Source organism: Niastella sp. sgz303648 (genome assembly GCF_059587045.1).
The window spans coordinates 865071-922741 of record NZ_JCAPSW010000001.1 but is presented as its reverse complement, the minus strand read 5'-3'; the positions used below and the strand labels follow the sequence as shown (position 1 = coordinate 922741).

General features: G+C 44.5%; 37 protein-coding genes (2 of these 37 cut by a window edge). 23 read left to right on the top strand and 14 right to left on the bottom strand.

Features of this window, described 5'->3' with window-relative positions:
* The 7 genes from AC59IL_RS03210 to AC59IL_RS03180 form a co-directional block, all read left to right on the top strand.
* Nucleotides 1-219, top strand: the 3' portion of a protein-coding gene (locus tag AC59IL_RS03210) for a RagB/SusD family nutrient uptake outer membrane protein (RefSeq protein ID WP_496550634.1). It extends 1716 nt beyond the left edge of the window; the window shows 219 of its 1935 coding nt (coding positions 1717-1935); its start codon lies off the left edge, out of view; it ends in the stop codon at nt 217-219.
* A 56-nt stretch (nt 220-275) separates the two neighbouring features.
* Nucleotides 276-1475, top strand: a complete 1200-nt coding sequence (locus AC59IL_RS03205; protein ID WP_496550633.1) for a DUF5000 domain-containing lipoprotein — start codon at nt 276-278, stop codon at nt 1473-1475.
* 103 nt (nt 1476-1578) lie between these two features.
* Nucleotides 1579-2778, top strand: coding sequence for a DUF4998 domain-containing protein (locus AC59IL_RS03200; protein ID WP_496550632.1), 1200 nt, complete (start codon nt 1579-1581; stop codon nt 2776-2778).
* 60 nt (nt 2779-2838) lie between these two features.
* Nucleotides 2839-4989: an alpha-N-acetylglucosaminidase gene (locus AC59IL_RS03195; RefSeq protein ID WP_496550631.1), complete on the top strand. Its 2151-nt coding sequence runs from the start codon at nt 2839-2841 to the stop codon at nt 4987-4989.
* An 11-nt stretch (nt 4990-5000) separates the two neighbouring features.
* Nucleotides 5001-6797, top strand: a complete 1797-nt coding sequence (locus AC59IL_RS03190; RefSeq protein ID WP_496550630.1) for an alpha-L-fucosidase — start codon at nt 5001-5003, stop codon at nt 6795-6797.
* Nucleotides 6798-6912: 115 nt separating this feature from the next.
* Nucleotides 6913-8271, top strand: coding sequence for an alpha-L-fucosidase (locus AC59IL_RS03185; protein WP_496550629.1), 1359 nt, complete (start codon nt 6913-6915; stop codon nt 8269-8271).
* 68 nt (nt 8272-8339) lie between these two features.
* A complete protein-coding gene (locus tag AC59IL_RS03180) occupies nt 8340-9722 on the top strand; it encodes an alpha-L-fucosidase (RefSeq protein ID WP_496550628.1) in 1383 nt (460 codons plus the stop codon).
* A 44-nt stretch (nt 9723-9766) separates the two neighbouring features.
* Here AC59IL_RS03180 and AC59IL_RS03175 read toward each other — a convergent pair whose 3' ends face one another.
* Together AC59IL_RS03175 and AC59IL_RS03170 are read right to left on the bottom strand one after the other, a co-directional pair.
* Nucleotides 9767-11371 carry an alpha-amylase family glycosyl hydrolase gene (locus AC59IL_RS03175; RefSeq protein ID WP_496550627.1) on the bottom strand — a complete coding sequence of 535 codons (1605 nt, stop codon included), beginning with the start codon at nt 11369-11371 and terminating at the stop codon, nt 9767-9769.
* Nucleotides 11372-11516: 145 nt separating this feature from the next.
* Entirely contained in the window at nt 11517-12410 is an 894-nt protein-coding gene (locus AC59IL_RS03170) for a diacylglycerol/lipid kinase family protein (protein WP_496550626.1), read from the bottom strand.
* Nucleotides 12411-12566: 156 nt separating this feature from the next.
* On the opposite strand from AC59IL_RS03170, the gene surE reads away from it, so the two are divergent.
* Complete coding sequence (gene surE / locus AC59IL_RS03165) at nt 12567-13310, top strand: 5'/3'-nucleotidase SurE (RefSeq protein ID WP_496550625.1); 744 nt, start codon at nt 12567-12569, stop codon at nt 13308-13310.
* Between the two features lie 255 nt (nt 13311-13565).
* Here the strand turns inward: surE and AC59IL_RS03160 are convergent, their stop codons facing one another.
* Nucleotides 13566-13931 carry a VOC family protein gene (locus AC59IL_RS03160; RefSeq protein WP_496550624.1) on the bottom strand — a complete coding sequence of 122 codons (366 nt, stop codon included), beginning with the start codon at nt 13929-13931 and terminating at the stop codon, nt 13566-13568.
* 49 nt (nt 13932-13980) lie between these two features.
* The gene (locus tag AC59IL_RS03155; protein ID WP_496550623.1) at nt 13981-14571 is read right to left on the bottom strand and encodes a TetR/AcrR family transcriptional regulator; all 591 of its coding nucleotides are present in this window, start codon (nt 14569-14571) and stop codon (nt 13981-13983) included.
* Nucleotides 14572-14932: 361 nt separating this feature from the next.
* On the opposite strand from AC59IL_RS03155, the gene AC59IL_RS03150 reads away from it, so the two are divergent.
* Entirely contained in the window at nt 14933-16177 is a 1245-nt protein-coding gene (locus AC59IL_RS03150; RefSeq protein WP_496550622.1) for an InlB B-repeat-containing protein, read from the top strand.
* Nucleotides 16178-16303: 126 nt separating this feature from the next.
* On the opposite strand, the gene AC59IL_RS03145 is transcribed toward AC59IL_RS03150, so the two are convergent.
* The 3 genes from AC59IL_RS03145 to AC59IL_RS03135 all read right to left on the bottom strand — a co-directional run bounded on the left by AC59IL_RS03145 (nt 16304) and on the right by AC59IL_RS03135 (nt 22090).
* Nucleotides 16304-17617, bottom strand: coding sequence for a histidine-type phosphatase (locus AC59IL_RS03145; protein WP_496550621.1), 1314 nt, complete (start codon nt 17615-17617; stop codon nt 16304-16306).
* Nucleotides 17618-17839: 222 nt separating this feature from the next.
* The gene (locus tag AC59IL_RS03140) at nt 17840-19204 is read right to left on the bottom strand and encodes a hypothetical protein (protein WP_496550620.1); all 1365 of its coding nucleotides are present in this window, start codon (nt 19202-19204) and stop codon (nt 17840-17842) included.
* A gap of 69 nt (nt 19205-19273) precedes the next feature.
* Nucleotides 19274-22090, bottom strand: coding sequence for a TonB-dependent receptor (locus tag AC59IL_RS03135; RefSeq protein ID WP_496550619.1), 2817 nt, complete (start codon nt 22088-22090; stop codon nt 19274-19276).
* A gap of 504 nt (nt 22091-22594) precedes the next feature.
* Here AC59IL_RS03135 and AC59IL_RS03130 point away from each other — a divergent pair.
* A complete protein-coding gene (locus AC59IL_RS03130; protein WP_496550618.1) occupies nt 22595-24190 on the top strand; it encodes a tetratricopeptide repeat protein in 1596 nt (531 codons plus the stop codon).
* 97 nt (nt 24191-24287) lie between these two features.
* On the opposite strand, the gene AC59IL_RS03125 is transcribed toward AC59IL_RS03130, so the two are convergent.
* The 5 genes from AC59IL_RS03125 to AC59IL_RS03105 all read right to left on the bottom strand — a co-directional run bounded on the left by AC59IL_RS03125 (nt 24288) and on the right by AC59IL_RS03105 (nt 33215).
* Nucleotides 24288-24941, bottom strand: coding sequence for an HD domain-containing protein (locus AC59IL_RS03125; protein ID WP_496550617.1), 654 nt, complete (start codon nt 24939-24941; stop codon nt 24288-24290).
* A gap of 53 nt (nt 24942-24994) precedes the next feature.
* Nucleotides 24995-25585: an RNA polymerase sigma factor gene (locus tag AC59IL_RS03120; RefSeq protein ID WP_496550616.1), complete on the bottom strand. Its 591-nt coding sequence runs from the start codon at nt 25583-25585 to the stop codon at nt 24995-24997.
* A 798-nt stretch (nt 25586-26383) separates the two neighbouring features.
* Nucleotides 26384-27991, bottom strand: a complete 1608-nt coding sequence (locus AC59IL_RS03115) for a SusD/RagB family nutrient-binding outer membrane lipoprotein (protein WP_496550615.1) — start codon at nt 27989-27991, stop codon at nt 26384-26386.
* An 18-nt stretch (nt 27992-28009) separates the two neighbouring features.
* Nucleotides 28010-31342 (bottom strand): SusC/RagA family TonB-linked outer membrane protein, encoded by a 3333-nt coding sequence (locus AC59IL_RS03110; protein WP_496550614.1) that lies wholly within the window; start codon nt 31340-31342, stop codon nt 28010-28012.
* Nucleotides 31343-32039: 697 nt separating this feature from the next.
* Nucleotides 32040-33215, bottom strand: a complete 1176-nt coding sequence (locus AC59IL_RS03105) for a FecR family protein (RefSeq protein WP_496550613.1) — start codon at nt 33213-33215, stop codon at nt 32040-32042.
* Between the two features lie 337 nt (nt 33216-33552).
* Here AC59IL_RS03105 and AC59IL_RS03100 point away from each other — a divergent pair, with 337 nt between their 5' ends.
* On the top strand, nt 33553-33951 hold the full coding sequence (locus AC59IL_RS03100; RefSeq protein WP_496550612.1) for an ester cyclase: 399 nt from the start codon (nt 33553-33555) through the stop codon (nt 33949-33951).
* 128 nt (nt 33952-34079) lie between these two features.
* On the opposite strand, the gene AC59IL_RS03095 is transcribed toward AC59IL_RS03100, so the two are convergent.
* Both AC59IL_RS03095 and AC59IL_RS03090 read right to left on the bottom strand, forming a co-directional pair.
* Nucleotides 34080-35162, bottom strand: a complete 1083-nt coding sequence (locus tag AC59IL_RS03095; RefSeq protein ID WP_496550611.1) for a WD40/YVTN/BNR-like repeat-containing protein — start codon at nt 35160-35162, stop codon at nt 34080-34082.
* Nucleotides 35163-35316: 154 nt separating this feature from the next.
* Entirely contained in the window at nt 35317-35589 is a 273-nt protein-coding gene (locus AC59IL_RS03090; protein ID WP_496550610.1) for a MoaD/ThiS family protein, read from the bottom strand.
* Between the two features lie 1636 nt (nt 35590-37225).
* On the opposite strand from AC59IL_RS03090, the gene AC59IL_RS03085 reads away from it, so the two are divergent.
* The 12 genes from AC59IL_RS03085 to AC59IL_RS03030 form a co-directional block, all read left to right on the top strand.
* Nucleotides 37226-38935 carry a tetratricopeptide repeat protein gene (locus tag AC59IL_RS03085; RefSeq protein ID WP_496550609.1) on the top strand — a complete coding sequence of 570 codons (1710 nt, stop codon included), beginning with the start codon at nt 37226-37228 and terminating at the stop codon, nt 38933-38935.
* A gap of 414 nt (nt 38936-39349) precedes the next feature.
* Entirely contained in the window at nt 39350-41584 is a 2235-nt protein-coding gene (locus AC59IL_RS03080; protein ID WP_496550608.1) for a peptide-N-glycosidase F-related protein, read from the top strand.
* A gap of 80 nt (nt 41585-41664) precedes the next feature.
* Nucleotides 41665-42228, top strand: coding sequence for an RNA polymerase sigma factor (locus tag AC59IL_RS03075; protein WP_496550607.1), 564 nt, complete (start codon nt 41665-41667; stop codon nt 42226-42228).
* A gap of 80 nt (nt 42229-42308) precedes the next feature.
* Nucleotides 42309-43322 (top strand): FecR family protein, encoded by a 1014-nt coding sequence (locus AC59IL_RS03070; protein ID WP_496550606.1) that lies wholly within the window; start codon nt 42309-42311, stop codon nt 43320-43322.
* 210 nt (nt 43323-43532) lie between these two features.
* A complete protein-coding gene (locus AC59IL_RS03065; protein WP_496550605.1) occupies nt 43533-47189 on the top strand; it encodes a SusC/RagA family TonB-linked outer membrane protein in 3657 nt (1218 codons plus the stop codon).
* Between the two features lie 90 nt (nt 47190-47279).
* Nucleotides 47280-48743, top strand: coding sequence for a RagB/SusD family nutrient uptake outer membrane protein (locus tag AC59IL_RS03060; protein WP_496550604.1), 1464 nt, complete (start codon nt 47280-47282; stop codon nt 48741-48743).
* 10 nt (nt 48744-48753) lie between these two features.
* On the top strand, nt 48754-49809 hold the full coding sequence (locus AC59IL_RS03055) for a zinc-binding metallopeptidase (protein ID WP_496550603.1): 1056 nt from the start codon (nt 48754-48756) through the stop codon (nt 49807-49809).
* Nucleotides 49810-49983: 174 nt separating this feature from the next.
* Complete coding sequence (locus tag AC59IL_RS03050) at nt 49984-51306, top strand: DUF4302 domain-containing protein (protein WP_496550602.1); 1323 nt, start codon at nt 49984-49986, stop codon at nt 51304-51306.
* Between the two features lie 401 nt (nt 51307-51707).
* Complete coding sequence (locus AC59IL_RS03045; RefSeq protein WP_496550601.1) at nt 51708-52712, top strand: PorP/SprF family type IX secretion system membrane protein; 1005 nt, start codon at nt 51708-51710, stop codon at nt 52710-52712.
* Nucleotides 52713-52822: 110 nt separating this feature from the next.
* A complete protein-coding gene (locus AC59IL_RS03040) occupies nt 52823-54823 on the top strand; it encodes an OmpA family protein (RefSeq protein WP_496550600.1) in 2001 nt (666 codons plus the stop codon).
* A gap of 157 nt (nt 54824-54980) precedes the next feature.
* Nucleotides 54981-55997, top strand: a complete 1017-nt coding sequence (locus AC59IL_RS03035; protein WP_496550599.1) for a PorP/SprF family type IX secretion system membrane protein — start codon at nt 54981-54983, stop codon at nt 55995-55997.
* Between the two features lie 71 nt (nt 55998-56068).
* On the top strand, nt 56069-57671 hold the 5' portion of the coding sequence (locus AC59IL_RS03030) for a M43 family zinc metalloprotease (protein ID WP_496550598.1). The gene runs 542 nt beyond the window's last position; the window shows 1603 of its 2145 coding nt (coding positions 1-1603); the start codon lies at nt 56069-56071; the stop codon falls past the right edge of the window.

Here is a 57671-nt window from a genome sequence, read left to right as displayed (position 1 = left end):
GAAGGCAGCCGTTTCTGGGACCTGCGTCGCTGGAAGAAATCATATGAAGAATTAAATAAACCGGTAATGGGATGGGATGTTGACCAGGAAGACGCTGCTTATTACTACCGTCCACGCCTGCGTTTTCAGCAAACTTTTAAAACCCGCGAATACTTTTGGCCGCTTGATTACTGGGATTTGCTGGGCAATAAACGGCTGGTGCAAAATTATGGATGGTAGATCCTGAGCGTAGTCGAAGGGCGGACAATTTAACATCATAACAAATCATACAATACATGAAATCATATAAACGAATGCTGATCATTATAACCATGCTGATGTATGTGCTGCATGGTTGTAAACCTGAAATACATGAACCTCTTTCGGGTTCGGGAGATGGCTCAACGCCCGATCCGTTAAAGAGCGTAACGGTTACCAGTTTACCGGGAGCTGCACAACTCACTTATACGTTGCCTGCAAGTACCGGTTTACTGTATATAAAAGCGGTATATGAAAACCAGCCGGACGTTAAACGCGAAATACGGGCTTCGTATTACAACAATTCAATGGTGATAGATGGTTTTGCCGATACGCTTCCTCATCAGGTACAGCTATATGTGGTAACCCGTGATGAAAAACAATCTGAACCGGTAACAGTAACAGTATTCCCTCTTACACCTCCTTACATAGCAGTATATCGCAGTCTTGCAGTTCGTGCCGACTTCGGCGGCGTAAATGTTTCTTTTAGCAATAAAACCAGCGCAGAAATTTCTATTGTTGCGCTCACAACCGATTCATTAGGTGTGTTTGATCAAACGACGGATGCTTATTATACCAAAGCCGATAGCGGCGCTTATTCGCTTCGCGGATACAAGGCAGAGAAAAGAAAGTTCGGTTTTTTTGTAAAGGACAGGTGGGGAAATATATCCGACACCTTATTGGGCGAATACACGCCGCTGTATGAAGAACTGCTTGATAAAAGCAAATTTAAAGAAGTGGATTTGCCCGGTGATGTGGGATATGGATGGGGCCTTTCGATGCCCTATTTGTGGGATGGTGTATTCAGCGGATACGATATGTGGCATTCGGCCGATAAGCTGGATGGCATGCCGATGTGGATTACGTTTGATATGGGTACAACAGCCCAGTTAAGCCGGATCGGTTTATGGCAGCGAAACCAGGATGGTATGTGGATATATGCGCAAAACAATTTACGTGAATTTGAAGTATATGGATCAGTGAATCCCAATCCGGATGGCAGTTGGGATAATACCTGGAGTTTACTGGTGCGCCATACCGTTATCAAACCTTCCGGTTTACCGGTTGGTCAAACCAACTCAACCGACCTGGCTGCAGCTGAAGCAGGGGAGCTAATGGATATACCGCTTACAGCGCCCAAAGTGAGGTATATAAGGGTGAAAGTATTGCGTACCTGGACCGACGGAGGCTATGCAGCCAATATTGCAGAAATGTCGTTCTGGGGAGATAGCAGGTAGCAGTCCTGAGCGTAGTCGAAGGATGCTAAAAGCATCGAGCGTAGTCGAGATGCTTAGTCTGGTTTACTGAACTTAGAGGTCACTTCACAAATAAAGCTAAAGTATGAAACTATTTATAATAATAATCTGCATACTATTTACCACAGGGATGATGGTTTCCTGTAAAAAGGCCGACGACTTTAAGAAATATGTTGAAGGCGGCGAAATAATTTATACGGCTAAGGCCGATTCGGCCAGAGTATACGCAGGAAATAAAAGGGTACAGTTATCGTGGTTGCTGATAACGGATCCTACTATTACGAAATCGAAAGTGTTCTGGAAAAATCACACAGACTCTATTGAATTGGCTGTTACCCGTAGCGCTGCTATCGACACCATGCGGGTTATTATAAACAACCTGCAGGAAGGGAATTATGATTTTGAAATTTACAACTATGATAAAAATGGCAATTCTTCTGTTAAGGTTGAAGTGTCGGGATCTGTATATGGAGATCTGTATACCTCCTCTTTATTGGCAAGACCCGTTGTAAATGCTGAACTGATCAATAGTATTGCAGAAATAGGCTGGGGCGATACGGATTCAACAACCGGTGTTATTGGTATGCAGCTAAAATATACCGACATCAACAGTAATTCGCATGACACTATTATAAAGGCTATTTATAAAGATCAGGTTACCCAATTACCTGATCTGATGCCGGGGTCACCGGTACAATACCGTACAATGTACAAACCCGTTGCGCAGGCAATAGATACTTTTTACACCAGCTATGAAAACATTCCGGTTAAGGCTGATGTAACTTCAATATACATTAAGAATGCCGGAGCTCCTTTTTTGCTTGACGACACACAGTATTACGACTGGCGCTGGGGACAGTTGTTAAACTGGCAATACAATGATGAAGCACGCAATCGCTATACCTACGATGCCATCAATGGCGCCGGCAATGCCTGTATGACTATGTGGATATGGGATAATGGTCCACTTACCAATGGCAAGATCTATCAAACGGTAACATTGCCGGCTGGTGAGTATCAACTGGAAGCGACTGTATCTAATATTGATAATTCGCTTGAAGCTACTTATCTCGCAGTTGCCTCCGGCAGTGAATTGCCGAATGTGGAAGATATTTCAACGGCCATCGGTTATGGCCGGTTCACCGATAATTCCAATAAAACGGTATCAGCTTCATTTGCCTTATCGTCATCCGGGACCATTACACTCGGTGTGGTAGCCAGCATGTCGTCGCCTGCAGAGCAAACCATACGCATAAGCAAAGTAAGATTGGTGAAATATAAATAGATTCTGATAATAGTCCGGCGCTTCAGCACCGGTTGGAAATGATAAAGGAAAAAACAAATAATGAGAATTAGACGGATAGCAGTAATAATACTGATCACCTGTGCAATACAGGCACACGCACAAAATACAGCAGCACTCAACGCATTAATTCAACGGCGGGTACCTTTTTTAAATAACAAAGTTATTTTCACCGGCATACCCAATGTGCATAAGGATACAGCATCCTATTACACAAAAGCGCAGAAATTATACATACAATCATCCAATACAACAGCCGCAGCATTTGCATTGAATGATTACCTGCGCACGTATTGCGGAATTAGTTTTTCCCATACGGGCGACCAGGTAACAGCACCGGCTTCATTGCCCGAAGTACAAAAAGTGGTACCTGTTGCAACCGCATACCGTTACCGCTATGCCCTGAATTATTGCACTTATAATTACACTATGAGTTTCTGGGGGTGGAAGGAATGGGAGCATGAGTTGGACTGGATGGCATTGAACGGCGTGAACCTGATGCTGGCGCCGGTGGGCACTGAAGTGGTTTGGCAACAGGTTTTAAAAGAAATGGGATTTAGTGAAGAAGATATTCGGGATTATTTACCGGGTCCGGCTTTCAACGCCTGGTGGCTGATGGGAAATATTCAGGGGTGGGGTGGGCCGGTAACAAATGACATGATACAGCACTGGCGTAACCTGCAACAAAACCTGTTGCAACGAATGCATGAACTGGGCATACAACCGGTGTTGCAGGGCTTTTGCGGACTGGTACCATCAACCATAAAAAAATATTTTCCGGCAGCGCGTATAGTTGACCAGGGCTCGTGGGGCGTAGGCTTTGTGCGACCTGTTTTTTTATTGCCGCAGGATAGTTTATTTAAAACAATCGCCGATAAATATTATAATCATTTGCGAAGACTATATGGTAATGCGCTGTTTTTAGGCGGTGATCTGTTTCATGAAGGAGGTGCTACCGGTAATATCAATCTGTCTGAAACAGCTGCATTGATTCAGGCCAATATGCAACACTATTACCCGGGCTGCACCTGGGTATTGCAGGCCTGGCAGGATAATCCGAAAAAAGATTTTTTGAAAGGGCTCGATGTTAGCCATACTTTAATACTTGATTTGCGGGGCGATGCCGACAACAACTGGGAGCGCACCAATGGCTTTTCAGGGTATCCCTGGATATGGTGTTCTATGGTAAACGGGGGCGGCACATTGGGCATGGAAGGACGACTGCTTCGCATATTGAAAGAACCGGCACGCGCCAAAGCAACCACGGCCGGGCAAACTATGATGGGCACTGGTATTGTGCCCGAAGGCATCGCCAATAACGATATTATGTACACCTCTTTGCTGCTGGCGGCCTGGCAAAAAGAAACAAATGATGTGGATGTATTTTTGAAAAGATATATAGTTGCCCGTTATGGTAAATACGATGCCGATATTTACAATGCCTGGCAATTGTTGTTGCAATCGGCTTATATATCGCATACCAACGAATTGACCGGCGCCTTTGAGTCAATTTTTTGTGCACGCCCCGATACAAATTTTATTATCAGCGCCTCTACCTGGGGCAGTAAAAAATTGCCTTACGATACAACCGTCTTTTACAGTGCAGCCACCTGTTTTGCCAAAGCAGCAGCGCGATTTTCTTCGTCTGAAACATACCGATATGATCTTACTGATATATGGCGGCAGGTAATAGCATTAAAAGCAAGGCAACCCTATGCTGCTTTTATGAAAGCATTTTATGAACATAATACAGTTGCTTTCAAAACCAATAAAGAACAATTTATTGCCCTGCTGAAACTGCAAAACCGGTGGACGGCAACCAACAGCGGTTTTTGTTTACGTACCTGGCTGCAACAGGCTGAACATATGTTGCCCGGTGAAAAAGACAAAGCGCTTGCATTATGGAACGCCAAAGTACAGATAACCTATTGGGGACATTCAAGCAATCCTGCAACACTGGGACATGATTATGCCAATAAAGAATGGAGCGGACTGTTAAACGATTATTACCTGCCAAGGTGGCTGGCGTTTTTCGATTATGCCGAAAAGCGTTTGCAGGGTGAATCACCAGCCTGGCCCGATTTCTTTGGTATGGAAAAAGCCTGGACAGAAAAGAATGATAGCTATGCAGATAAAAAAGGGGAAGATGGGATAGCCATTTTACCGGAAGTGATGAAACAATTATTAAAATAAATCATTTATTCATGACTTTTAGAAACATCGCACAGCTTACCCTTGTGTTGTTGTCGAATAGTTATTTTGTTTGCGCACAAAGCGAGGCTGGCCTTGACTTCAATGCCCGTGAACCGGAAAATATCCGGGATGCCCGTATGGAATGGTTCAGGGATGCACATTTTGGTATGTTTGTGCACTGGGGATTGTACAGTGCAGCAGAAGGATTATGGAATGGGAAAGAATATCCCGGTTGCGCCGAATGGATTCAGAATGCCGCCAATGTACCGGCAGATGTATATGCGAAAACGTTGATCCCTTTATTTACACCCAAAAAAGATTTTGCCCGTGAATGGGCGAAAACAGCCAAAGCTGCCGGATGTCGCTATGTTATTTTCACCAGCCGGCATCATGAAGGATTTGCTTTGCACGACAGCAAAACAACCACTTTTGATGGAAAAGATGTAACCGGTCGCGACCTGTTTCGCGAAATTGTAAATGCCCTGCATGAACAGGGATTACGGGTGGGCGTATATTTTTCATTGCTCGACTGGCATTATCCCGATGCCTACGTACAGCATGGACTGCCCGCACCCGGTAATGTTACCAACGACAACAGGGATAATACAAAGTATGTTGATTACATGTATCGCCAGGCCGAAGAAATGTTCAGTAATTACGGTCCTATCGATATTGTATGGTGGGACTATAGCTCAGAAGAAATTCAGGGCGAAAAATGGGGTGCTTCAAAACTGGTAGCTATGGTGAAGAGTCATCATCCCAATATCATCATGAACAACCGCCTGTATGCTTTTAAAACCAATAACGAATATACCCGCGCCAATGGCGACCTGGTTACTCCTGAACAACATATTCCCGAAACCGGTTTTAAAGGAATGGATTGGGAATCGTGCATGACCATGAACGGCACCTGGGGCTACAGCCGCAATAATCACAACTGGAGCACAGCCAAACAACTCATCCGCAATATGGCTGATATCGTATCCAAAGGAGGCAATTACCTGCTGAATGTAGGGCCTATGGCCGATGGAACCATTCCCGCGCAAAGTGTAACGCTGATGCATACGGTAGGTGAGTGGATGAATATAAATGGAGAAGCTATTTATGGATCAAGGGCTAATAGTATAGGAAGGGTTTCATGGGGTCGCATCACTACAAAGGCTGGGGTGTATTACCTGCATGTTTTCAACTGGCCTGTTGCCAACCGGTTGTTGGTTCCTTTACAACCTGATGGTACTACGCCCAAAGCATATTTTTTAGCAGATAATAAAAAAACACCGTTACCGCTGGAAGTAAATGAAAGAGGCATTTATATAGATATCAGCAATAAAACATATAAAGACGATAACTCAACGGTGATCGTATTGGAAGCAGCAGGAAGATCCCTGGTGGATATGGGGATTTTTCCGGAAACAAATGGCTCCTATAATCTTATTGCAGGCGATGCTGCATTAAAAGGCGAACGCCTTACATTATCCTTAACAGAAGAACCTTATATTAATACCTGGATGGGACACAATTCGGCAGAGTGGGTAGTGAATGTTAAAAAGCCGGGAAAATATACCGTGACACTTAACTATGCGTGTACTGATCAATCGGCCGGTTCATTGGTAAAGCTGACTGTTGATAAAGCGGTTGTAACAGGTGCAGTTAAAACCACGGGCAGTTGGGATACCTTTAAAGGATGGAATATCGGCACCATTACCCTGTCTGCCGGCGTGCATAAGCTCATCATCGATGCCGAATCAAAACCTGATCTGGGCGTGATGAATCTGAAAAATATAATATTGATGCCGGTGAAGAAGTAAGGTTACATGGTTTGATTGCTGTCATAGGATTTTGAACAACCGTTTGCATGTGGTAATGTAATTTGTACTACATAAATTCGAATTTGAAGGCACTCTATAATATAAAACAACATCAATGAATAAAGCAAAGAAGATTTCCGTTTTTATTCTTTCTCTTGTAATGCTTCAATCTGTACAGGCACAAAAGAAAATAGGCAATGAAACGCGTGAACAAAAAGCAAAGCGCATGGCATGGTGGACGAACGACCGTTTCGGTATGTTTATTCACTGGGGATTATATGCCCAGCCTGCCCGCCATGAATGGGTGAAACGCTGGGAGCGTATGAGCAACGAGCAATATCAGCCGTATTTCGATATGTTTAATCCCGATATGTTCGATCCGAAAACATGGGCTAAACAGGCGAAGGCAGCCGGTATGAAATATGCCGTTTTAACTACCAAACACCACGAAGGCTTTTGTTTGTTCGATTCAAAATATACCGATTATAAAGCCACCAATACAAAAGCCAAACGCGACCTGGTAAAAGAGTATGTAGATGCTTTCAGGGCCGAAGGCATTAAGATCGGTTTTTATTATTCATTGATCGACTGGCACCATCCTGACTTTACGGTAGATGGCGTGCATCCCCTGCAGCCGAAGAGTGAAGCCGATTCAGACTATGCGAAAATCAATAAAGGCCGTGACTGGAATAAGTATAAAGCATACCTGCATAACCAGATCAGAGAGTTGCTTACCAATTACGGAAAGATAGATATCCTTTGGCTCGATTTTTCATATCCCAATCCCAACGGACATGGTAAAGGCAAAAACGACTGGGGATCTGTAGAGCTTTTGAAAATGATACGGCAGTTGCAGCCCGGTATTATCGTCGACAACCGGCTCGACCTCGAAGAATATGAAGATGGCGCTGATTTTGCAACGCCCGAACAGGTGAAGCCATCCGAACTGCAAAGTGAATATGGTGGTTTGCCATTTGAAACCTGTCAAACTTTTTCCGGATCGTGGGGATATTTCCGTGATGAAAACAGCTGGAAGTCGAACCATGAGCTGCTTACGCTGCTGATCACTGCCGTAAGCAAAAGCGGAAATCTCATCTTAAATGTTGGCCCCACGGCCAGAGGGTATTTCGATTATCGCGCCGTGCGTGCTTTGGATAGTATGGGCATGTGGATGAAGTATAACAACCAGTCGATCTATGGCTGCAAACAGGCCCCGGCAGAATTTAAAGCACCTGAAAATACATTGCTGACCTATAATGCCATTACAAAAAAATTGTATCTGCACATTATGCAATACAATCAGGCAGGTATTACATTACCTGGTTACAAAGGCAAAATAAAATACGCCCAGTTTTTGCACGACAATTCAGAAATTAAATATCAGCCGGCCGGTGATAATTCATCCGACCTGTTGATTAAATTGCCACAGAAACCGAATATCGAGATACCGGTTATTGAATTGACGTTATTGTAACTAATAAGCGTGCCACGGTTGTCCTGAGCGAAGTCGAAGGGGCCGTGGCAAGCTTTCAATCATAAAGCATGAAGCAATTATTAACTGCCTTTCTTTTTTTTACCTGTAGCATCCTTTGCGCGCAATACCAGCCACCCAAAGATTCGCTGGTAATTAAAAAACTGGCCGAATGGCAGGATCAGAAATTCGGACTATTTATGCATTGGGGACCTTACAGTCAGTGGGGAGTAGCCGAAAGCTGGACGATTTGTCCGGATGACTGGGTAGTGCGCACAGGTCCTTATTCAAATAATTATTTCGAATATAAAAAAGCATATGAAAATCTGCCTGCAACATTCAACCCGGTAGCTTTCAATCCTGAAAAATGGGTAAAAGCTGCAAAAGCGGCCGGCATGCGTTATGTGGTATTCACTACCAAACACCACGATGGCTTTTGCATGTTCGATACCAAAGAAACGGATTATAAAATCACCGGTAAACAAACTGCTTTTGCCGGCAACCCCAACAGCAACGTATCAAAAGTCATCTTTAATGCATTTCGCACGGCAGGATTTATGACCGGCGCGTATTTTTCAAAACCCGACTGGCATAGCGAATACTTCTGGTGGCCTTATTTTCCGCCAAAAGATCACAATGTAAACTACAGTACCACCAAATACTCCGAGCGCTGGAAAATGTTCCAGGACTTTACGTACAATCAGATCGAAGAACTGATGACCGGATATGGCGCCATAGATATTTTATGGCTCGATGGTGGATGGGTGCGTCCATCGCAAAAAGAAAATGATCCTTTTAACATGGATATAAATATGCCACGCATAGCTGCCATGGCAAGGAGTCATCAGCCGGGATTGATTGTGGTAGATCGCACCGTAACCGGAGAATTTGAAAACTATACCACGCCCGAACAGGAAGTACCTGAAAAGCCGTTGCCGTACCCCTGGGAAACCTGTATGACCATGGGCACCAGCTGGAGCTTTAGTAAAAATGATCAATACAAAAGCGCGCATCATTTACTTGAGTTGCTTGTAAAGATTGTATCACGCGGTGGTAACTTTTTGTTGAATGTGGGACCCGATGGAACTGGCGACTGGGACCCGGTAGTTTACCAGCGGTTACAGGAAATAGGAGCATGGATGACTTTCAACGGTGAAGGAATTTATGCATCGCGGCCCATAGCGCCTTATTCTTCTAACAATATATATTATACGCAGTCGAAAAACGGAAAGAAAATATATGCTTTTTGGCTATCTGAAAAAGATACGGTTGAATTACCGGCTGCTATTCAGATACCGTTGACAGTACCGGATAAATTAAAGAACGTTACATTGGCTGGCACACAAAAAGCAAAAATTAAATGGACATATGCTAATGGCGTAGTTACTATTCAGGTACCCGCTTCCTTGCAACATGCGTTCAGGCACAGCGTCCTGTTCCGGTTCGATTTGTAAAGCCGTGCCACGGTTTGAATTATAGCCGTGCCACGGTTTGTGATTTACAATTCTTCCAAACGCACCACAATACCTTCATCGCCGCCTAAACAGATGGTTCCATTTATTTTAGTTCCTTCAAGATCGGCATGCGTGGCTATTTCAATAGTTCCATTTACGGAAAGATTTTCGGGATCGAAATAACAGGTGCTGTGACTCAAATTCAACACCACCAGCAAATGCTGATCGTCGTATTCCCTGATAAATGAAAATAGTTTAACATCGGCAAAAACCGGTCTGTAATTCCCCATCGTAAGGGCCGGTTCTTTTTGCCGGTAATCGATCAGGTGTTTGTACAAATGCAGCATGGCATCTTCCTCATTTTTTTGTACCTGCACGTTTACCTTCTTATAATTCCTGGCTACACGCAGCCATGGTTTTGTATTGGTAAAACCGGCGTTTTTACTGCTATCCCATTGCATGGGTGTTCGGGCCGGATCGCGGCTGAGGTTTTTACCCGGCATATTCAATCCCTGCGGGTCCTGCACTTCATTTGGCGGAATGGGTACATCCTGCATGCCTGTTTCATCGCCGTAATAAATGGTGGGCGTGCCGCGCAGGGTTAACAGCATCATTGCGGCTACACGTGCCTGTTCAATTCCAACCCTGCTGGCGATGCGGGGATTGTCGTGGTTGCCCAGCACCCAGTTAGGCCATCCGCTGGCGGGCAGAGCGCCTTCGTATTCATCTACTGCTCTTGAAATTTGTGCGGCATCCCAGGGTAAAGTGATCAGTTGAAAATTAAACGGAAGATGGGCGCCGTCGTTATCGGTACCATAATATACAATCAGTCTTTCGATGGGTAAATATATTTCGCCTATGATCACCCGTTCATCATAGCCGTCGGTAAGTTTGCGCATTTTTTGAACAATATCATGTACTTCGGGCTGATCGGTTGAGAATACAGGCAACAATTTATTATAATCTGCCATGTGCTTTTCGTAATGTGGATTGAGCGGGTTATCGCGCAGTTGTTCATCTTTGATCATATGCCACATTACATCAACCCGAAAGCCATCAACCCCTTTATCTAACCAGAACCGCAATACATCGAGCATGGCCTTTTGTACTTCGGGATTTCGCCAGTTCAGATCGGGCTGCTCTTTCAAAAAAGCATGATAATAATATTGGCCTGTTCGTTCATCCCATTCCCAGGCCGAACCACCAAAAACAGATAACCAGTTATTGGGTGTGTTTCCATTTTCACCGGCATCCTGCCATAAATACCAGTTGCGTTTGGGATTATCTTTTGAGGAACGGGATTCTAAAAACCACGGATGCTGGTGCGAGCTGTGATTGGGCACAAAGTCAAGAATGAGTTTCATATCGCGATCATGTACCGCTTTCAGTAATTCATCAAAATCATCCATGTTGCCAAATAAAGAATGAATGCCGGTGTAGTCGGCCACATCATATCCAAAATCGGCCATGGGAGAGGGATAGATCGGTGATATCCATACTGCTTTAATGCCCAGCCATTGCAGGTAATCGAGCCGTTCTATAATTCCTTTCAGGTCGCCGATGCCATCGTCATTGCTATCCTGAAACGAACGCGGATAGATCTGGTAAAAAACACCGGTCTGCCACCAGTGATATTTAATTGTTTCCATGATAAAATATGTTTACAAGGAACAAGGTAAAAGGCGCAAGTAAGGCACAAGGTACAAGGCTCAGGGACTTCAACGTTGAACAGGCTGTGTTAATTATAGCGACCGAATTTTAAGACTTGTGCCTTGTATCCTGAGCCTTGTGCCCTTAAATTAAAAAAACCAATGCATCTTTTATGATCTTCACATGCACGGGCGCCTGTTCGGGCAGGGTAAGCACTTCATCGTCTACATGTACATGGGTGCCTTTCCATTTTATTTGCACGTCTTCTGCTTTAATTGTTATAAAAGAAAAAACCATTTCGGCATCATTGAGCTTGCTATTGATATAAGCGGCAAATTTTTCCTGGTCTTCACCGGGTATCAATACCACTTCAAAGGTGCCGTCGCCGGGATGGCCATTGGGCGATAAAAACAAATTAGGCCCGATGAACCGGGTATTCATGATCTCGGCCATCAGAAACACGCCGGAGTGATCTTCGCCGTCGATGATCAGTTCGCATGGATGAGGCTTATAGGTTTGCGAAATATCGTGCATGAGTTGTAAGGCTTCTTTCATCTTCTGATCTTTGTCGTCAATGTCGTTTTTGCCCTGTTTCTCCATTTGTTTCATCAGGTAAGGGAACAAACCGTATCCAAAACTTTCAATAAAGAAATCCGGTTCTTTGGTGCCCATTATTTCACCCACATCAATAAAGGTAGTTTGGCCCAAACTCCACGAGCGAATAATATCAACCGGTTCTCCCCGTATGTTTAACGATTCTGCAATATTGTTAGCTGTGCCAAGCGGTAATATCGCAACAGGACGGCGTTTGGTAGCATTCTCTTTTTTCAGCAGTTCCGAAACAACCTTTTTTACGGTGCCGTCTCCACCCGCAATAACAATAAAATCGGCCTGCGGGTTTATATTTTGCCATTCTTCTCCTTCTGTAGAACAATATCTACACACGTAGCCGGCGGCTTCCAGCAACTTTATCAAAGCCTGTTGGGAATGCCCTTCGTCGCCGGCACCGGGATTATGTATTAACTGAATTGTTTTCATGCTTTACCTGAATGCTACTTATAAAACTATACCATGCCCTTTGTTTGAAGTTTGTGGTTTGAAGTTTGTGGTTCTTTTGTAGCTGTCAACCCGCCTGGTGGCATGGCAGGCTGCCTGCTATACTTATGTTGGCATGAAAATATAAAGCATAACAGTATGAGAATTCTTATTACCAATGATGATGGCATTTATAGTCCGGGTATTGCCGCCCTGGCTAAAATTGCCAGCCGGTTTGGTCATGTTACCGTTATTGCGCCCGATGTTGAGCAAAGTTCCATGGGGCATGCGGTAACTCACTCACGACCTTTGTCGTTAAAAAAATCGCCCATTAATTTCGAGGGTATTGAAGCATTCAGGGTGAATGGCACACCGGCCGATTGTGTGGCCCTGGGCACGCACTTATATGCAACCACCGATATTGTTTTATCGGGCATAAATATGGGGCCGAACCTCGGAAATTCAATGTGGCATTCCGGCACACTGGCCGGCGCCAAGCAGGCTGTTTTATTAGGTATCAGAGGCATTGCTTTGAGCACACCGGTAGGTAAAACCGAACCTGATTTTGAATTGTTAGCTCCCTATGTTGAAAAAACGCTGAGCATATTATTTGAGAATAAAGAATTGGGTTTATACAACGTGAACTTTCCGCAACAACCTAAAGGCATTCAATGGACGCGACAATCGGTGCGTTTGTATGATGGTAAAATTGTTCCGGGCGTTGATCCTATGGGCCGAAAGCATTACTGGTTCACTGTTTCGCCGCTTGAACCGGCCGAGCAGGGAACTGATCGCTGGGCAGTGGAAAACGATTATGTTTCCATTACCCCGCTGCGTCTCGATTTAACTGATGAACAGCAATTGCGAAAGGTGCAACAGCGGCAGCCCGAGTTAAGCCCATAGAAGCAGGTTGCAGGTTGCAAGTTACAGGTTACAGGTTACAGGTTGCAGGGCTAAGGGGCAAAGTTTAATAAGCTTTGATCGAATTTCAAGGCCTTGTAACCTGTACCTTGAAACCTGTAACTTTTCAGGTTACAGGTTACAGGTTACAGGTTACAGGGCTAAGAGGGCAAATCGTAATAAACAATGATCGAATTTCAAGACCTTGTAACCTGTACCTTGAAACCTGTAACTTATACTTTGTGGTAGGTTGTAACTTTACATAGTACTTACTTCCATTAATAGATTCCCCGGGGCATGAAAATAAAATCCAAATACACCCCGCAAATTGCGTGGTTCCTGATCAAGGGTTATTCCATCGTTTTTTAAGTTATGCCATATGGTATGCACCTGCTCCTCGCTGTTTACCAGAAATCCCATATGAAATGCATCGGGATACTGGTCGTTGCCATTGCGGTTAAAGGAGGCCGACATAAGCGTTAACACAAAGCCGTTTTCGCCATGTAAAACCACCAGCATATCGTTGCCTTTTACATCAGTACAGGTGAAATTAAAATGTTTTTCAAAAAATGCACGGGCCTGCGCTACATTGTCAACAGGCAGGTTAAGATGATTGAGTTGCATAGTATCCGGTTTTATAAAAGAACAATTGTTCTTTATTTAAGTAAAAAAATTATGGTGTTAAAGAGAGCAGCACGCGGCTGAATACCTGGTTGATTTGCTTTTGGGTTAATACATATTTTTTCCCGGTTACGCTTTTTTGTTGCCGGTGAAATTTAAGCAGCTGAAAAAAGGGCGCATAGGCCAGCGACCAGTACACTTCGAGCGGAAATTTGATCAGCTGCTTATTTTTGATGGCCCTGTTATAAAACTTTTCCATCGTTTTGGTAAAATGCTTTCCCTGTTGTTGCATTACCTTTTCATAAACAGGTGAGCTCCGTATCTGTTCGGCAAAGTCAACATGTAGTGGATACTTCGTATAATATTTCAACCTGTTCTTCCACTGCAGTTTCAATCCTTCCGCAAAATCCATATCGGCACTGAACCCTTCGAGTAATACCTGCTCCATTTTCTTTACCACGTCGAGGTAAACCTGTATGATCAGGTCTTCGCGGTTTTTAAAGTTCAGATAAATGGTATTCACCGAAATGCCGGCAGCATCGGCCAGCTTGTGCATACTGAACCCATCGAGACCTTCCTTTACAACGATCTCCATTGTTTTTTGCCGTATCAGCAATTCTTTATTGGCATCTTTCGTGCGCATGATGCTGCAAATATAAAAGAATGAATGTTCTTTTATGGATTTATTTTTAAGGTGAGTTGCTGCTGCGCTGAATTGTGTTTCTTGTTTATAGGTTATTGTTTATGGTTGCCGCCGCGATTTGGAAATTCATTAGCAAAACCACACACCTTAAAAATGCGACAGGAACAAAATCGCAGAGTATGTTTCACCTAAAGAACCACAAACCTCAAACTTCAAACCTTTTTGCCGTTGACTGATGAAATTGTGCCGTTTGCTGAAACTACCTTAGCCCGATACATTAAAATATTGGTGATATATACAATTATTGCCTGTATAATACGTTTGGGTGTTTTGGCTTATTTATAAAGCAGAAACTTCATCTATGAAAAGGTCATGGTCTTTAGTATTGATAGTATATATTACGTTGACTGCCTGTCAGAAATCATCTGATCCGCAGAACGATACTACCCAAACAACCACCCAAACCCAGTCAGACAGTGCTACGGTAACTGTAGTAAACGGATATGGAAGCGGTAAGTACAAAATTGGCGATACGGTTCATATCTGGAGCAATGCAATACCCGATAACTATGTGTTTGATCAGTGGACGGGTTACAGCAACCTGTTACAGAACAGCGGCGAATGGCATAACCTGTTTATTATGCCGGCGCAAAATGTTACGGTAACCGCCACGCAAAAAGCGATCACCGCGTTTTCATTGAAATACGAAAAGATCAAAGGCGCCAATATATTGAAGAATGTATACTATTATTTTCCTGCCACGCAAAAAGGTGTAGTATATCTGTTACATGGCAGCGGCGGTAGTGCGCTTAACCTTGTAACCAATGCCGAGTGGATACAAATGATAAAAGACCTGGTTACTGCCAATTATGCAATTGTTGTAACTGAAGCCGAAGAAGTATCATTGAATACCGATATAAATGGTAATGGCAGTTTACAATGGAAGTATGCGCCGCTCGACAGCACCAGCAATGTTGATTATGCTAATATCAAAGCCATTCGCGATACCTTTTATACGCGCGGATACACCAATGCTTCGGTACCCTTGTTCTCAATCGGTATGAGCAACGGAGGCGCCTTCTCCTGTTCGTTATCGTGGTTATATAGATTCAAATCGGGCATTTCGTATTGTGCGCAGGGGCTTAAAACCATTTTCGATGTATCTACCGTTCCTTTTCAGTTTTGCATGGCCAAATACGACGACCGGGAAGAAGTAGGTCCAACGGGCAATGCAACGGCTTTAACCTATTCGCAGCAACTGATCAGCAGGGGGCTGTGCAGTAAATATTTTCTGCAGGATAAATCGCCGGCATATCCTGAACGATTTGCCCGAATATCAGGTATCAGTATTGCCACTTCAACGGCCTTGTATAATGAACTGAAGAACAATAACTGGCTGGATGCAAAAAAATATCTGAAATCGGCCTCTGACAGCATAGCAACCATTTATGCAGCCAGTCCGTCGTTGTATCCAACGTTCAATAGTTTGAACGCGCTGCAACAATATTATGTGAACTGCCAGATCGATAATATGTTTGCGGGGCATCAGTTCTATAGCGATCTTAATAAAACGACTATAAAGTTTTTTGAAACAGGATGTCAGTAGAAGTTGCAGGTTTCAAGGTACAGGTTACAAGGTCTTGAAATTTAATCTACGTTTATTATAACTTGCCCTCTTAGCCTTGTAACCTGTAACCTGTAACCTGCAACATGCAACCTGAATCTTGTGCTTTTACTTTAATTCCACAAGATATCTGCGCATATCCTCATTCACACCCGTGTGCAGCTGTTGTAACTTTTGCAGGTAATAATTCTTTACATCATCCCATTTATAATAAGGCCAGGTGGTGGTGGCAATGGGCAGCGATGTTTCTTTTTCATTGAGTAATACTTTCAGGAGATAGCTTGAACCATTTGAATAAACAACCCATTGAATATTGGCGCTTAAAGGTATAATGGCTCCGGCCGACCAGCTGCGGTTATATTGATAAACAGAAGCAGCAGGTGCGCTTGCCTGTGGTATACCCAGCAGAGTAGCGAATGGCGAAATGGCTTCGGCATGCGTAAAGCGCAATATGGCATCTGTTTGTTTGTGGTTGCCGATAACGTCGGTAGTGGTCTTTATAAAATCGGTTAACAGGGGAGTGGCTACCTGCACCTGAATGCCCAATGTGTCGGTGCCGGCTCCTTTTTGCAGAAAATCTTCCGCGCCGTTTATAAAACAAAACCATTGCAGTTGCGCAGGTGTAAATGCAATACCAAAGTCGATACTGTTTTTTGCATATCCCTTCCTTTTCATTTCAACAGGTATCGCCTGCTGACCGCCATACAAGTCGTATAAATTGATAACGAACGACGTTTCATCTGTTTTAAAATGGCCGGTAAAGATGTGGGAACATATATCGCGTACCGCTTTTTTTGTTTTGGGATCGTTATGCAATGAGTCGACCGGCAATTGTATCGCTGCGCTTTTTTTGTAAGCCTGGTAGGCGGGCGACAGATCGTAAAAACGCAAAGTTACATCGGCTGTATCGGGTACAATATGTACTTCTTTGGCGCCGGTGTAGGCTGTAAAAGCCTGCAGCAGGGCTTCGGCGCTTTGTTGTGTTCTTACTTTGTGTGTGGCAATTACTTCAAGTCCTTTGCCTTTAAAAGCCGTGGGGTAGTTATTGTATAATCTTTTGCCAATACCGGTTTGCTCTTCTTTGCCCAGCCCGGTAATATTTTCGTAATTGTTTTTTTGTATGCTGATGAACCGTTGGGTCATGGCCAGCAACTGCCTGCCCAATGCCGTTAATGCGTGATCTTTTTCGGCCTGCGTTAATACCTGCAGCACTTCTTCATCACTGCCGGCTTTGGTCAAAAAACGCGCCCCGTGCCGCCCCACGTAATTTACAAATACGGGCGCAAAGCCATCGGGTGCGGGCGTATATTGCTGCAGAGGAGTTTGATACGGTGTTTTGGTGCCTGCATACAACGGCTTCTGCTGGGCGGTTACATATATACCAACGTGTAAAATGATACCAATGAATGAAAATCGTAGCATGTTGTTCTTCTCAATTTATTAATCCCGTAGGGATAAGATGTTGGTAGAAAAATAGAAATGTTTTCATAATGTCCCGTCAGGGACGAGACCTCCTTCTCAGATTTCGTCCCTGACGGGACGGTTTCAAATGCCGTATTTTTTATCTACCTACATTTTGTCCCAGACGGGATGATTTTATATATGTTTTTTGCCTATCTGCGATTTGTCTTTAAGGGGATTGTCTTATTTATACGTCAAACTCGATGCATAATGCAAATTACCCGAACCGTCAGATTGATAAGCGCCCATGTCAACGCCGGGGCCTTGTATAGTTGCTCCGTATAACCCTCCCTGTGGCACTTTTTTTAATGGCTGAAACACATCGGCATTGGCTTTTTTAAGCGCGGGTGAACCGGGCAACAAACCAAAGTTATAGCTCATGGCTGTAACGATGGCAACCGGCATGGCCGAAATATCCATAGGGATGGGAGCGGTTGTATAATCGAACTGGTCAATATCATATAGTGCAAATTGCGGATTGTTCGATTTGGGTGTAGTGCTGCGTATATCGGCATCCTTTGTCTTTGCAACGCCATCCGATGCATTAAATTGGTTGATCAGGCGCTGATCGTTGGCATAATAAAACTGGTTGTTGTAGCTGATGTTGGGCGTATCGGCATCTGCGGTTATGCGTAATCCAAAGCGGCAGTTAATGATGATGTTATTGTATGCTTTTCCCCGTGCACCTTTTTCGAAGTTGATAGACCCGCCACGGCCCGATTTTACCTGACGTAAACCACAATTCAGCATGGTATTGTTATAAACATTTACATTGGTTTGCACCGGACCTGCCCCGCTGTTCGAAACTTTAAATGCGTTGGTGGCTGCGCCGATAGCAAGGTTGTAAGCGACATCGCCCACAGTTCCGTTTTTTAAATTCAGCGCCTCGCCGCCTGCTTTGCCGCACACTTCAAATGTATTGCGCATGATGCTGATTTTGCCATGTAGTATCCGAATGCCGTCATCGGTGCTGCCGTAAACCCATGAGTCTTCTACGATGCAATTGCCATTGGTATTGGTGTACACAACGCTGTAGCGCGGATCGCCGGTTGCATAAACAGCCGGATCAGCAGCTGTACCTGCCGGACCACCGGCAAACTCAATGTGTGTCCATTTAATGATCAGGTCGCCGCTGTTGGGGCCGCATTGAATGCCGCCCCAGAAACCTTTGCCGAAATTTGATGTGTTGCGCTGGTCGTTTGGCACTGTGATGAAGTTGTGATTGGTGGCGGTTCCCAAACTGATGAATGTGCCATTGCAGGTAATCTGCGGTGAAGTAGCTGTGCTTTTGCCATCGCCCAGTGCAATCAGCTTCGAGCCTTCCTGCATCAGCACGGTGTCGCCCTGGTTAATTACAATGTCGGTTTTAAAATAATAGGTTTTGCCGCTTTGCAACGTGCCTTTTATGGTGCCCGACAAGGTATCGGTGGTAATAGTTTGCCCGGCAAATATTTGCGCCTGCGATATATTTACCGATTCATCTTTATGACAGGCACATACAAGCAGCACCGGTATTGATAAAAATGATAGTTGTTTTATAGTGTTCATTGTATTATTATTATTATTATTATTAGATGATTACTATCTGTCTTTTACTTAAGACTTATTGCTTATAACTTACAACTTAAATTTCACGCCCAGCAGGTAGGTGGCTCCGTAAGTGTCTTTGCGCACAAAGACATTTTTGCTCATCTGCTGGTAAGGCTCATCGCCTGCTACGCCGGCGCCGGTATATAGGCGGTGTATCTCTAACTGATAAGGTGTATTGAGTATGTTGTTGATTTTGCTGTAAATAAACCAGCGACGGGCAACTCTTTTTTCAATAGAGAAATCCATTTGTGCAAAGCCTTTCTGCCAGATGTCGTTATCGAGGAACTGCGATACGGTGTTGATCCTTTTGCCGGTGTAGGTAAATGCAAGTTGGGCATTAATACCGGTTTTGTTATCGTCTTTCACCAGCAGCGACAGGTTTACAATATGCTTCGATTGTCCCTGCAATGGTCTTGTTTGATTTACGTGGTCGGTGGTCAGTGTGTTGCCATCGCGATAGCGTTTTACTTTGCTGGTGGTGATCTTTGAATCGGTGAAAGTATAATTCACTTTTATGCCAAACCAGCGCAGGTATTTGGTTACATCCAGCTCAAAGCCATAATTGGTGGCTGTACCAAAATTGTCGGGAACATAATAGGTAAAGGTACCCGTGTCGGCCAGCGAATATTCAATAGGGTTTTTTATCTTTTTATAAAATGCACCGGCAAATAACTGATCAAGCCCTTTGGGGAAATATTCGAAGCGCAGATCGAAGTTATCGGCAGTCGTTCTTTTTAAATTCGGATTTCCTTTTTCCTGGTAATCGGCATCTGCATCTCCGTTTGTATGCGGCACCACTTCGTAAAAGTTCGGACGGCTGATGGCTGAATAATACGAAGCACGGATTGCCTGCTTTTTGTTAAGGCTGTATTTGATGTGTGCCGAAGGCAATACATCATAATAGGATATTGTACCGGTTTTTCCTTTTACGGCATCCGATACAAAACTGCCCCAGCTCAGCGCTGTGTTCTCATAGCGGGCGCCACCGGTTACCTGCAGATCCCTGTAATCGATTTTTACCATGCCGTACGCTGCACCTATATTTTCCTTTGCGGTATAGTTCAGGGCATTGTCTGATGTGCCTTCGCCATTGAATACTGTAAAATTATTATGGTTGATATCGCCATCGTATACCTGTATACCGGGGTTGGGACGCAATGCATAATTATCATACTGGCTGTTGCGGGTTTTGTTGCGGTACATACCACCGGCCGACCAGGTGGCATGAATATGACCGATGGTTGTAGTGTATGATAAATTCAGGTATCCGTTTTTGTCTTCATCGGTGTTATGAATGAATTCGCGGTTCGATGTTCCATCGAGGTTAAGCGGCGCATGAACATAAGCGCCTGTTGCGGGATCTTTCGATACACCGGTCACGAGGTTCAGCGTAGCTTCATCGGGCTGGTTGTTGGTAGCCTTCGACCAGGCGGCCGTCCAGTTTACCATAAAGTTTTTGGTGATGGCATGTTCTCCGCTTATAGTCGTATTGGCAATTTGCTGCACGTTGTGCAATGTTCTGTAGCTGTTGCTGATGCGACCGGTGCCAACGCCTGTACGGCCCAACTGCAAATTGGTATCTGAAACAAACCTGAATTCGTTTTTCAGCAGGTTCATAAGCCCTGCATATACAATTATATGGTGGTTACTATTGAAGCGGTAATCGAGCCTTGTATGCAAACCGCTTCTTTGTTGCTGAATGGAATACCGGCGCGACTGAATTTCTGTAACGGCCGCATCACCGCTGTTCATATTGGTTTCGGTACCAAAGAAAACGCTGTTTACGTTGCGATAGTTATTTTGAAAACTGCCGGCAATCATAATACCTAATTTATCATGGAGAAGGCGGCCGCCAATTGAAAGCTGGGCCAGTGATGCCAGCGGACTGCTGAAGTTGCGGCTGCCAGCTGAGAATCTTTCCAGCGAATTGTATTTGGTATTGTATGTGAACGCACTGTTGGGAAAATCATTCATGGTAGCCTGATACGAGGAGCCGTTTTGATAACGGGGCGATCGGTCGGGCGATGAGGAAGATGAAAAGCCAATAAATGGCTGCCAGAAAAGTTTATCGGCATAACCCAGTGCGGCATTGGCTTTTACCGAAAACTGTTCGGGCGCATCTTTCATCACCATATTAATGGCGCCGCCAATGGCATCGCCTTCCATATTCGGCAGCAACGATTTGCTTATTTCGAGGCGATCGAGCAAATCGGCAGGAAATATATCAAGTGGTACATATCTGTTCTTATTATCGGGCGATGGAATTTTAATGCCGTTCACCAGTGTATAGATATAGCGTTTGTCCATACCACGAATGATGGCATATTGTCCTTCGCCATTGGTGCTTCTTTCGAGCGATACGCCGCTCACGCGTTGCGTTACATTGGCTACCGACAAGTCGGGCGATATTTCAATGGAGCGGGCCGATACGGCGTTCTGAATAAGATTGGTTTTGCGGCTGGCCAGTAATGTGGCGGCATCGCTGCCTTTGTCGGTTCTGCCCAACACATTTATTTCGGTGAGTTCACTGGTTTTTGGTTCGAGGGTAACAGCCAGGGCCTGCTTTTTTTCTTCCGTTACCGAAATGATTGTTTCATAAGGTTTATAGCCGATATAATATACACTGATGGTATAGGTTCCGGCAGCCAGTTTTTTTATAACAAAGCTTCCGTTTAAACCCGACATTACATGAATGCCTTTTTCGCCTTTTATGGTAATGGTAGCGCCCGGTAATGACTCGCCGGTTCGCAGATCGGTTACCAGTCCCTGCAGCAGAATTTGCTGCGCGCAGGCTGTTGAAACAAAGCCGGTCAATACAATAAGCAGAAAGAATAGTCGCTTCATAACAGCATTTTTTTAACTACATGCAGGTGTTTGCATGCGGATGCAAAAGTGGGGGAGCGCCTCATATAACAGAACCAGGCAGTGTATACAAAATGATAACAGCGTTACAAACACCGTTAACAACACAGCAACAACGTTAACAACACACTTATAAATTATTGGTTTTCAAATCTTCTGTAAGAACAAAAAACGTCATTATCAAATTATTACTGTAACATGAAGAAAATGTTAAGAACGCTGAATGCTCAACGCTCAAGGCTGAACGCTCAACGCTGAATGCTGAATGCTGAACGCTTAACGCTCAATGCTCAAAGCTCAACGCTCAACGCCGAATGCTTAACGCTGAACTCACAAGGCTTTTTAGGCTTAATAATTACTTAACATTAAACTGCGTTCTTCGCTGAAGGAATTTATTGGTTTTAGCTGGTAACAATTAATCAGAGACATTAAATGTCAAGACTTGTGCCTTGTGCCTTGAGGCTTGTGCCTTACTTTACTGCTTTCATGTTGCTGTGTGTTGCTACGCCGCATGCACAGGAAAATGATCATTCGGAACTGGTATACATGCAACGGCTGAGCAAACAATTCCCTGATTCGGCTTTTGTGTTATTAAAGGAAATGTATGGAAAATCAATCGCCCGCAAAGACCGATTAACTACTGGCGTGTGTTTGCAACAAATGGGACAGATCTGTTACTATCTTGGTAATTACCCACCGTCGCTCGATTATCACAATAAGGCAGATAAAATTTTCAGAGAGGAAAATAGTGCAGAGCACATAGCCCGCAACCTGAACGATATGGGCATTTTGTATTATTACAACCGGCAGTTGCCGCTGGCGCGTAAACAGTATGAAGAAGCGCTATCAATTTATTTCAAAATACATAACAGAGAAGGACTTGCCGCTACTTATGGAAAGTTGGGTCACCTGGCCGAAAAACAAAAACAATACGACAGCGCTTTTTATTTTCAGCGCCTGGCATTGCAGCATTGTAAAAACACCCCGAACCGGCAGGAACTGGCGAAGATTTACGAGAACATGGGCAGCATTTATGAAGACCTGGAGCGGTATGATTCGGCCTGGTATTACTTCAGCAATTCTTTACAACTGTACGATCAACTGAACGATCAGGTAGCAGGCATTGAAGTATTGAATAACCTGGGTGATATTTATCGTAAAACCGGGCGATATGCCGAAGCGATCGCCCAAACGCGCAAAGCATTATTGCGGGCAGAAGCCATCAACGACCTGTATGAAAAAGGAGCGGCGTATCGCGATTTAGGCAGGGCTTATCACCTGTTGCAGCAGAACGACAGTGCTTATTTTTATATGGAGCTTTCGCGTCGTGCCGCTATAGATATTTACTCGGCCGACAACAACCGGCAAACAGCTTTTTTAAGTGTGCTGTTCGATATTGATAAAAAGAATGATGAAATTGTACAGCTCGAAAATGCGCGCAGCATTACCATCATCATCACTATATCTGTAATTATAGTGGTGGTGTTGCTGATTATATTAGGATGGGTGATCATCAGCCGTCAACGATTAAAAATTAAGAACGAACAAATGCTGCATCAGCAAAACCGGCATATTTATGAAACCCAGAAAGAACTGATGGAGTCCGAGCTGGCCAACAAACAATTGCAGGAAGACAGGCTGATGCAGGAGCTGGAAGTGAAAAAGAAAGGGTTAACTACTTACACACTGCACGTAATACAAAAGAACCAATCGCTCGAAGACCTGCGCAATAAGCTGGAAATACTGATCAAAGACGATAAACGCGATCAGAAAAAACAATTGCAGCAGCTGATACATCAGATCAATCAAAACTTTAATCACGATCAGTACTGGAACGAATTCAGGGAAACCTTTGAACAGGTGCACCAGCCCTTTTTTGACAGTCTTAAAAAGCACAGCGATGAACTGACCGGCAACGACCTGCGCATGCTTTCGCTCATCAAACTGAACATGGCTTCGAAAGACATAGCTATTTTATTGGGCATCTCGCAGGACAGTTTGCGGGTATCGCGCTACCGGCTCAAAAAGAAGCTCAATCTGCAACAGGGGGAGAGTTTAACTGGCTTTGTTCAGTCACTATAAAAATAAATATCGAATATTGAATGTCCAATGATAAATTTTGAAGTTGCCTTTACTTCGAAATTCAACATTCATTATTCAATATTCGTTATTCGTTATGTCAGCTTTCTCCTTCCCATTCCTTAAAGAAATGACTAAGATAAGTTTCCATAAACCCGTGGCGTTCTGCTGCCAGCGCTTTGCCGGTGGTAGTATTCATTCTGTCTTTCAGCAATAACAGCTTTTCGTAAAAGTGATTGATGGTAGGGGCTTTGTTGCTCTTATATTCCTCCCTGCTCATAGAAAGGTTGGGAAGTATTGAAGGATCATACAGCGAGCGGTTTTTAAAACCTCCGTAATTAAATGCCCGCGCAATGCCAATGGCGCCGATAGCATCTAACCGGTCGGCATCCTGCACCACATCCAGCTCTTTTGATCTGAATGCCTGCTGATGATTGCCGCCCTTGAAAGAAATATGCGAAATGATATTTTGAACATGGATAATAACCGGTTCATCAACCTGAAGCAAATGCAGCCATTCCCCCGCTTTTTGCGGGCCAATGCTTTCATCGCCATTATGGAACTTTGAATCGGCAATATCGTGTAACAGGGCGCCCAGTTCAACTACAAAAACATCTACTTCTTCGCTGGTCGCAATGTGTTTGGCTGTTTTCCATACCCGGTAAATATGCCACCAGTCGTGCCCGCCTTCGGCATCGACCAGCATTGTTTTTATTTTTTCAACGGTTTGATTGATGATCAGTTCTTTGTTCATATATGATGTAAACCCCAAAAATATGGTGTTGGCGGGTAATATGTAAAAATATTCTATGCAGTGGTTAGTAGAGACGCTACCAGCAGAACAGCCATTGCGTCGTCCATACCGAAGCGGATCTCTTTAAGCGCATGGCTCATTTTCTTTTCAACTGTTTTTACAGATATATTCTTTTGTTCTGCTATCTGTTTATAGGTTAAACCGGCATCGCGGTGAAGGAGAAATATTTCCTGTTCATCGGCGGGCAATGATTGTATGAGTTGTTGGTACAATGCTTCCAGCTCTTTGAACAGCAGGGGATCTTCGGTGAGAATATCTTTTGTAATAAGCGCCAGGCGGTTAAAGAAATTATTATCTGTTTTTTCGGCCCTGATGGCTTTGAATACCTGAAAACGGGTTGCCTGGTGTAACCAGGATTGTAAACATTCTATTTTTACCAGAAGTCTCCTGTTCCATAACGAAATGAACACTTCCTGCACGGCATCCTGCGCCGCTTCTTTTACCTGCAGAATGTTGTGGGCTGAAATGTACAGCGGCTTCCAGTAACGGTTATATATCTCGGCAAAGGCCCATTCATCGTTTTCACGAAGCAATTGCAACAGTTGTTCGTCGGTATTTGAGGTAAGGTTCTGCACGTTGTTCACGGAAAGTTAAGACAAATTTAACCTACATGAAAATGCCACAGGCAGAAAAACGCAGATGGAATATATTAGTTATTTTACGAAAGCGTATGTGCGGTAACGATAAGCTATTGCAGGTTGCAGTTTACACGTTGATGTGGAAAAGAAGTACACTGCTTATTTTATATATGTTTTGTTTTTTTGCTAAACGTACTTTGCTAAAAATCTGCCTGATCTTTTTAGCTCTTAGATTAGCCCTTCGACTCCGCTCAGGGCGCTCAGGGCGCTCAGGGTTCCCGCGCTCCCTTCGACTACGTTCAGGCAAAAAAAGCAAAGGAGCACAAGAGAGAACTCTATGCTCCTTTAACTCTTCTTAACCCTAATTGAACCAAACCCTTAGTCGGAAATCAGCATGACTAAAGCTTATTAGAAAACCTTTTATCTCTTTCTTCTTATAGCTCTTATCTAAAACATAAAGGGTGTCACCAAATGCGCGAAAGACAAACAGTGAACCCTCTTTTTATCTCTTTCTTCTCTTTTAGCTCTTAGCTTAAAAAAGAGAAAAGGGAACAAAAGTGACCTTCTTCAAACACTTTCGCCCCCTTAACCCTTTGCTGCTGCAAAACCGGATTGAAGCCTTCAAATGAACAAAAGCGACCTTCTTCAAACACCTTTGCCATTTGTGCTTCCCGTTCCTGCAGCATTAATAGAAATCTGCAGATCAGCAAAAGAGACTTCCCCTTTAAAACCCTTTTGCCTTTTAACCCTTAGCCCTCTGCAATTGGCGACTTTCTTTACAATATTTTATAGTTGTGCCTTAATCTATTGCTTATCCCACCACAACCTCGTACCACCGTTATCGGGTCCACCGAGTGTAGCCACTGCTCTTTTCACACCCTGCGGATTGGTTAAATATTCATCAGGTGGAATATTGATGCGCCGGATAAATGTGGTGGTAGAGACTTTTCCGCCACTGGTATTTATCACAACAGGAAATAATTTCGGGTAACCTGTTCTGCGAAATTCGCTCCATGCTTCCTGTCCGTCAGGGAACATCGATATCCACTTTTGAGTTATTATTCTTTCCAGCTTTCTGTCAAATGCATCTCCATCATCCCATTTAATAGTAATGGTGCTGAGCCAGGGCGAACCGGTAGTAATATCATTTTCACCGGGGGTGATGGCATTGGGATCGATATAAGGTGCAGGTTGTTTAGTGGCATCATCCAGATAAGTAGCGGCGGCTGGTAAACCATACTGATCGAACGAGGTTTTAATACCGTTCTCATAGTTTTCTTTTAATGAGCCTGCTTTTGCCCATCCGCGTAAGGCTGCTTCTGCCTTCAGGAACCATGCTTCGGCAGCTGTCATCAGCTGAATTTTGCTTGGTAATGTAACAAGGGCCGAATGACCCTGGTAACGGCTTTTGGCATCTATGTTAATACCATTGCGTATGCCTTTGTATCTGCCAACCTGTAAAGAATCTTTAGCAGGCAAAAAGTATTTTGGTAACCGGGGATCATCGTATCCTTTTAACACAGATTCAATAGGAGCGCCCATACGAATATCGCCCCAGGCGTCGCTGATGGTATTCAGCGGGTGAACGGTGGCGCCAATGTTAACATCAAAATCATCGGCCGGGGCGCTTAACAAACCACCTGCATTGGCCAGCGCTGCTTCTCCTTCGGTTTGAGCTTTGGCTGCATCGGCTTTTACAATGCGCAGGGCTAATCTCAGTCGCAGGGTGTTGGCAAACTTCAGCCATTTGGCATAGCTGCCGCCGTAAGCCAGATCGGCTTTGGTAAATATGTCGTTCGATTTGCTATCCTTTAATGGGGTAAGAATAGTAATCGCTTCATTCAGGTCTTTAAAAAAATTATTGTATGCTTCCTGCTGGCTGTCGTAATCGTATCCGCCATCGGAGGCCCTTGCTTTATATTTCGAATACATGATAGGACCGAAAATATCGCTCACGCGGTGCATCGCTTCTACTTTAATGATCTTGGCCATGGCATACAGATCGGGCACTGCGGTTTTGGTTGTTGCTTCCACATTCGAAATGGGACTCATTACACTGCCCACTGTACTTGAGTAAGCCGGGTTCAATGCCCATACATTCCATCCATCTACCAGGTCGTATGTCATGTTATTGCTGTTGCCACGGAATGGGGTAGGTGACATCATGTAACCGCTGTACACATCGCCCATGAGGTTTTGCTGTAATTGCGTTACCCACGCCGGCTGGTATACGTAAATGCTTTTCTGCGCTTCCTGTAACTGGGCTACCACCAGGGCGTAATCGGGCGATAGCTGAGCATTGGTAGCGCCATACGGGTTGCTGTTGTAATCTTCAAAATTTTTGGTGCAGCTGCTGCATAGTACGGCCGCTACCGCTATTGAAGAAAATATTTTTGATATGTTGTTTGTCATTGTTTTTCTTTTTGAGGTCTAAAATGAACATCTGAAACTCAATCCCACGCTACGTGTTGCAGGCAATGAAAACACATCAATGCCCTGCAGCCCGTTTCCGGTGCTCATGCTCAGTTCAGGATCATATGGCGCTTCTTTTTTAATAAAGAAAAGATTGCGTGCTACCAGCGACAACCGGATATCTTTTATGATCTTACTGATTGATGGTACTTTATAGCCAACCGATAATTCACGCAGCCTGATGTTGGTGGCATCGTACATATAGTATTCTGTAATACCTGCACGGCCGCCTACTGTAGAATAGAAAACTTCTGCAGGGATAGCGCCGCTCCATTTGCCGCCGCTTACTTTGGTAGCATTCAACTGCACACCGCCCGCTTTACGGGCATCGGCAGTAACCTTCGATACACCGTATTCATCCAGCACAGCCTGTGTAATGCTCATTACCTTGCCGCCAAAACGGCCATCGATCAATGCAGTGATCACAAAGTTGTTTATATCAACGGTGTTGTACCATCCGGCCAGCAGATCGGGGTTGGGATTGCCGAGGAAACCAAATTCGCCGCCCTGTGGTTTGCCATTATCATCAACCAGAATAGAACCATCCTTTGCGCGTAAAAATGTTTTGCCGTATATATCACCGTAAGAACCTCCTTCACGAATGCGAAGTGAATAGTTGTTTACACCGGCGGTGGTAATTTCATATTGCCCGCCGAGTTCGGGTAACAACTCTACTACTTTGTTTTTATTTCTGGTAAGGTTCAGGTTGCTTGTCCATTTCAGGTTGGTTTTGCGCAATACGTCGTAACCCAGCGCTATTTCAAAGCCTTTGTTTTCTATTTCACCGGCATTAACAAAGAATCGTGATAAGCCGCTGCCCAAAGGAGCGCCGAATTCGAAATACTGGTCTTTGGTATTGGTTTTATACCAGGTAACATCAATTGATAACCGGTTGTGCAACAATTTCCATTCTGTACCTATTTCAATCGAACGGGCATCTTCGGGTTTCAGCCAGGCGCCGAGATAAGGGCCCACCTGAATGGAACCATAATTGCCTGAACTGATGGTATTGGTAGGCAGCGTTGAAAACGCTTCCACATCATTACCTACTTTGGCATAGGAAAACCGTACTTTACCGTAATCAATAAGCGCAGGCAGTTTAACCAGTTCGCTGATGATGGTGTTTAAACCGGCAGAGAAATAAGGATAACCGCTGTTCTTTTTCGGTGTAAAGGCAAGGGTTGATGACCAGTCGTTACGGGCTGTGAGATCGAGATATATCTTTTCATCGAAATCAAAAGTTCCGGTACCGAATATAGACTGCACCTGGCGGCGAAGACCGGTAGGTTGCACCGTTGCGGCAGGCGTAAGGTTCAGGTTACCGAGTGTAAAGATATTCGCAAAGCGAAGATCGCTACCTTTTGAATCGAAGAACTCGCGGTCCTGTTTCTGGTCGTTGATGCTGGTACCGGCGTTATAGCTGAACCCGATTTTATGGGTAATGTTTGTATTACCCGAAACAATTACATCGCCATACAACAGGGTGCGGGTTAAATGATCGTTTGTATATCTTCCGTTAAAGTCGGCCAGCGTTATCTGCGTGCCGGCATAGGCTTTAAACTCGTAGTTATCGTAATTGCGGTTCACGCTACCACGGGCCTGTATGTTTAACCATTTTGTAATGGGATATTTTAAAGTAAGCGAAGCAAACAGGTTGTCTTTTCTGCCTTCGTTTAAGTTGCGGTGAAGGATCCAGTAAGGGTTCTGCTGGTTATCGGCCCCGGTTTGATCTTTATCGTAGTTGATGTTCCACCAGTCCTGCAACATTACATTGCGCTTATTCGACCAGTATTCATATGTTTTATACTGATCAAAATTGAGCCCTCTCGGGAAAAGATATAATCCGGTCAGTGCATTGTAGTACAAACCGGTTGAAGGGCGGTTATTTGTTTTTTGGGTCGAGAACAGGATGTTTCCATCCACACTCAGTTTATCATTGAAGAACTTTGCTGTTTGTCTGAAGTTAAAGGTATGCTGACCCAGCTCGCTGGTTGGCATAATGCCTTTGTTGCTGGTATTGGAATAGGAAAAATACGTTTGTGCCTTATCGTTCCCTGCTGTGAATGCTACCGTATTGATCCAGGTGGTGCCTGTGTTGAAAAAAGATTTCACATGATCGGGGCTTGAACCTTCGGGCCCCCAGCTGTAAATATTATCTTTTTTGGTTTGCAGGTAATCGTACTGCAGTTTGGGATAGTACATGGGTTTCTCCATCGTGAAGCTCGATGAGAAATCAACTTTGGCGGTACCTGATCGGCCCTTTTTAGTAGTGATCATGATTACGCCGTTACCTGCCTGGCTTCCGTATAAAGCAGCTGCAGATGCACCTTTCAGCACGGTCATACTTTCAATGTCTTCGGGATTCAGCGAGCTCAGCACATCGCCACCGTCGCGTCCTACCGCATTGGCGGTACCACCGCTTTCGCCCCATACATTCATTGGCTGTGCCGATGAAAAGTTGGTTAACGGCACACCGTCTATTACATACAGCGGCTGATTTTCACGGGTTGATTTTTGTCCGCGTAATATTACTCTCACTGAACCGCCCAAACCTGATGCACTGGGGTTGATTTGTAAACCGGCAACCTTACCATTGAGGCTGTTGATGGGGTTCATGTTTTTCACAGTGGTGAGATCGGCATTGGTTACTTTTTGCGTACTATAGGTTAAACTTTTTTGACGGCGCTGTATACCCAGTGCGGTTACCACCAGCTCGCCCAGTTGCTGGCTGTTAAGGGCCAGCGAAACCTGAATGTTTTTATCGTCGCCAACCGTTACCTGGCGGGAAGCGTAGCCTACGTAAGAAATGATCAGCACATCGCCTTTATTGGCCTGAATGGTGAACTCTCCGTTGTAATTGGTAGTAACTCCTTTGCCGCTACCTTTTACCTGTACGTTGGCTCCCACAATGGGTTCGCCTTTTTCATCGGTAATTTTACCTTTTATGTCAGCCAATGGGGCCTCGGGCGCACTAACAGCAACCGGGGCTTCGACCATCGTTTTCTTTTTAATTACAATTGTATTTCCCTGCATGGCAAACTCAAATGGCTGGCCAGGCAGGCATTGTTGCAATACCTCTTTTACAGATAAATTTTTAACGTTAATAGTTACCCGCTTCATTCCCTCAAACATCGATTCACTGTACACGATCGATACGCCCGATTGCCGTGATACTTCTTTAATAACTTTTTGTACCGGCACATTTTTGAGCGATAATGTGACAGTTTGCCCGCTGGTACGGGCAGCTGCATGAAGGCAGGTGATAAATAACAGGATAGCAGTTAATTTCATGACCTTTAGCAGTTTGTGCTTGTCGCGGTAATTATGTTCACCGGTATTTTTAGTCCGGCAAACAATAGCCTCGCCTGAGCCGTGACTTAGGCGGACAAGAGCAGTTTTTTGCATACTTTTGCTTTGGTTTAGTGATTGAATAAATGATTCCTCAACAGTTTTGTTTATTATTACTGAACCCCGCCGTTTCGTCTGGACCACGAAGCGGCTTTTTCTTTGTCGTCAATCGTCAATTGTGGATCGTGAATTCGTCTGTTCGTTAATGGCCAATCGTTTATAATTAATATATTTCGTTAAGGTTCCCGCAAAGGCGCCAGGGCGCAAAGCTTTTTCTTAGCGTTCTTAAAGATCGCGAAGCGATCAACTTAGCACCTTTGCGAGAGGTTTTATACGGCGATCCGCCTTCGCTTCCCGATAGCTATCGGGACGGCGGATGAAACAGGAAATAGCAACAGGCGATGGGCATACATGCAGTGCTGCAAAAACCGACTGAAAAGATGAATTCCCGAAGTTGTGCTCCATTACTCAATTGTTATAACCTCGTAACTCCTGTTACTGGTAGCATTGCTGCATCGTGCTTTTCACCTGTTGTCTATTGATCCCGTTTAATACTGAAGTCTGAGGTCTGAAGTCGGAAGTCTGAAGAGTCCGGGGGTTCGATCCGACCTCTGACTTCTGACATCCGGCTTCGGTCTTCTCACATTACTATCAGGGTCTTTCCTTCGAGCCTGAAATGCACGCCATAGCTCTCCAACATTTTTAATATGTTCGAAAGGTTGATGTTACGGCTGATGCGTCCTCCGTATTTTTCATTACCTGTTTTTGTTTCGTATACAATATCCACATCGTACCAGCGGCTTACCTGCCGCATGATCATTTTCAGATCGGTGTCATCAAATTCAAACCAGCCATTCTTCCAGGCCATTACCTGGTCAATGTCTATATCGTCTTTTACGTGTATCGATGCACTGCTATTGGAAGCAATAGCCTGTTGACCAGGTATAAGTATTGCCGATTGCCGATTGTCGATTGCCGATTGCACCCGCACCTTACCCTCGATCAACGTTGTTTTAATAACTTCCTCATCTTTATACCCGTTCACGTTGAAATGGGTGCCCAGCACTTCTATATCCTGCGATCGTGTTTTTACATGAAATGGTTTTGCGGCGTTTTTAGCTACTTCAAAATATCCTTCTCCATCGAGTTCTACTTCACGCAGCCTGCCGGTAAATGATGTTGGAAAACGAAGCGAGCTGGCCGAGTTGAGCCATACTTTCGAACCATCGGCCAGCACCAGCTGATACTGGTTTCCCCTTGCTGTAGTAACAGTATTAAACACTACTTCACTATTGCCCTGTTCTTTGGCGGTGGCTGCATAGCTAAGCTGACCTTTAATATTCAATACGGTTACATTTCCCTGTTGGGTGATCGTTCCGCTGGCGCTGTCAAGCACGATCTTTTTGCCATCGGCCAGGGTTAAAATGGCTGCATCTTTTCCCGGCGGAAGGTCTTTGGGGTTTGTTTTAACGGCAACCGGCTGAGTGGTGCGGGTTTGGGATTTGTTCATCAGCCAGTAATAACCTGTTGCTCCTGTCATAACAAATACAGCAGCGGCCGCTGCAACCAGTTTGTAATTTTTTCGCTTCAGCGCAATTACTTTCGTTTCCTGCTCCTGCGGTTCCTGTACACCGATATGACTGGTGATCTTTCTATATAACAAATCTTTTAATGCTGCTTCTTCTTCGCCTGTCAGCTCTGTTGTGCCGGCTGCCTCAAGCCGCCGGTAATATTCTTCTATCAACGCTATTTCCGCATCGCTGGCAGTGCCATCGCGATACTTATCCAACAGGTTGAAAAATAAATTTTTGTCCATACTATCTTATATATGTACCGAAAGAGTAGGGGTACCCTACGGTAAAAGGGAAGAATTTTTAAAAAACAGGGCGTGTGAAAAAACAACAAGGTATAAAACCGTAAGGCACAAGGCACAAGGAACAAGGTACAAGGCTCAAGGGACAAGGAACAAGGCGCCCATCGTCTTTCTTCGACAGCCATTTTCCCGATCAGAATTTTTATTATCAGAGGAGCTGAAATCGCAATTAATTGAGCTGTTAGCGTTACCGGGTTGAGCAGGATGTTGGGAAATTTGCAAAAGAAATTCAGCATGAGAAATGAGAAATTGAATATTGTTAAGATTAATAATAAATAATATGAGTACACTACAGGAAACGAACAAAGCAGTAGTAGCGCGATTTAATAAGGAGTTTATTGAAAAAGGAAATGTGCAGGCTTTTGAAGAACTGGTGGCGAATGATTTTGTGAACCGCAGTGCAGCTACGCCTGGCATACCGGCCGGCCGGGAGGGGATCAAAGATTATATTATACAGGTGCTGCACAAGGCGCTCACTGATATTAAGGTAGATATTTTTGACCAGATTGCAGAAGGCGATACCGTGGTTACCCGAAAATCTATTTCAGGTATACAGGTGGCTGAGCTTTTGAACAGGCCTGCAAATGGCCAACGCATTACCATGCACCTGATCGATATCGTTAAGTTGAAAGATGGTAAGTATGTGGAGCATTGGCGTTATGGACAGGTGTTTGAGTAAAGTTTAAAGTATAAAGTATAAGGTTTAAGGTAGAACCCTAAGTTCGAACATAAAAACTGATTTCAAAGACGTTTAAATTCTGATAATCGGGTTCCCTACTTTAAACTTTATACCTTAAACCTTATATTTTAATCAACGAATTGCACTGAATGTATCATAGGCAAGTAGTTATTTACAACCTGCCAGTTTTCGCCGCGGTCGGGCGAGAAGAACAGGTTGCCTGTGGTGGTGCCAAAAGCAACTGCGTCGCCTGAGGTTACCAGTGCATGTCGATAAATAATGTCGTAACAATTTTCCTGTGGAAGCCCGTTGCGCAATTGTTTCCAGGTTTTGCCGCCATCGTCGGTACGACAAATACACAGCGCGCCTTTGATGGCAGTGCGTATCATGTCACTGTCGGCCGGCGCTACCCAGGCCTGATCGGGATTGTCATCGGCCACGGCAATGGCAAAACCAAAACGGGCAGGCCCCTCGGGCTCACTTATATCCTGCCAGTTCATACCGCCATCGGTTGACCGAAATATACCACAGTGATTTTGCTGCCATAATACATCGTGATTGCCCGGTGCCGCTACAACAATATGCGGGTCGTGGCCTACTTCAGCATTCGGGTCGGGCAAAAAATCGGCCCGTAAACCTTTATTGCGTATTGCCCAGTTTTTGCCGCCATCAGTTGTTTCAAAAACGCCGGCGCAGCTGATGCCAATATGAATATGATCTTCATTGCGTGGATCAACCAAAATTGAATGAATGCCTGGCAGATCGCGCCCGCCGCCGAACCAGCCTTCTTTGCGGGTGGGATGCTGCCACAGCGATTGCACCAGCTGAAAACTGTTGCCTTCATCTTCGCTCATAAACAAACCGCCGGGATCGGTGCCGATCCATAACCGTCGCATAAAATGACTACCGCCATGCGACATTGACCACAGGTACCGCGTAGCAGCGGGTTTGCCATCTTTTACTTCTTCTCCTTCGGGGTAGGCCGGCGCGGCCACTTCTTCCCAGGTTTTGCCACGGTCGTTCGATCGTTGCAGCTTAACGCCCCAATGACCGTGATCGAGGCAAGCCCACCAGGTGCCATTGCGCGGATCGGCATATGCAATTGAAACTGGTACGCCTTCAAAGGAGCAGTTTTCGGCCTGCCATTGATTATTCAAAAAGCGATAAGCAATAAAACCCTTACGGGTGCCTAACAAAAGCGTTGATTTCATCTGTACTATTTTTAATCAGTAAAGAAGATTGTATACAATTAGTACGTTACACCTGAAGCCTTGTGCCTTGCTTGCTCACCGAAGCTTTAGCGAAGGTGAGTGCCTTGTACCTTGAGTCTTGTACCTTGTGCCCTGTACCTTGTTCCTTGTGCATTCATCCGCCCGACAAAGCCTGCATAATATAAATTTCGCTGTTTTCGGTAAACGGATCGCTGAGTGAGGTTCGGTCATTTATAAGAATACCATCGATAAAGATATTTACATGCTGACGAAGGTGGCCCTGTTCATCGAGTACATATTTGCATACACCGGGGTTGCCGGCTTCTATTTCCTGCAAAACAGCCGTCAGTGTATTTCCCGTTATGGCAGTGTCTTTTAGCTTCGGGAAAAATCTTTTAAGCGCATAGGTAAATTTTACCGTTGGCATGATATAAAGTTACAAGTTCCAGGTTTCAAGGCACAAGGTTCCGGGTTTTAATTTTGCCGACAAAAATTATAACTCTCCGGGTCTTTGTCTTCCGGCTTTTAACCTGTCTTTGCAACTAATCTACATCATTATATATATTGATAATGACCTGCCTGATGCAAAAACCGATAAAGCAGGAAAACCAGGGGGTGAGCAGCGATTTTAGGGGAATGAGCTAATTGCTAATTGGAGGCAGCCAAAGTCCGAACGGGCCCGGTGCACCCAAAAGTGTTCGAAAACCCATTGTTCGATGTTCTTTCAGCTTTGCGGCGTGTGGGAATGGCTTTGTTGCGTGTTGCAACCTGCGAATCATGTGGCTAAACGGCTTCTCAACCTGGCTATATGCTTTAGCCAGACGTTAAACCAGTATTACAACTGCGAAGCAGGGAATAGCAATTGGCTAAACAGGTTAGCCACGTGGCTAAACAATCAAAACAAGTTGCATGACATCTTTGCACGGTTGCAGCGCATCTTTGTTGGAGTGCAGAACATCTTTGTTGAGTGGCACAACATCTCTGCAACTTGTTACAACCTCTCTTTTCGCTGTAAAAATGTTTAGCCACGTGTGAAAAGCATCGTTACAAATGTTTAAATCTCCGTTTCATTTGATATAACCAGCGTAACAACTGAAGAAGTAAGTAAAGCATTTGGCTAAACGCCAAAAACAGGTTGCAGAGCATCTCTGCAGGTCAGCATAGATGCTGCGCAGGTGAGCAAAAATGCTGAGCAGGTTGCGAAGATGTTGCACAAATTGCAAAAGGTGCGAAAACACGTGACAGCTCCTATTTGCTGATTGTTTTTTAGTTGTTGCACCTGAGTTAAGGGAAAAATCACATGTGGAACACCTTTCAGCAAGTTGTTTTTTCATTAAAACAGGTAACAGCCCATCTTTTCAGGTCAACATAGATACTCTGTGAGGGTTGCATAGATGCCGGCAGGTCTGAATAATGCCGGGCCGGTTGCATGAATGGGGAGCAGGTCGACAAAGGGGCGAAAACGGGTAACAGTACATGTTAGCTGATTGTTTTTTGTTCTATTGAAAGCAAAGTGTGCTACCGGCAGAACAGATAGTAAAGTTGTCCATTACTGTTATAACTCAGAAAACATTCCGGCGAAACATCAATCTTATATAGAAAAATTACCGTGTGCCTGCGCAGCGTATCCTCGCACCGTTCCTGAAATTCAGTGTTGCAACGCACGGTATACCCGTACGCTATTGACCGGCACTGCAAACGCAGTGCGTAATACGTGCAGCATCCCGTACTGTCCTGAAATAAATGCCATGTTGCAACGGTACGTCCATTACCTGCACTGCAAACGATTGTTACAGATAGTGTGCTGACACTGCTTATGTTGTAGGGAGCTGTTTATTGTCTGACATTTGTAAAAAGCAGGGATCTGATTATAAATGTGCAAAAGACATTAATTCTTTTTTTTTGTAATTGGTAAATATTTTTTATTATAGCGGTGAAACTCTTGACCCCCCACTATTACCTGATTGACTGTTTGATTTCTTGCCTTAGGTAAAAAATCGCGTTGCGCCATACGCTAAGTAACCAAAGCACTGAAAGCTAAACCTTGCAAAAACCACTGACTGATGAGAAAGAAACTGCCGCTCTTTTTTTTATTACTGCTTATTGTTTTACTAACCTATCCCTTGCCATCTGATTATTTTGGCATTCTGCAAAAAACGGCGCCCGGGGAAAGGGTTACCGTTGCCCGTAGAATTTATAACGATCAGGTACTGCATCTTGATTCGGCAAATGCCCTCGCCGCTTTGAACGGGCTGCTTCATTGGGCCGATGAAAAAAATGATGTGCCGCTGAAAGTGTTTTCGCTGATTGCCATGGGTGATTATCAGAAAGAAGGCCATGGCATGCATGCTACCGGCGGTTTACGGTATTTTACAAAAGCGCTTGAGCTGGCCAAATCGCAAAACCTGAAGGAACAGGAGGCGGAGATATATAATAATATGGGGTTGATCTTTTACAAGCTCAACAAATATCCGCAGGCTTTTGAATACATGATCAGGGCTAATAATATTATTCAGAATGAAATCGGTTATGAAAATTATCCGCATTCCGGCAGCTATCTGTTCGACCTGGGCCTGATGTATTACGATTTTGGCAACTTTGAAAAGGCCAGGCAATATCTCTCCAATGCTATAAAATACCCGTTCAGCAATTCGGTAGCAGCCATTCACACTTACAATACACTGGCGCTTTCCTACAGCGAGTTAAAAAATAACGACAGCGCCGTTGTGTTCTTTCAACGGGCGCTGGATATTGCCAAAACATCGCACGATGTGCCGTGGACAGGCATATTATCAGGCAATCTGGGAATGGTTTATTACGAATATAAAAAATACGATTCGGCGATACCGTTGCTGAAAACCGATTATACACTGAGCATGCAAACCGCGCAATGGGCAAGTGCTGAACATACATTGGTTTTGATGGCAGATATCGATATCGAAAGGAATGATCTGAAAGCCGCTGCTTCCAAACTGGATGAAATTGCCTCATTGTTTAAAAAAGAGAATGCTCCACGTACATATTTATACTATGCGCTGAAAAAAGCTAAACTGTTTAAACGGCTGAATAGATTTGATAGCGCTTTTGTATATCTCGACACCGCACGCCGGCTGCAAAATGAATTGAGAGAAAAGCAGAATGCGATGATAATTACCCAGGCCGAGCAGAAAGTGGCTGTTGAGAAGCATTTGGCTGAGATGAAGCTGCTGGCCAGCGAAAAAAGTAAAAGCCTGCTGGTGCGCAACTTCATAATAGTGGTAATATTATTATGTTTGATAATAGCCGCACAGTTTATTTACCGCCTGCAAATAAGGCAAAAAAAGAACAGGGAGCTGTTGAAGGATGCATCGGCCCGGTTGAATTATTACATCGAAAATGTTCGGGAAAAGAATAAACTGATAGAACAGTTTAAACGCGAAATAGAGGAACTGAATGCATTGCCCGATAATAATATTGTGCTTAAAGAAAAAGAAGAGATCGCCGAAAAGCTGAAGCGATATACGATCCTCACCGAAGACCACTGGAACGAATTCAGGCAACTGTTCGAAAAAGTGCAAAAAGGGTTCTTCGATAACCTGAAACAAAAATATCCCGACTTAACACCTGCCGAACAGCGGTTACTCGCATTGTTAAAATTAAAACTTTCCCGAAGAGAAATGGCCGCCATGCTGGGCATTGCTCCGGATTCCATCAAAAAAACGCGGCAGCGTATTCGCCGCAAGATCAATCTGCAGGACGATGATGAGCTGGAGGAACTGGTTGATAATATATAATATCAATTTCCTTTAGTTAAGGGTTTTTAATTCTCGCAAAGGCGCTCCCGCCATGGCGGGACAAAGATGATCGCTTCGCGATCTGTAAGAACGCTAAGAAAAAGCTTTGCGGCTTTGCGCCTTTGCGCGAGACTATTCGCATATCTCAAAAAGTAAAATATACATAATAGTTAGGAGGGGGGATACAAACCTGAAATTTTTCAACATAAACAAAGAAATGTTGATGTATGATATTGATATAACTATCAGTCGTTTACATTTTTGTCCAGATGTTTATATGGTATTGTACCCCCTGTTGTCCCGGCATTGTCCCGCGATTGCGACGGTTGCGACTCCCCCTTTTTAATTTATCTGAGCGTAATTTAAGTGTCCGCTACCCATTTAAGTCAACAACCAAACAAACAACTGCAAAGAATGAGATACCTTATACGTGGGGGCTTACTGTTATTTATTATATCACTGCTTACTTCTGTAAAATCAGTTGCCAATCCCGGCGACACTACCTGGGTTCAGGCACAAAACGACGTACACCTTGATTACTACAACGACTTTGACGCCAGTGTAACTTTTCCGAACGGTTCCGTATCATATCGTAAAATAATAATGGTATTTACGTTGGGCAAATATCAATGTCCTTCAGGTACCCAATATTGTGGCGACTGGGATTATACCGTTCAAAATTTTCTGATGACGCCCACCGACACCTTCGAATTGAGCCGGTTGATCACACCCTATGCCAACGCCTCTTATCCCAGAACGGGCTGGAACTGGAAGCAACGCTATTATTTTGATGTAACAGATTATTACCCGGTATTAAAGAACAACGCAACCATCCGGTTAGGCTATCATAATTATTCAGGCGGTTTTACCGGCAACATACAGTTTGCCTTTATCGAAGGCACGCCTCCGCGCAATGTTACCGGTATAAAAAGATTATGGCATGGAGCCTTCCCTTTTGGAAACGCATCCGACCCTATTGAAAATTATTTGCCGGCAACCGATGCGGCTGTTCCTTCCGGTACGCAGCAGGCCGATATGAAGTTTACGGTAACGGGGCATGGCAGCGACAATACCGGTTGCTCAGAATTTTGCAGTAAATATTATCAGGTATACGCCAACGGCAGTTTAACAGAACAAAAAACGATCTGGAAAGCCGATTGCGGCAGCAATAACCTGTATCCGCAATCAGGCACCTGGGTATATAACAGGGCAGGGTGGTGCCCCGGCGAACTGGTGAATCCTAATATCCACAAGCTGGGTAATGCAGCATCCGGCAGTAATATGAATGTGGATGTAAATTTTCAAACCTATAGCAATTCCGGTACTGCGTCGTACATCATTGAATCGGCTTTGTTCTTTTATGGCGCGTATAACAAGTCGTTAGACGCATCGGTAGAAAATATTATTGCACCCTCTGACTATGAAGGCAATTTCAGATCCAATCCCATTTGCGGAAACCCTGTGGTGGTTATCAGGAATACCGGCGCTACTACTATTAATACTGTGTCGTTTCAATATGGTGTGGCTGGTCAAACTTTGCAAACCTATACTGCAACCGGTTTATCACTGGCTGCATTGAAAGATACCGCTATCATGCTGCCCAACCTCACGGCGCTTAGCTCACTGGCCGCCGGCACGGTGAACAGATTTGAGGTAACCATTCAGCAAATCAATGGAAGCGCCGACGGATATGCGCTCAATAACAGCATGCAAACATATTTTGTTACTGCGGTTGACTGGGCGGCACAGTTTGCCGTTGTATTAAGAACCAATAGTAATGGTACGCAAACCAAATGGCGCATCGAAGACCTGAATGGTACCGTTCTGAAGCAACGCAATCCAACAGCATCCAATACTACCTATACCGACACGTTACAGTTGCCCGACGGCTGTTACAGAATGGTGGTTACCGATGATGGGTGCAATGGTTTATACTGGTGGGCCAATTCTTCGGCCGGTAAAGGTTATTTATATACTGTAAAAATGGATGGTACCTACCAGCCTTTAAGCAACGGGTTACCGGCTTACCCTGCTACGCTTGCCGGTGATTTCGGTTGCGGGTACACACAATATTTCAGAGTGATCAGTCCGATTCCTGCGGCAACGCTGGTGTTACACGGCGCTGTAAAAGAAAATGCCAATGTGCTTTCGTGGCAAATATCGCAGGAAGTGAACACCGATCATTTTGAACTTGAATTTTCAACCAATGATACGGTATATACGTCGGTGGCTACTGTTCCCGCTAAAGGCAACACCACCGATGCTGCTGATTACAGTGCCGAACATGTACCTGCTGTAAAAGCGCCTTTTTATTATTACCGGTTGAAATTGTTTTATAAAAACGGCGCTTCAAAGTACAGCAATGTTGTTATGCTGTCGCCCGCGCCCGGTGGCGATTTCGTGGCAGAAGTGCGCCCCAATCCGTTTTCAGATCAGTTGAAATTATATATCACGGCCCCCCGTTCGCAGCAGGCCGTGGTAACCCTGTTCGATATGCACGGCCGCCCATTGTATAATAAGAACATTGCCATACAGGCGGGCCCTAATGTTATTGCCGTAGATGGACATGCGCGATTAGCCGCAGGTATCTACACAATTGTAATACGCTCAGACGGACAAAAGATAGTTAAGGAATTAATGAAACAATAATGCATCACATTGCCGGCCCTATGAAGCTGTATACAATAAGTCCATAAACGGAAAGATCAACATTAAAAAACGTACATTTTATGAAGAGCCCCGATTCTAAATTAGTAGCAAGGTTACGAGCCGGAGATGTGTCGGCCTTTGACAGTTTGTATTGGCGGTATTACCAGGTAGTGTACCGCAATATTGTTAAACTAACCAAAGAGCCGGTAGTTGCACAGGATATTTTACAGGAAGTGTTTATACGATTATGGGAAAAACGGCATGAGATCAATTACGAACAACCGGTTGCCAACTGGATATTTGTTATCAGTTTTAATCTCTCAATCGACTATACCCGGAAAAAACTGAGAGAAGAAGTGCTTCACAGGAATTTGCTGGCTTCGGATGAGCATACTGCCCAATATGTATTCGAATATGAACAGTACTATCACCTGCTAAAACATGCCATAGAACAATTGTCACCGCAAAAACAAAAGGTTGTAAAGCTATGCAAGCTCGAAGGTAAAACCTACGAAGAAGCAGCCGCCGAATTGCAGATATCACGGCATACCGTAAAGGAATATTTATCTGCTGCTATGATCAACTTAAGCGATTATATTCGAACGCATGCGAATAATGCATCGGGAATGGGATTCATGGTGTAGTAAAAAGATAAAAAAAAGTTAACAAAGCATCCCCCCGGTTTTACAATAAAAACGTGTTTATAATATATAAAATCTAACTGGTGAAAGACAGACAGGAATATTTGAAATATTTATTAGCCCGTAAGACGCTTACCAGTGAAGAAAAAGAATGGTTGCTGAATTACCTCGAAGGAACGGATCTTACTGATATGGAAAAGGTAGCAGCAGCAGATTTTGAGGCAGACATAGCTTACATGAGAAAGTCGCTCGACGAATCTCAATCGGAAAGCCTGCTAAAGAACATCCATACCCGAATTGAAATACCACAAAGATCTTTGGCCCCTGTGATTCGCCTGCACAGTATGAAAATAGCCATTGCCGCCGCCATAATCATTCTCGCCGGTGTGGGTTATTGGTTAAATGAAAATATGCTGATGACTGTGCCGGTGCAAAAAGAGATCGCAACCGGCGGAAAAAGAAAAGTGTTAAAGCTGGCCGATGGTTCGGTAATAACAGTTGAACCAAACAGCCGGTTACGATATCCCGACCGGTTTACCGGCGATAACAGGGAAGTGACTTTAACCGGGGAAGCTTTTTTTGAAGTTACGCACGATACAAAACATCCGTTTATTATTCATTCGCCCTGTATAAAAACCACTGTGCTCGGTACTTCATTTAATGTAGAAGCCTATGCCAACGGGTTTTCAAGAGTGGTGGTAACCAGCGGACATGTTAAGGTTGAAACTACCGATAGCAATAAAGAGTTGCAGGCGGTTATTATAAACACCAATCAGAGTGTAGTATACAATAATACTACCAATGAAATACAGAAGATAGAAGCGCCGGAAGATGCAGTGTATTATAAGCAGCGGCATACAGGTAAATTCAGTTATGCGGGCGTTTCTGTGACGAAGGTGATTGAGGAAATGCAGCGATATTATCATACAAAAATAACGCTGGAGGGTAGTTCAATGGGATGTGCGTTTTACGGTTATTTTCACGTAGATGATAATATTGAAAAAGCCCTGAGCCTGGTTGCTCTTGCGCTGAACGCAACAGTAAAAAAAGATAGTAACGGTAAAGGATATATTATTTCCGGCGGAAACTGCCGGTGACTGAAACCAAATCTGAAGCAGTTTCGTGTTAATGGCAAACCCTAAGCCACAGCGGAACTCATTTCAAAGCATCTTGCCATTTAATGTTTTGGCCGCAATAGTTGCATGGCTGCAAAGCCGGCGACATGGCTGCCTATTACTTAAAACCAACTAAAAAAAGGTATGTACAAAACAATACCACAGGAATCTGTTTGCCCTGGCGGGAAAAAAATGAAGCATTTATTACTGATCGTGCTGCTGTTCGCTTTATCTGCAGCCAACGTTATGGCTGGCGGTAATAAAACGAAGAAACGGCAGAACGTATTGGATAAGGTCATTTCAATTGAGTTAAAGAATGTGGTATTGAAAGATGCCCTGGATAAAATCGGCGATGCTGCGAAAGTGTTTTTCATTCATACCAATAACGATGTATTGATAAAAAATAAAGTAAGTATATCAGTTCAGAAACAAAAAGTGGGCGATATACTTAAAAAGATACTTTCGCCCTATGCACTATCTTATATCGTAGTAGATGACCGTATTATTGTACGTCCCGAAAATAATGTGCCTGTTCGGCAAACATCCTCGGGCGAAGCGCCTGTAGTTGCTCCTGCACCTGCTATTGCTAATAATAATATCGATATAAAAGGAGTAGTTACCTCCGAAAAGGGGGCGCCCCTGGCAGGTGTTTCCATCGTAGTAAAAGGCACACCACGGGGTATTGCCACTAATGATAAGGGTGAGTTCGAACTTAAAAATATCAGCAGCGACGCCGTGCTGGTATTTAGCGTTACAGGCTATGCAACCGAAGAGGTTAAAGTAAGCAGTTTAAAATCCGGTAACATTCATATAAAGCTGAAGGAAGAAGCCACCAATATGGACCAGGTAGTGGTAACCGGTTACCAGAATATTGACAAAAAGAAGTTTGCAGGTTCATCGGTGCGTTTGAAAATGGATGATATTAAAATGGACGGAACCACCGATGTAAGCCGTATGCTCGAAGGCCGCGCTGCCGGTGTTTCGGTTCAAAACGTATCGGGCACATTTGGCGCCGCTCCCAAAATACGTATTCGCGGGGCTACCTCAATCAATGGTGATAACAAGCCTTTATGGGTGGTAGATGGCGTTGAGTTGCAGGATGTCGTAAATATTTCGAACGACCAGTTATCGAGCGGCGATCCTACAACGCTGTTGGGTTCGGCTGTTGCCGGCTTAAATGCCAACGATATCGAAAGCTTCGATATATTAAAAGATGCCGCTGCGACCGCTATGTATGGTGCACGCGCCATGAACGGGGTAGTGGTGATCACTACAAAGAAAGGCCGGGCCGGCCGCACTTCGGTGAACTACATCGGTAATTACAGCACCCAGTTAAAGCCAACATACAAGGATTATAACATTATGAACTCGGCCCAGCAGATGTCGGTTTTAGCCGAGCTGGAACGCAAAGGAATTCTGGGTCCTGATATTCTTGACAGATCAGACATTGGCGTGTATGGTAAAATGTACGATCAGCTCAATGCACGGAATGATGGCAGTTTCCCATTGCGCAATACATATGCCGATAAAAAAGCTTTTTTACTGCGCTATGCTAAGGCCAATACCGACTGGTTCGATCTGTTGTTCCGCAATAACTTTATGCAGGAACATTCTTTAAGCATATCATCCGGTACCGATAAAACACAAACGTATTTTTCAACCAGTTATTATGGCGATAACGGATGGACGGTTGCCGACAAAGTGAGTCGTTATACATTGAACTATCGCAATAACTACAAGTTTAACGAAAAGCTGAGCGGCGGTTTTGCTACTGTGGGTTCGGTTCGTCAGCAAAAAGCGCCGGGATCGCTTACCCGCAGTGGTAACCCTGTAGAAGGCAAGTACGATCGTGATTTCGATATCAATCCTTTCAGTTATGCGCTGAACACCAGCCGCACCCTCACTGCCTACGATGAAAATGGCAACCGGGAATATTTCAGAAGAAACTTCGCCCCTTTTAATATTCTCAGTGAGTTAGAAAACAATTACCTCAACCTGAACATTATCGACCTGCGGTTACAGGGCGACCTGTCTTATAAAATATCAAAGAACCTGCGGTACGAGTTTGTAGGCGCCATGCGGTATGTAAAATCAACCCGTGAGCACCAGATCACCGAAAACTCAAACATGGCCAATGCTTACCGCGCCAATCAAACTTCAACCATTCAGAACAACAATAAATTTTTGTATCGTAATCCCGATGATCCTGAAGCTTTACCCGTTGTGGTGTTGCCTTATGGCGGGTTTTACAATCGTGCAGAAGATGCGCTGATAAACTTCGATGTAAGGAACGGTATCACCTACAACAAAACCATCGGTAAACATTCGGTAAATGTAATGGCCGGTCAGCAGGTAAAATATGCCGACAGGCAACACTTTTCAAATACCGGTTACGGGTATCAGTATAATAATGGTGGTGTTCCTTTTGTTGATTACCGCATTCTGAAAGAAACGATCGAGAACAATTTTCCTTACTATGAAATGAGCAAGGAGTACGATCGCTTTGTGGCCATGTATGCATCGGGCACGTATACCTACAATTCAAAATATAACTTAACAGGCAATGTACGCTATGATGGCAGCAACCGCCTCGGTAAATCGCCCAAAGCGCGCTGGCTGCCTACCTGGAGCGTTGCAGGTTCATGGAATGTAGATCAGGAGCCTTTTATGTCGAATATTGGTTGGGTCAACCGCCTCACCGTAAGAGGTACTTATGGCTTAACAGCCAGTATGGGACCTGCCACCAACTCGAGCATTGTATTGAAAAATGCCAATACCAACCGCCCTTATTCAACTGAGGTAGAGTCGGTGATACAGCTCATCAATCTTGAGAACAGCGATCTTACCTGGGAAAAATTATATACTACCAACCTCGGTGTTGATGCAGGCTTATTAAATAACCGCATAAATCTTAGTGTGGATGCGTACCAGCGCAGAAGTTTCGACCTGATCAGCCTCATCAAAACATCAGGCATTGGCGGCGAACCTTATAAAGCAGGTAACTATGCCGATATGACTTCGCAGGGTGTTGAATTGCTGTTGGCCGGCGAAGTGATCCGTGCCAGAGACTGGAGCTGGAAAACCACTTTAACCTTTGGTTACAATACTACCAAAATCACCAATACCAAAAACAATCCCAATATTTTCAGTTTGGTGAGTGCCGAAGGAGGAAACAAAGAAGGATATCCTGTACGCAGTTTATTCTCGATCAAATACAAAGGGCTCGAAAATTTTACCGGTATACCTCAGTTCGTAAATGAAGAAGGTAAAACAAGTACGAACGTGTATATGCAATCTGAAGAAACAGGTAACCTCGTTTATGAAGGACCTGTTGATCCCAAATTCACCGGAGGTTTAAACAATACTTTCCGTTACAAGGCATTTTCACTGAACGTATTTGTTACGTACCAGGCAGGCAACAAAATAAGACTGTACCCTGCTTTCAGAACTTCCTACTCTGACCTCGATGCCATGCCAAAAGAATTTTACGACCGGTGGGTAAAGCCGCTCGATGAAAAATATACCAATGTTCCTTCAATACTCGATGCATATCAGCAATCGCAGTTAGGTGGAGCGTACCCTTACAACAACTACAATTATTCAACCGAGCGTGTGGCGAAAGGCGATCTGATAAGATTGAAAACCGTATCGCTCAGTTACCAGCTTACCAATGCTGCATTGAAAAAAATTGGACTGACCAGCGCTTCTGTAACGGCTGCCGCAACAAATCCATGGTTAATTTATTCTGACCAAAAACTTCGGGGACAAGACCCCGAGTTCTTTAACTCAGGCGGCGTGGCGCAGCCCGTTCAGAAGCAATATACGTTGTCGCTGAAGCTCGGACTGTAACGGGCAATAGGCAATAGACAATAGGCAATAGAAAACCGGGCAACCGGTAACCTGAAACTTGTAACCTGGAACTTGTAACTAATCGAGATCATGCAAAAAATATTATCATATACCTCTTCACTACTCCTGCTTATTTCACTGGGAGGTTGTAAAAAGTTTTTGGAAAAATCGCCCGACAACAGGGCTACACTGGATAGCCCTGAACAGGTAGCGCAATTATTGGGTACTGCCTATCCGCAGGGTAACTACATGCCTTTTTGTGAATCTATTTCAGATAACGTAGCAGATAAAAATAACGGCGGTGGGCTTGATCAGGAAGTGTTGAATCCTTTCTTCTTTAAAGATGTGACTAACAATCAGCAGGATTCGCCCGAAGGATACTGGAATAGTTGTTATGCCGCCATTGCGGCCGCCAACCAGGCGCTCGAAACCTGCTATGCTGCTACCGATTCAACCGCTTATGCATCGGAAAAAGGCGAAGCGCTGGTATGCCGTGCCTATGCACATTTTATGCTGGTAACCCTGTTCGCCAAAACATACGATCCGGCCACAGCCGATAAAGATCCCGGCATTCCCTATGTAACTACCCCCGAGAAAGTAATATTTAAGAACTACGATCGTAAAACAGTGGCCTATACCTATTCGATGATCGAAAAGGACCTGACCGCTGGTTTACCTTTGCTCGATGACAAACGCTATACAGTACCACGCTATCATTTTACCAGAGCAGCAGCTTATGCTTTTGCATCTCGTTTTTATTTGTTCAAACAGGATTATGATAAAGTGCTTGCCTATACGAACCTCGTATATCCGCAAATCAGTAATGTAGCGGCAAATCTGCGCCCGTGGAATACGACTTACCTTACACTTACTTACCGCGAACTGTATGCAAGGTATGCGGCCGCAACCGAGCCCGCCAATCTGTTACTCGTTGAAACTGCTTCATCGTGGGCCCGTAACTATTATACCGAGCGATATGGCATGAACGCAGCCAAAAGAACAGAAATACTGAACAGTAATGTTACAGGTGGTGACTACGCTTTCACGAGACAAACCTATACAGTAGGAACCGATAATTACCTGTTGCCAAAGATCAATGAATACTTTGTGCGCCTTTCGGTAAACGCCACCATTGGGTATCCCTATGTAATGATACCCCTGTTCACTGCCGAAGAAGTATTGTTCAACAGGATTGAGGCCAATATTTACCTGAATAATCTCACTGCGGCTATTGCCGACATGAATACGTATGCTTCTACCCGCATACGTAATTATGATGCAGCAGCCCATAACATTACTACCGCCAAAATGGAAACAAAGTATAAATCAGGCGACGACAGAATAAACGCGCTGCTGACCCTGCTCGATTTGAAACGGGCCGAATATGTACAGGAAGGTATGCGCTGGTTCGATCTGTTGCGCTATAAGATGCCGGTGACCCATACAACAGAGCCCGATAAAACATCTTTCACGCTGGAGCCTGAAGACAAACGCAGGGTATTTCAGATACCTGAATCGGCCCGGTTAAGCGGCCTTGCTTTAAATCCACGTTAAACCCTGAATAATGATCAACGACATACATAACAATATGCAACAATCGGCTAAAGTGATTCCTATATCCATTGCTCCCCGCTGGGAAACAATGATCGACAACCGCGTGCCGGGCTGGCTGTTACCTCTTATCGAAAAACTGAAGGGATTGAAGATTTTACAGGTAAGAGAATTACAACGACTGGTGTTTTTCTTATTGCTCACAACCCTCGTTGCCTGCAAAAAGGAAAGCCTCGATAATGTAGATGATATTCCCGGTTTGGGTGGCGATACATGGGCTACCACGCCAATTGATACATGGATATACGACAGCTTAACCGTGCCTTTAAATATTGCCGTTAAATACAAGTGGGACCAGTTTGAACTGAGTGTAAATAAAACACTGGTACCCCCTAAAGAAGAAAAGATAATCCCTGTATTAAGCGCTGTTAAGAAAGTATGGATCGATACTTATACAGCCGAGGCAGGCGATGTGTTCATGAAGAAATATTGTCCCAAATTTTTTGCATTGGCCGGCAGTGCCAGCTGGAATACCGATGGAACCATAACCTTAGGTACAGCCGAAGGCGGCCGTAAAGTAGTGTTGTATGTGCTGAATGATTTCAGAACAAAAGGCATGACCGGTTATCGGCCTTCTGATTCGTTCAACATCAAACAAATGTTCCACACTATTGAGCATGAGTTCGGGCATATTCTTCATCAAACCGTTTATTACCCGGTGACTTTTAAAACGATCACTGTTGGCTTATATACTTCTAACTGGAACAACGTATCCGACGCGGAAGCCCGCCAGGATGGTTTTGTAACAGCATATGCCGAATCGGCTCCCGATGAAGATTTTGTTGAAATGATCGCCATGATGCTTACCGAAGGAAAAGGCGGTTTTGATGCTATTGTAAACAGCATACCTGCCGGTACCAGTACCAATGGAATAACACAGGCAGAAGCAAAAAGCCGCTTGCGCAAAAAAGAAGCGATTGTAGTAAACTATTTTAAAGATACCTGGAGCATTGATTTTTACAGCCTGCAAACGCGCGTGCGTACAGCTGTTGAGCAGCTCATTAAGTAGTAAGTGGTAAGTTATAAGTGGTAAGTCGAGGTAAGAAGTAAGTGGTAGGAAGTAAGAAGAAGTTGACAAGTTAACAGGTTGACAAAGTTGATAAATTAAAAGGGAACAGAGTGCTTTGCCGTTTGCCGATTCACGTTTGCCGTTTTCCGTTTCACGTTTTACGAATAAACAATTATGAGAAAAATATTAACATACGCAATACTCTTAACTATAGTAGTAAGTGGTTGCAATAGAAAGGGAGATGATGCTTTTGATCAGTCGCCCGATGAGCGCATCAATGAAGCACTGGCCGAATATCAGAGCGCACTGGTAAAAGCGCCCTATGGATGGAAAGGTTTGATCTATCCCGCCGGCTTAAAAGGAGGCGTTGTTGGCTTTTATTTCAAATTCAACGATTCGAACCGCGTTGAAATGTTCTCCGACTTCGATTCTACATCGAACGTTACGCCTGCAACAAGCAGCTACCGGTTGAAAGCATTACAACAGCCCAGTTTGTTATTCGATACCTATTCATATGTACATGTACTGGCCGATCCCGATGGTTCGGTAAATGGCGGTACTTACGGATCGGGCCTTGGTTCTGATTTTGAATTTGCCATCACCAGTGTAGCCACAGATACCATAAAGCTCATCGGCCGGTTCAACGGTAGCAAGGCCTATCTGATTAAAGCAACACAGCAGGAAGCAGATGATTATTACAGCAAAAGATATAAAAGCCGGGTGTTTGCAAACATCAGCAAAATTTTAAACTATTTCAAAAGACTGGTTGTAGGCAGCAATCAATACGAAATAAAAGTTAATCAGAATACCCGTACCATCACCTTTACCTGGGTTGATGCAAACGGTAATGTACAAACTTACACAACGGGGTATTATTATACTACAGATGGCATTGTGCTTACACCGCCATTTACCGATGGCAATATTACTATATCGGGTTTCAGCAACATGACCTGGAATGCAACTGCCGGTAATTTATCGTTTACTGTAAATGGTAATGCCGCTTCTATTGTTGGTTCAGGTCAGCCGGTTAACCCCGACCTCGGAGCGCCCCAACGCTGGTGGCAGTATGCGGCCGACAGGGAATTATACTGGATATCGGAAAATGGGTTTCATGTGAATGGGGTGGATGATGCTTATGGTATTACAAAACTACCCAACTACTATTATTTCATTTACTGGCCTGCATATGGCACCTATTCAGGTGGCACTTACGACCTCGCTGCTCCTATTAAAGTGATTAACGATTCGTTGAAGCTGCAATATGGCGGCGGGTTCAGGAAACCTACATTCAACAACGATGGTCGTGCTGTATTCCCTTATCTGGGTTCGCTGGGATCGTATCCAACAGCTGCCGATTCGGTTGCTATGGCCAAAACACGTATACAAATGACTGAGACGAACGGGTATTATTTCGTTCAAACAGGAGATAAAACCTACGACATGGTAAATGCGAAAGATGGCAAAGCGTGGATCAGCTGGATATTTCCTCAGTAGAACAACATTGATAACAATGAAGAACCACCTATAATAAACGGTCCCTTGAAAATAGCTATTCGTCATGCACAATAAGATCCAAAAGTCTATGAAAACTGTTACCGGTAATGAGATTGGCCTTTAAGCAGCACATCGGGCGGGCAGTTTATTAAATAGTCAGTTTAAGGCGCCTGCCTGGTGATCAGGACCTTTAACGAATGCACGGAAATGCCACTGGTAACGAACGAACCCCAAAAGTATGTAACGAAGATGTAGTGACCCCGGTAAGCCCCGAACTGTAGTTCGGGGCGCTATCAGGGAGAAAGCGGTGAAGGCGAAAAAGTGAGACAACAAGGCAACCGATGGAACCCACCGGATGCCTACCTGAAACGATAAAAAAACAAAAAATTAAAGAAACTGCTATGAGACCTATTACCAGACTTTTGGCGCTGTTGGTGATATTAACAGGGACTACCCGCGAGCTGACCGCACAGGTTGATCCGCATTTTACGCAGTACTACGTATATCCTTCCTGGTTAAACCCGGCGCTCACCGGTACATTCGATGGCGATTACCGTATATCAGGCATCTACCGTACCCAATGGGGAAGTATAAGCAAGCCGTTTTCAACGCCAGGACTTTCGGCCGAGTTTGTAACCGGCAAAAATGTAAATGTTGGCCTAAGTGTATTAAATCAATCTGCCGGCGACGGAGGGTATAATTATACCACGGCCTACGGAAACTTTGCCTACACCGGTGTACGCTTTGGCGCTACCGAAAACCACCGCATTGTACTGGGTATGCAGCTTGGCATCATCCGCAGAGGGTTCAATGCTTCAAAATTCACTTTAGGCGACGAATGGAACCCGATAACCGGATATAATCCCGGAAGCACTACCGATGGTTTCAGTAAAACAAATGCTACCTCTATCGATGCAGGTGCCGGTATTCTTTACTTCGATGCAGCACCCGGCAAAAAAGCCAATGTATATGGCGGTTTTGCTGTATCGCATTTAACCAAACCCGATGATTACTTTGGCAACACCAGCGATGCCAAACTGCCCATGCGCTTTACCGCTCATGCCGGTGTTCGGTTAACCATTTCTGAAATATTTAGTGTTATTCCCAATGTATTATATGTAAAACAGGGATCGGCCGATGAAAAAATGGCCGGTGCCTATGTGCAGTTGAATGCTGCACCCGGTACCGATGTATTGCTGGGCGCCAATTACCGCGTCAAAGATGCTGTATCGCCTTTTGTTGGTTTCAGCCATAACAATATTGTGCTGGGTGTGAGCTACGATGTAAATACCTCAGACCTTGGTAAAATGGTGCATGGCACCAACAGCTTCGAAATATCCCTGTCTTTGATAGGTAAGAAAACCATTAAAACACCTGAAGCTCACTTTGTGTGCCCGAGGCTTTAAGGTTTGTGTTTTGAAGTTTTTGGTTTGTGGTTCTTTTAATACACTGACCATTGACCATTGACCATTCACGATTGACCATTGACCATTCACCATTCACAAAATTCTCTGCGATGAAAAAGATATTTCTTATACTGGCTGTAACCCCTGCATACATGATGGCAAGGGCTCAGTATGTGGCAGATTACCTGAAAGCCGCCGACAATTATTATAAAAAGGGGGATTACTATTCTGCCGCACAGTATTATGAAAAATGGCTCAATGCCAATAAACCAAAAGGTACACAGGCCGATTACAGTCCGTATGCGGTTAAATCGGCATCCGGTGTAACGGCTGCGGCTGCAGGCCCTCAGCAGGTTGTATATAACCTGGCAGAGAGCTATCGCAAGCTGAACTATCCTGTAAAAGCTGTGTCGTTTTATGAAAAAGCGCTCAGCTATAACAATGAACACCACCCGCTGGCTGCCTACTACTATGCGGTTACTTTACGGGCGTTGGGAAAAGATGAAGAAGCCGAAAAGGCTTTTCAGTTGTTTTTGGATAAATACAAAACCGATGATGTATACAGTCAGTCGGCCCGCAGTGAAGTATTGAACCTGCACTTTATCAGAGAGCAATTGCGCAGAAAAGACCTGCAGCTGTTCACCGTTCAAAAACAAAATGCTGCTATCAATCCGTCGGGCGCCAACTATTCGCCCGTATGGCTGAACAATAATACTTTATTATTCACCTCAACCCGCCCCGAAGGAGCTGATAAAAACCAGCCGTTCATCAATCGCATATACAGTGCTGTTGCTGCCGGCGACAGTTTCACTGCTGTTACAAAATTTGATCTGGCCCAACCCGCCAACGTGCACCAGGGAGTAATGAGCTGCACACCTGATGGCAATACCTTATTTTGTACCCGCTGGACGGTTACAGCAACCGGAAAGAAAACTTCAGCTATTTATGTAAGCCGGAAAGTAAATAATGCGTGGACAGAACCCGTGCCTGTAGATGCTTTGGTGAATACACCCGGCGCAAACACACAACAGCCCTTTGTAATGCCCGGTGGAAAATATTTGCTGTACGCCAGCGATAAAACCGGTGGTTATGGCGGCTTCGATTTGTGGTATGCCGAAATAGATGCACATGGCAAACCCGTAAAAACAGCCAACCTCGGCAACACTATAAATACAGCCACCGATGAGCAGGCGCCTTATTACCACGAAGCATCCGGTACACTGGTGTTTTCGTGCAATGGCAGAACGGGCATGGGCGGTTTTGATTTCTTTTTCAGCAAGGGAACCATCGATAAATTTACAGCTCCCGAAAACTTCGGTTACCCGGTAAATTCAGTAAAGGATGATATTTATTTTACCAGTAAAGGCGCGGCTAATAATATACTGGCCGATGTAATGCTGAGCTCAGACCGTTCGGCCGATTGTTGTCTTGAATTGTTTTCCCTGAAAAAGAAAAAGCCGTTGAAGCAGATCAGCGGACTGGTAGTAGTGTGCGGCGGGCAGACCATTCTTTCGGGTGTTAGCGTAAACATTATTGATACCATCAGCAATAAAACCATTTACAGCGCTGCTACAGCCGCCGATGGCAGTTATGCATTCGAAATTGAAGCATACCAGCCGCTGAAAGCCGTGGCTACTTTAAGCGGTTATAAAGAAGGTTCGCTGCAGTTCAATGCACCCGTTGATGGAACCGAAAAAGATAGTTTAAACAACCCCGCTATATGCCTGGTGAAGGAAGCTCCGAATGTAGAAGAAGTAGTGGTGATCGATAACATATACTACGATTTTGATTCATCAACTGTGCGTGCTGATTCTTACGCTTCGCTGGATAAAATAGTGAACATGTTGAATCAGAACCCCGCTATGGAAATAGAGATCAGGGCGCATACCGATAACAAGGGTGGCGAAACCTATAACAAAAAGCTGTCTGATGCCAGGGCAAAATCTGTAGTAACCTATCTGTTAAGCAAAGGAATTGCACAAAGCCGCTTACAGTTCAAAGGTTATGGAGCCACCATGCCGGTTGCACCCAACCAGCTCGAAGATGGCAGCGACAATCCCGATGGAAGACAGCAGAATAGAAGAACGGAGTTTAAAGTGTTGAAGAAGTAGGAAAACTGAAGTCTGAAGTCGGAAGTCAGAAGTCGGATGTAAGAAGTAAGAATGTTACAGAGAGGGGAGGAGTTTGAATAGTTAAAATTCTTTGCGCCTTAGCGCCTTTGCGAGAAACTTCTTATCGCCTTTGCGCGAACTATTAAAACCTAAGTGTATGACAAAAGTAATTTGCTGTTTGACGATCGTATTGATGGGTATGCAGGTTTCGGCACAACAGAGACCGCACTATACCCAGTACATCCTGAATCAGTACATTCTCAATCCTGCCCTTACCGGCATTGAGAACTATACCGATATCAAGGTAAGTCACCGGCATCAGTGGGCGGGGATCGATGGCGCTCCTGTAACTACTTACCTTACTGTACATACGCCGATAGGCAAAAGCGATTACCGCACCACCGCCACGTCGTTCGATATGCCGGGCGAAAATCCGCGTGGCCAGCGGTATTGGGAAGATTATACCGCCGCCGCGCCGCATCATGGCGTTGGTTTACAGGTGATCGATGATCGCATGGGACCCTTGAATCAGTTTTCGGCTTATGCAACCTATGCTTATCATTTAGGAATTAGTCCGCGTACAAGTATTGCCGCCGGCTTTGGCGCGGGGTTTACCAGTATGAGCCTGCGTGCCGATAAACTGCATTTCGCTACAGCGGTTGACCCGGCTGTTTACAGCACCGGTACGCTGAACAATTTCAGGCCCGATGTAATGGCCGGTTTGTATTTGTATTCGGCCGATTATTTCGTGGGCGTATCTGCCCAGCAGATCATACCGCAAAAAGTTGACTTTGTTGATAATACTGTGAAAGCAACCGGCGGCCGGCTTGTACCTCATGTGTTCGCAAGTACCGGCTACCGTTTTCTGCTGAACGAAGATTTCAATTTTATTCCCTCAGTACTGGTAAAATATGTGAACCCGGTACCTGTGCAGGTTGATGTAAATGCAAAACTGCAATACCTCGACAAAGCCTGGATAGGCGCCAGCTACCGTATTAAAGATGGATTTTCCGGTATGTTGGGTTTGTATATATCCAATGCTGTGAATGTGGGGTATTCATACGATTATACCACTTCGGCGCTGAACAGTTACAGCAAAGGAACGCATGAAATTATAGTGGGCTTTACAATCGGAAACAAATACGATGATGGTTGCCCGAGAAATGTATGGTAGCAGACCCTGAGCGTAGTCGAAGGGGCAAATAAAAGCGCTGAGCGAAGTCGAAGCGCCTTAAATGACTAAAAATGATGAAAATATTTATACCTATAGTTGGATTAATGACCCTTGGAATGGCTTTCACTGCAAAAGCGCAGGAAGTACCTGTTAACCGTTGTGGAACCATGACGGTGCTTAAGGCTGCGCTGACAAAGGATCCGGCGCTGATGGAAAATTTTGAAAAGGAAAAACTGCAGTTGTTGCAGGAAGTAAAAGTAAAACTTACCAGGCCCACTGCCCGTGAAAATGCAGCTTCTGTTTTTGTTCCGATTGTATTTCATATTGTGATGAACAATCCCACGCAGGTGACCGATGCACAGATCATGGCTCAGTTAACGGCGTTGAACAATGATTATGCAGGATTGAATGCCGACTCAACAGTTATTCCTGCTGCATTTAAACCGCTGTTTGGTCATTCGAAAATACAGTTCGTACTGGCAAAACGTACCCCTGGTAATTTACCCTCGAACGGTATTGAACGCATTACTACCACACAAACCGTTTTTTCGGTAAGTAATACCAGCATAAAATATACGGCTTCGGGTGGCGCCGATGCCTGGGACCCTACGCGTTTTTTTAATGTTTGGGTTTGCACGCTTACCGATGGATTGCTGGGATATGCAACCTTTCCAACTCAAACACCAACCCGTGAGCAGGGTGTGGTAATGTCGTATGGAACTTTGCCCGGAGGCTATATCACCGGGTATAATAAAGGAAGGACCTTAACACATGAAAGCGGCCATTTCTTTTTTCTGTATCATATATGGGGCGATGATGATGGGGCTTGCACGGGATCTGATGAAGTTGACGATACGCCCAATCAATCGAATGCTACTTCAGGCTGCCCTGGGGGTGGGGTAGTAACAGATGCCTGTTCGCCCGGCGCGCCCGGAATTATGTACCAGGATTATATGGATTACTCGAGCGACGGCTGTATGGCTATGTTTACCACCCAGCAGGTAGCCCGTATAGAAGCTGCCTTAAGCCGTTACCGCAGTTCGCTCACGACTTCCAATGGCGCAGTATCGCCCTTAAAATCGCTCGATGCGCAAATATTATCAATCGATAATCCGTATACCCGTGTATGTGATACAAAATTTTCTCCGGTAGTTACCTTACGCAACTGGGGAACAGATACCCTTAAATCGGCAGATATACTGGCAGATATTGATAACGGCACAACTGTACAAACACACTGGACGGGTTCACTGCCCAGCACGGCTACAGTACAGGTTGCACTAAATGGGGTAACTGTAGCTTCCAACGGCACTCATTCTATAAAAGTGCAGGTTACTGCGCCCAATGGCGGTACCGATCTGCTGAAATCGAATGATACATTAAGCAAATGGTTTGAATACCCGGTACCTGTTACACCGCCTTTGACCGAAGGTTTTGAAACAGATGCATTTCCTCCTGTAAACTGGGATATTATAAATGCCGATGGCTCTTATACCTGGGAAAGAGTCGATGGTGTAGGTAAAACAGGTAACGCGGCCATGATGGTTCGCAACTTCGAATACAAACAAAACGGACAAAGAGATTATATACGCCTGCCACAGGTAAATATTACCGAAGCCGATTCAGCCTTTCTCACATTTCAGGTAGCGGCTGCCATGCAAACAGCGGCCGGCA

Bases quoted from the DNA above. Each gene is read 5' to 3' on its own strand.
- AC59IL_RS03205 (WP_496550633.1), top strand. From the start codon at position 276: ATGAAATCATATAAACGAATGCTGATCATTATAACCATGCTGATGTAT.
- AC59IL_RS03200 (WP_496550632.1), top strand. From the start codon at position 1,579: ATGAAACTATTTATAATAATAATCTGCATACTATTTACCACAGGGATG.
- AC59IL_RS03195 (WP_496550631.1), top strand. From the start codon at position 2,839: ATGAGAATTAGACGGATAGCAGTAATAATACTGATCACCTGTGCAATA.
- AC59IL_RS03190 (WP_496550630.1), top strand. From the start codon at position 5,001: ATGACTTTTAGAAACATCGCACAGCTTACCCTTGTGTTGTTGTCGAAT.
- AC59IL_RS03185 (WP_496550629.1), top strand. From the start codon at position 6,913: ATGAATAAAGCAAAGAAGATTTCCGTTTTTATTCTTTCTCTTGTAATG.
- AC59IL_RS03180 (WP_496550628.1), top strand. From the start codon at position 8,340: ATGAAGCAATTATTAACTGCCTTTCTTTTTTTTACCTGTAGCATCCTT.
- AC59IL_RS03175 (WP_496550627.1), bottom strand. From the start codon at position 11,371: ATGGAAACAATTAAATATCACTGGTGGCAGACCGGTGTTTTTTACCAG.
- AC59IL_RS03170 (WP_496550626.1), bottom strand. From the start codon at position 12,410: ATGAAAACAATTCAGTTAATACATAATCCCGGTGCCGGCGACGAAGGG.
- surE (WP_496550625.1), top strand. From the start codon at position 12,567: ATGAGAATTCTTATTACCAATGATGATGGCATTTATAGTCCGGGTATT.
- AC59IL_RS03160 (WP_496550624.1), bottom strand. From the start codon at position 13,931: ATGCAACTCAATCATCTTAACCTGCCTGTTGACAATGTAGCGCAGGCC.
- AC59IL_RS03155 (WP_496550623.1), bottom strand. From the start codon at position 14,571: ATGCGCACGAAAGATGCCAATAAAGAATTGCTGATACGGCAAAAAACA.
- AC59IL_RS03150 (WP_496550622.1), top strand. From the start codon at position 14,933: ATGAAAAGGTCATGGTCTTTAGTATTGATAGTATATATTACGTTGACT.
- AC59IL_RS03145 (WP_496550621.1), bottom strand. From the start codon at position 17,617: ATGCTACGATTTTCATTCATTGGTATCATTTTACACGTTGGTATATAT.
- AC59IL_RS03140 (WP_496550620.1), bottom strand. From the start codon at position 19,204: ATGAACACTATAAAACAACTATCATTTTTATCAATACCGGTGCTGCTT.
- AC59IL_RS03135 (WP_496550619.1), bottom strand. From the start codon at position 22,090: ATGAAGCGACTATTCTTTCTGCTTATTGTATTGACCGGCTTTGTTTCA.
- AC59IL_RS03130 (WP_496550618.1), top strand. From the start codon at position 22,595: ATGTTGCTGTGTGTTGCTACGCCGCATGCACAGGAAAATGATCATTCG.
- AC59IL_RS03125 (WP_496550617.1), bottom strand. From the start codon at position 24,941: ATGAACAAAGAACTGATCATCAATCAAACCGTTGAAAAAATAAAAACA.
- AC59IL_RS03115 (WP_496550615.1), bottom strand. From the start codon at position 27,991: ATGACAAACAACATATCAAAAATATTTTCTTCAATAGCGGTAGCGGCC.
- AC59IL_RS03110 (WP_496550614.1), bottom strand. From the start codon at position 31,342: ATGAAATTAACTGCTATCCTGTTATTTATCACCTGCCTTCATGCAGCT.
- AC59IL_RS03105 (WP_496550613.1), bottom strand. From the start codon at position 33,215: ATGGACAAAAATTTATTTTTCAACCTGTTGGATAAGTATCGCGATGGC.
- AC59IL_RS03100 (WP_496550612.1), top strand. From the start codon at position 33,553: ATGAGTACACTACAGGAAACGAACAAAGCAGTAGTAGCGCGATTTAAT.
- AC59IL_RS03095 (WP_496550611.1), bottom strand. From the start codon at position 35,162: ATGAAATCAACGCTTTTGTTAGGCACCCGTAAGGGTTTTATTGCTTAT.
- AC59IL_RS03090 (WP_496550610.1), bottom strand. From the start codon at position 35,589: ATGCCAACGGTAAAATTTACCTATGCGCTTAAAAGATTTTTCCCGAAG.
- AC59IL_RS03085 (WP_496550609.1), top strand. From the start codon at position 37,226: ATGAGAAAGAAACTGCCGCTCTTTTTTTTATTACTGCTTATTGTTTTA.
- AC59IL_RS03080 (WP_496550608.1), top strand. From the start codon at position 39,350: ATGAGATACCTTATACGTGGGGGCTTACTGTTATTTATTATATCACTG.
- AC59IL_RS03075 (WP_496550607.1), top strand. From the start codon at position 41,665: ATGAAGAGCCCCGATTCTAAATTAGTAGCAAGGTTACGAGCCGGAGAT.
- AC59IL_RS03065 (WP_496550605.1), top strand. From the start codon at position 43,533: ATGAAGCATTTATTACTGATCGTGCTGCTGTTCGCTTTATCTGCAGCC.
- AC59IL_RS03060 (WP_496550604.1), top strand. From the start codon at position 47,280: ATGCAAAAAATATTATCATATACCTCTTCACTACTCCTGCTTATTTCA.
- AC59IL_RS03055 (WP_496550603.1), top strand. From the start codon at position 48,754: ATGATCAACGACATACATAACAATATGCAACAATCGGCTAAAGTGATT.
- AC59IL_RS03050 (WP_496550602.1), top strand. From the start codon at position 49,984: ATGAGAAAAATATTAACATACGCAATACTCTTAACTATAGTAGTAAGT.
- AC59IL_RS03045 (WP_496550601.1), top strand. From the start codon at position 51,708: ATGAGACCTATTACCAGACTTTTGGCGCTGTTGGTGATATTAACAGGG.
- AC59IL_RS03040 (WP_496550600.1), top strand. From the start codon at position 52,823: ATGAAAAAGATATTTCTTATACTGGCTGTAACCCCTGCATACATGATG.
- AC59IL_RS03035 (WP_496550599.1), top strand. From the start codon at position 54,981: ATGACAAAAGTAATTTGCTGTTTGACGATCGTATTGATGGGTATGCAG.